The organism is Arthrobacter sp. HMSC06H05 (genome assembly GCF_001807395.1).
Taxonomy (GTDB): Bacteria; Actinomycetota; Actinomycetes; order Actinomycetales; family Micrococcaceae; genus Pseudoglutamicibacter; species Pseudoglutamicibacter albus.
On the sequence record NZ_KV788998.1, the window covers coordinates 57,672 to 115,342 of the forward strand.

Genomic DNA, 57,671 nt, shown 5'->3' on the forward strand with positions numbered 1-57,671 from the left:
AGCAAGATGGCATCAGATTCCTCGCGCGGTCTGGTGGATGCCTCCGGAGAGCCGGAGGAACGCGCGCTCGAGGCTGCGATGCGGCCCAAGAACTTCGATGAATTCGTGGGCCAAGCACGTGTTCGCGAGCAACTTTCCCTCGTACTTGAATCCTCGAAGCTGCGTGAACGGGTTGCCGATCACGTTCTGCTCTCCGGGCCTCCAGGCTTGGGCAAGACGACGCTAGCCATGATCGTTGCCGCGGAGATGCAAGCACCGCTACGCATCAGCTCCGGTCCGGCAATCCAAAACGCAGGGGACCTGGCTGCGATCCTCTCTTCGCTATCTGAAGGCGAAGTTTTATTCCTGGATGAGATCCACCGTCTAGCCCGCCCAGCAGAGGAAATGCTCTACCTTGCGATGGAAGACTTTCGCGTCGACATCGTGGTCGGCAAGGGTGCTGGTGCCACAGCTATCCCATTGGATCTTCCTCCGTTCACTCTGGTGGGCGCGACCACGCGTGCCGGTCTTTTGCCGGGACCTCTGCGTGACCGTTTCGGGTTCACCGGCCACCTGGACTTCTATTCGGTTGAAGAACTTGAAATGGTTCTGCGGCGCTCGGCAGTCATGCTTGATGTGCGCTTGACCGATGACGGCTATCAGCAGATCGCTTCACGTTCACGCGGAACCCCGCGTATCGCTAACCGGCTCCTACGCCGTGTCAGGGACTGGTCGCTTGTACACCGCATCGAGCGGATCGATGCGGTTCAAGCCGCAGCGGCCCTGGACATGTATGACGTCGATGAACGTGGACTGGATCGGCTCGACCGTTCAGTTTTGCAAGCGTTGTGCACCAAATTCGGTGGCGGGCCCGTCGGCTTATCAACACTTGCGATCTCGGTGGGGGAGGAAACCGAAACCGTCGAGGAAGTAGCTGAGCCCTATCTTGTGCGCGAAGGCCTCCTCGGCCGAACCGCACGCGGACGAATAGCAACCCCAGCGGCATGGGCGCACCTAGGCCTGACTCCGCCGGAGGGTGCTCCTGGCGCCCTACCTTCGGGGGAGCAGGATCCCGGCGGGACTGCCCGCCTCATCTGAAGAATCGACCGAGCTGGAGAAAGCATTGGCCTATCTATTTCTGTCTTCCAGCAACCGACAGTGCCGTCCCAGAGTTACGGCGTGAGCTTGCAGTTACTACTCCTGCTTGCCGGGGTAGGTTAGGCTAGATCGGTGTTTTCCTTGCGCCTGCAATGCGCGCGCGAGGGTGTGCAGCGATATCGATAATGTGAATTGAGGATGCCACGTGATCTCCGCGCAGCAGATTTTGGCTGAAGGTCAGCAAGGACAGGCCGGGGGTATTAGCCCTCTTCTTTTGATCATGGGCCTCATGGTCATTTTCTTGGTCTTCACGATGTTCCGTAACCGCAAGCGGATGCAGCAAGCTCAGCAGGAACGTGAGACTAAGCTCGTCCCGGGTGCAGAAGTTATGACGACCGCCGGTATCTTCGGCACGGTCGTTGACACCTTCAAAGACGAGAACAAGGTGCTCTTGGAACTATCTCCAGGCAACCGTGTCATGTTCCACGTCCAAGCGATCGCTCAGTTCCCAGAAGACAACTCGACCCCTGAGGCTTCGCAAGAGGACAACCAGGGTGACCTCGACGGTTCGGAAGGCCCAGATAAGCGCTAAGAACCAGCAGCCCAGCGTTGCGAACCGATGCACTTCACACGCTGAGGCAGATACCTAGTCTTTATTCATTCATTGCTCACGTGTGAGAGAAACCTTTATGTCAACAACTAGCCCCAAGCGGCAGGCTCGTAGCGCACTGATCTGGCTCGCGGTGATCCACCTCGTGCTGATCGGTGTGCTCATCGGTGGTGTTGTCGCAGGAAAAACTGGTGCGCTTCCTAAGCTTGCGCTGGACCTTGAGGGCGGTACCGAGATGGTGCTGACCCCTAAACTGGATGACCCGAACAAGCAGGTCACTTCCGAGCAGCTTCAGCAAGCGGTCGAGATCATTCGTCAACGCGTTGATGGCACTGGTGTTGCTGAAGCTGAGGTCACCACCCAGAACAACCAGAACATCGTGGTTGCGATGCCTGGCATCCCAGATGAGAAGACACGTAACCTCATCAAGTCTTCCGCGCAGATGCAGTTCCGGCCGGTGATCGCGGCGAACCAAGACATCACGGCGACGCCAAAGAAGGACCTCACACCGATCAAAGACATCCCAAAGCCTGAGGGTAAACCGCAGAACGGCTCTGATGATCGGTGGGTCACCCCTGAGCTTTTGCGTAAGTTCCAGGCGTGGGATTGTGCCGCTGAGCTCAATAAGAAAGACCGCACGACGTTCAAGGCTGAAGAGCCAGCTATTGCGTGTGAGATGGACCCGCCGTTGCAGGCTAAGTACCTCTTGGGTCCGGTTGAGGTTTCCGGCTCTGACATCACCGATGCCGAGGCACGTCCTGAACAGAACTCGCAGGGCTTCACGACCGGTGGTTGGGAAGTTGCGTTGACGTTCAACAACAAGGGCGCTGCGGCGTTCAAGACGGTCACCCAGCGTTTGACGTCAGCTCAGCCGCCTAAGAACCAGTTCGCGATCGTGTTGGATGGCCGCGTGGTTTCGGCTCCGCAGTCGCTGGCCGTCATTTCCGATGGCCGCTCTTCGATCACGGGTAACTTCACTCAGGAATCGGCTCAAGAACTCGCCGAGCAGCTGCGTTACGGTGCCTTGCCGATGAGCTTCAACATCCCGACCGAAACCCAGGTTTCGGCCAAGCTCGGTGCTGATCAGCTCAAGTCCGGTATGATCGCCGGCTTGATCGGCCTGGTCTTGGTGGCTGTTTACTCCTTCTTCCAGTACCGCGTTTTGGGTCTGGTGACGATGGCCTCGCTCATCATCATGGGTACGCTGACCTATCTCGCGATTGTCTTGTTGGGTTGGGGCGCGAACTATCGGTTGTCTCTGGCTGGTGTTGCCGGCTTGATTGTCTCGATTGGTCTGACAGCTGACTCGTTCATCGTCTACTTTGAACGTATCCGTGATGAGTTGCGTGAAGGCCGCAGGCTCCAGCAGGCGATCGAAACCGGTTGGAAGCGTGCCCGCCGAACCATTCTGGCTTCTAAAGCGGTCAACATTCTGGCAGCCGTTGTTCTGTACTTTGTTGCTGTGGGTAACGTCAAGGGCTTCGCGTTCACCCTGGGCCTGACAGCTGTTGCGGATATTTTCGTGGTGTTCTTGTTCACGCACCCGATGTTGCAGTTGCTCAGCCGTATGCCTTTCTTCTCTGAAGGTCACAGGCTTTCCGGTCTGGATCCGCGCCTTTTGGGCGCTGAGCCGCTGTATGCCGGGGCGGGCCGAGTGCGTGTGCGCCGGCAGAGCGGTGAAGCGAAGCAGGCCGGCAAACACGGCGGCGGGGCTAACCGTGAGGCTCAGCGTCGCATGACGATCGCTGAGCGGCGCCGGGCTGAAGAGCTTGCTGCGCGCGAGAACGGTAGGAACGCAGATACACGCAAGGTAGAGGAGAACTGACGTGGCGAAGCTAGCAGCGTGGGGTAACGAGCTCTACTCCGGTAAGCGTTCGTATCCATTCATTGGCAAGCGCAAACTCTGGTTTGCTATCGCGCTCGTTCTGATCGTGCTTTCGGTCTTGGTTCCGGTTGTGCGTGGCGGTTTCAACCTGGGTATCGATTTCCGAGGTGGCAACGAGTTCCAGGTGGCCGAGGCTCACAAGACTGACCCTAAGCTCGGTGACGACGCCGCCGGCGAGGTCGTGCCGGATAAGAACGCACGGACGACGCATCTGGCTGCGACCACGATGCGCGTCCAGACTGACCCGCTCACCGGTCAGCAAGCCGACGACTTGAAGGAAGCACTCGCGAAAGCATACGAGACGGATGCTTCGAAGGTCTCTGTCTCAGCGATTGGCCCGACATGGGGCGCTGATGTCTCACGCCAAGCGGCGATCGGTTTGGTCGTGTTCATGGTCTTGGTTGCTTTGCTGATGGCGGTGTACTTCCGGACCTGGAAGATGTCGCTTGCCGCAATCGGCGGCCTGATCGTCGTCATGATCGTTACTGCCGGGATCTATGCTGCAGTCGGTTTCGAAGTGACACCGAGTGCGGTCATCGGTTTCTTGACGATTCTTAGCTACTGTCTCTATGACACCGTGGTGGTCTTCGACAAGATCCGTGAGAATACCTCTGACGCCTCCCTCAAGTACGTCATGACCTTCGAGGAGAAGGTCAACCGTGCTGTGAACCAGACCCTGGTTCGCTCGATCAACACCTCGGTCGTTGCGATCCTGCCAGTCGGCTCGATTCTGTTCATCGGTTATTGGTTGCTCGGCGCGGGCACGCTCGGTGACCTCGCGCTTGCGTTGTTCGTCGGCATCATCGTCTCGACGTTGTCCACCCTCTTCATCCAGGCACCGCTGTACTATCAGCTGCGCAAGAACGATGAAGAGATCAAGGAGCTCGACGCTGAGGTCCATGACAACCGCAAAGATTCAGAGGCAGCGCTGGCCTGATACGCGTATTCACCACTAGCTGGGAACGGTGCCGAACGCACCGCGTGACGGAACACCTCGTGAGACTCACCGGTTCACGAGGTGTTCCGTTACTGTTCTGTGGTCTAAACTGACCCAATCACCGTATTGTGTACATACAGCCAGGCCTTGCGCTTGGTAGCAGAGGAGGAATCGCTGCCATGGCGCAACAGCGAGTGGGTGAACAGCAACCAAGGCGGGGAAGGTCGCTTTCGCGTCTGATCCGTTTCTCAGGCCGGTCAACGTTTCCGGCGGCCCCTCCCATCCTTGAGCCCCTGCTACGTACCGTGCGTGCGCAACATCCGGAAGAAGATCTTTCACTCATTACACGCGCCTACGATGTGGCTGCACGTTGGCACGAAGGCGTGAAGCGGAAATCCGGGGATCCCTACATCACCCACCCTGTGGCGGTCGCAACGATCCTTGCGGAGATGGGGCTCACTGGCCCTACGCTGGCGGCGGCGCTGTTGCATGACACGGTCGAGGACACCGAATATTCGCTTGAAGCACTGCGCAAGGACTTCGGCGATGAGATCGCTCTGCTCGTGGACGGGGTCACCAAACTCGATAAGGTCACCTACGGCGAGGCCGCTCAGGCAGAGACGGTCCGGAAGATGATCGTCGCGATGTCCCAAGACATCCGTGTACTCATGATCAAGCTTGCCGACCGAATGCATAACGCCCGCACATGGCGTTACGTCAACCCTGAATCGGCGTCCCGTAAAGCCCGGGAAACCCTCGAGATATACGCTCCGTTGGCCCACCGTTTGGGGATGAACACCGTCAAGTGGGAGCTTGAGGATCTTTCTTTCGCGGTTTTGCACCCGAAAGTGTATGAAGAGATCGTGCGCATGGTGGGCGCCCGCACGCCTGAACGTGAACGGTATCTTTCCGAAGTTCGGCAAGCGATCGAGGCGAATCTCTCTGAAGAGAAGATCAACGCGGTCATCACGGGCCGGCCTAAACACTATTACTCGGTCTATCACAAGATGGTAGTCCGGAAGAAAGAATTCAACGAGATCCACGACCTCATGGGTGTTCGGATCCTGGTTGACTCCGTCAAAGACTGCTACGCGGTCTTGGGCATCATCCATTCGCATTGGAACCCGCTTCCCGGCAGGTTCAAGGACTACATTGCGATGCCTAAGTTCAACATGTATCAGTCCTTGCATACCTCCGTGATCGGTCCCGGCGGCCGTCCCGTCGAGGTGCAGATCCGCACCCACGAAATGCATAAGCGTGCCGAATACGGTGTAGCCGCACACTGGAAATACAAGCAAGGCTCTGCAGAGAACGATAAAGAAACCAACATCAACTGGCTCAACCGGTTGGTGGCCTGGCAGAAAGACACTGAGGATCCAGATGAGTTCCTCGATTCCTTGCGTTATGTCATCAACTCCGCTGAAGTCTATGTCTTCACCCCGGCCGGTGAGGTGCGTTCGCTGCCACTGGGTTCCACACCCGTGGATTTCGCCTACGCGGTCCACACGGATGTGGGGCACAGGGCCGTTGGCGCTAAAGTCAATGGGAAACTTGTTCCGTTGCATACACCGCTCAACAATGGCGATCAGGTTGAAATACTGACCTCGAAGGCAGAAAACGCCGGCCCGTCACGCCATTGGCAAGACTTTGTCGCCTCACCACGAGCCCGCACCAAGATTCGGCAATGGTTCTCCAAGGAGCGCCGCGAGGAAGCGATAGAAAAAGGCCAGGATCTGCTCTCTAAAGCGATTCGTAAGGCTGGGCTCCCGCTCCAGAAGCTCATGACGGCAGAGATCCTCACAGCGGTTGCGAAAGAGCTTCACTACAACGACATCACTGGTCTGTACGCGGGCCTGGGCGAAGGCCACGTCTCTTCCAAGAACGTGATGGAGCACATCACGAGCCTGACGGGAGAACCCGAGGTAGCTCAGCCTGAACCAGGCATGAACTTCACCTCGGACCAAAACCAGACGCGCGGCTCACAGCCGAGCTCTTCCGGGGTTATCGTCCAGGGCTCACGTGATGTTGTGGCTAAGCTGGGCCCGTGTTGCTCGCCGGTGCCACCGGATGCGATCAAAGGCTTTGTAACACGCGGCTCGGGCGTCACGGTACACCGTTCAGCGTGCCCGAACATCGCTAATCTGAGCGGTCCTGAAGCCGAGCGGATTGTCGATGTCGCGTGGGATCCTCGTTCCCACACCGTATTCACGGTAGAGATCCAGGTTGAGGCACTCGACCGGCACTCGCTTTTGAGCGACGTCACCAAAGTGCTCTCGGAGAACCACGTCAATATCTTGTCTGCGAACCTGTGGACCACCAAGGACCGGACCGCGATTTCACGTTTCCGTTTCCAGCTGGGGGAGCCGGACTTCATGAGCCATATCTTCGCTGCAATCCGCCGGATTGAAGGCGTCTATGATGTCAGCCGGGTGCTAGGTGGGGCCTCAGAAGAGCGGCGCTAATCTCCCGCAACCGCCGCCGCACGAGGGTCTGACGCTTTGTACCTAAACGAGCGAATCGATCGCTACCGTCCAACAAGCGGTCCATATCGACTGGCTTGATGTCTTCTAGCTCGAGAGTTTGTGTTACCTGATCCCCAACCGTTGGATTGGGATCCTTCAGGGTTCGTTGCCAGCCCATCGCGATACGTTCTGGAATATCACTGAGTAACCGAGCGACTCGAGGCGCTGGCACATCAGCATCGCGCGCAATCGCAGCCGTTAACTCGACAGCGACCGTCAACGGTGTCACGACCCTGACCCCTTCAACATATGCGATGTCTCGTTGGCTGAGGTTCAACGGATCGATATAAATATTGAGCCCACCAATGTTCCTGAAGCGTCTACTGTGCACGCGCGCCCGCACGTTGAGGCTCGTTGGCGGCTTGCCACCGAGCCACGCCCACAACGCAGTCTGGTGATCGAAGACCGTATTCTTGATGCCGTCTTCAGCCAAGGCCACTTGGAAACGGTAGAGTGCGGCCCACCGCACCATCGGACGGTGGCTGACCGATAAACGGGCATAGAGCGGGCCCACAACGTGGCGGATTAGGTCATCACGAAGAGCCGCCGCAAGCTCGGCTTCAGTGAGGTTCTCACGCATCGCATCCCATAAGGGAACCTCGCAGAGCCGGCTACGCGTGGCAGGTAGCGGTAGAAGATCTTTGCGAGGCGGTGGAAGATCAGGAAGAGGCAGGTCGCGATCATTCTGGGTTGGCGTCATGCATTCATGGTGCGTTCCAGCGTCCAGATACGACAAGGGCCCGGCGCTGTCCTGTGGACAACTCCAGGCCCTTGCGCTAGCGGAGATCTACCGGGGTAGGGAATCTCGAGCTACCTCAACATCTTCTTAGCCCAGTTCGGCAGCTGAACGCTTCACGGTCTCAAGCCACGCACGGCGTGCATCGAGCGCTTCCTGAGCCTTAGCGACCTTCCGCTGATCACCGCTTGCCTGGGCGCGCTCGAGGTCAGATTCCAAATCAGCGATCGCGTCTTCAAGCTGCTGCAACATCGAGTTCGAGCGAGCCTTCGTCTCCGGGTCAGTGCGGCGCCATTCGTCTTGCTCAGCTGAGCGAACAGCGTCTTCAACCTGGCGCAGGCCGGCTTCGATGCGGTGCATATCGGAACGTGGAACCTTGCCGGCAGCTTCCCAGCGGTCGCGGATCGAACCAAGTGCACGCTGTGCCTGCTTGAGGTCCTTCACTGGAAGGATCGCACGGGCCTCCTCCAGGAGGGCTTCCTTAACCTTGAGGTTTTCGGCGTACTCGGCGTCAATCTTATCGTTAGCCTTCTTACGTGCATTGAAGAACACGTCTTGGGCGGCACGGAAACGGGTCCACAACGCGTCATCGTCCTTACGCGATGCACGCGGTGCAGCCTTCCACTCGGACATGAGCTTGCGGTACTCGGCTGAGGTAGCACCCCAGTCAGTCGAGTTCTGCATGCTTTCGGCGCGGCTGATCAAGTCTTCCTTGATGCGCTTAGCTTCAGCATTGCGGTCATCGAGCTTGGAGAAGAAGGTGCGGCGGTTCTTATCGAATTTATTGCGTGCAGAGCGGAAACGCTTCCACAACTCGTCCTCGGTAGCGCGAGGCAAGCGGTGGCCGTTCTTCTGTGCGGCCTTCCACTCGTCGAAGAGTTCAGCCATGCGCTGCGATGCGCTCTTCCACTGAACCTGCTCGGCCGGTTTAGCGGCAAGGTCTTCGGCTTCTGAAACGATCTTCTCGCGGGCGGCTGTGGCTTCAGCGCGCAGCTGCTCAGCGTTGGCACGCTCGTGCTGGCGCAGGTTCTCGATCGCTACACGCAGGTTCTCGACACGGGACTCCAGCATCGCGATGTCGCCCACGACGTCGCGAGCTTTGACGCGCTCATCGATCGCGTTGAGGGCCTTCGGCATCTCAGCGGTTGGGGCTTTGGCTACAACGCGCTGTTCAAGCAACATGATCTCGCCCAGCAGCTCGTCGTATTTGCGTACAAAGTAGGCGAGTGCTTCATCTCCAGTCGCGTCAGGATATTGGCCCACTGCATGCTCATTGCCGTCAACGATCACGAACACATGACCGTCATCGGTGACTCGCGCAAACTTTCGTGCCTCTTCCAAGCTAGTGGCTGGCACCTGTGGGGCTGGGATCACCGTGTCCTTAGCGGTTTCCTTCCCTGCGATCATCGAAGGCGTAGGGGCCTTCGGGGTCGCTGGGGTTGGGGTGCTGCTTGGGGCTGGGTTCTGCTGTGCAGGCTGCGCATCTGTTGCGGATGCCTTCTCCGTGGCTTGCTGGGAGGTGTTCTCCTGTGCCGCGGTTTCCTGGGAGTGAGGCTGCTGTTCAGTCAACGGTCAACACTTTCGCTCAAGTTTTGAGACTGCCACGCCCACCGGGCCGTTGATGCCGGTGCATGGGAACGGTCCAGGGGAGAGGCACACACGTACGCACCAGATTCTACCCGGGTTTTAGCCTTGTGACATTAGTTCTGACGCAGTTGAGTGTGGACACTGAATTCTGGTGCGTTGCGCAACGCGCGTGCTCCCAGGTTCTTCCAGCTGGCTGCTGGCTTTAGAATGAGAGGCGTCTTGTGCACAGTCGTGCACGTGTGAGAGTTGCTTCCGCTGGTCAGTGCGTGAGCTGGTCAGTGCGCGAGTTTTGTTGTGAGGAGTCACGAGATCATGTCCCGTAAGTTGTCCCTAACTGGTTTTCCTGAATGGCTTCCGCAGGAGCGGATTGTGGAGAACCATGTTCTGGATACCTTGCGGGAAGTGTTTGAGCTTCACGGCTTCTCCAATATTGAAACCCGCGCTGTGGAGACGGTCGGGACGCTGCTGAACAAGGGTGAGATCGACAAAGAGGTCTATGGTGTCTCGCGTCTTGCTGACGAGTCACCTGCCAGCGTGAATGACCCGAACGCGCTTGCCCTGCACTTTGACCTGACGGTCCCGTTTGCCCGTTACGTTACGGATAACGCTGGCTACCTCACGTTTCCGTTCCGCCGCTATCAGATCCAGAAGGTGTGGCGTGGTGAACGGCCTCAGGATGGTCGTTTCCGTGAGTTCACTCAGGCGGATGTCGATGTTGTGGGCGATGGCGAACTCCCGTTGACCTATGACCTCGAGTTGGCGTTGGTGATGGCCGATGCGCTTGAGCGTTTGGAGCTGGGTGACTTCGAGGTGCGGGTCAACAACCGCAAGCTTTCCGAGGGCTTCTACCGCGGCATCGGCGTCGAGGATCCAGCGGCGGTATTGCGCGAGATCGACAAGCTCGAAAAGATCGGCGCTCAGAAGGTTCATGAGGCACTCACTGCTCAAGGGTTGAACGATGACCAGGCGCAGAAGGCGTTGAAGCTTGCCTCGATCAAGTCCGCGGACGCTTCTTTCGCCCACGAGGTTGAAGCCCTCGGGGTTGAACACGAGCTGTTGAACGAGGGACTTGCTGAGCTGAAGTCGTTGATCGAGGTCGCATCCAAGATCAAGCCTCACCGCATCGTCGCTGATCTCTCTATTGCCCGCGGCCTGGACTACTACACGGGCACTGTCTATGAGACGACATTGATCGGGCACGAATCCCTCGGTTCGATCTGCTCCGGTGGCCGCTACGAATCCCTAGCCACCAAGGGTAAGAAGAACTATCCAGGCGTTGGGCTCTCGATCGGGGTTTCCCGCCTTGTATCGCGTCTGCTTGCCACTGAGCATCTGGTGGCGCACCGTGCCGTCCCTACCGCGGTGCTCATGGCACTTCCAAGCGAGGATGATTTCGCTGAAGCCGTCGAAATCGCTGAAATGCTGCGCTCACGAGCAGTGGCGACCGAGATCATGGGTAAACCCGAGAAGTTCGGTAAACAGATCCGTCACGCTGACCGCCGAGGTATCCCGTACGTGTGGTTCATGTCCAAAGATGCTTCCGGCAACCGTGTGCACGAAGTCAAAGACATCCGTTCAGGTGAGCAGGTTACCGCCGACCCACACACCTGGATGCCGGCGCAAGTTGATCTTCGGCCCACGGTAGGCCCGAGCGCCGATGCCAGCTCGCGCTGATCAGCCATTAGACTGATTCGTAGTTAATTCATCACTGCCGACTAGGTTTCTCTGTAGACAACCGGCCCACCCCAGCGTGTACGTCGCCTAACACCGTGACGAGTGAACGTATAGCAAGGTGGACCGCTGAAAGGATTTCATCACCGTGCTCCGTACTCATGACGCCGGTTCCCTCAACGCCTCGCTCGTGGGGCAGACCGTGACGCTTGCTGGTTGGGTTGCTCGTCGCCGTGACCACGGCGGTGTCGCGTTCCTCGATCTGCGTGACGCCTCCGGTATTGCTCAGGTGGTTGTTCACGATGAGGAGACGTTCTCGCCACTGCGTAACGAGTTCGTTGTGAAAGTCACCGGTGAAGTCAAGGCACGCCCCGAGGGATCCGAGAACCCGAACCTCGCCTCCGGTGAGATCGAAGTTCATGCTGACACTCTTGAGGTTTTGAACGCTTCAGCAGCGTTGCCGTTCCAGGTTGACGAACACGTCGAGGTCGGCGAAGAGACCCGCCTGCAGTACCGCTACCTGGATTTGCGCCGCCCCAAGCCAGCCGCGAACTTGCGTTTGCGTTCCGAGGCCAATAAGGCTGCTCGTCGTGTGCTCGAGGAACGCAACTTCCTCGAGGTAGAGACCCCAACGATGACCCGTTCGACCCCAGAGGGAGCGCGCGACTTCATCGTTCCTGCGCGCCTTGCTCCAGGTAAGTGGTACGCGTTGCCGCAGTCGCCTCAGCTGTTCAAACAGCTACTGCAGGTCGGTGGCGTGGAGCGCTACTATCAGCTGGCGCGTTGCTACCGTGACGAAGATTTCCGTGCAGACCGCCAGCCTGAGTTCACCCAGCTGGACATCGAAGCATCCTTCGTTGACCAAGAAGACATCATCGCTTTGGGTGAGGCGATCGTGAAAGAACTGTGGAAGCTCATCGGCGTTGAAATTCAAACCCCGATCCCACGCATGACCTATCAGGAAGCGATGACCAAGTACGGCTCCGATAAGCCAGACTTGCGCTTCGATAACCCGATCACCGAACTCAAGGAGTTCTTCAAAGACACCGAATTCCGGGTGTTCCAGCAAGAATACGTCGGGGCCGTGGTCATGCCGGGTGGGGCGTCCCAGCCGCGCCGTCAGCTCGATGGCTGGCAAGAGTGGGCCAAGCAGCACGGCGGCAAAGGCCTAGCTTATGTATTGGTTCAAGAAGACGGTGAGCTCACTGGCCCCGTGGCTAAGAACCTCACCGACTTTGAGCGTGAGAACCTTGCTGCGAAGGTCGGCGCGAACCCTGGAGACTGCATTTTCTTCGGGGCTGGCCCAACCAACTCGACCCGTCAGCTTCTGGGGCAAGCCCGCGTCGAAATCGCGCACCGGACCGGCATGATCAAGGACGGCGACTGGGCGTTCGTCTGGGTTGTTGATGCCCCAATGTTCATGTCCACCGCTGAAGCTGTCGCTGAGGGCGATGTCGCGGTCGGCGAGGGTTCCTGGACCGCGGTCCACCACGCTTTCACTGCACCGAAGCCTGAGTTCCTCGACACGTTTGACACCGACCCAGGCTCGGCACTGACTAACGCATACGACATCGTGTGCAACGGCAACGAGATTGGCGGCGGATCGATCCGTATCCACCGCCGTGACGTTCAAGAACGCGTGTTCAAGGTCATGGGTGTGGATGAGAAAACACAGCAGGAGCAGTTCGGCTTCCTGCTGGAGGGGTTCAAGTACGGTGCGCCCCCACACGGCGGTATCGCTTTCGGTTGGGACCGCGTGGTCTCACTGCTAGCAGGTGAAACCTCGATCCGTGAAGTCATCGCGTTCCCGAAGACCGGCGGCGGATTCGATCCACTCACGGCAGCACCGGCGGAGATCACGCCTCAGCAGCGTAAAGAAGCCGGCGTGGACGCCAAGCCTGAAAAACAGAAGAAGGGCGCTACTGAGTCTGGTCAGTAAGTGTTGCCACTAGAGAGCGAGCTCGGCTGAGTCGATGATCAAGGTGACCGGTCCGTCGTTGGTGAGGTTGACCTCCATCTCGGCCCCGAACACGCCGGTTCCGACCTCTAAACCGAAACCACGAAGGGTAGCGGCGACCTCTTCATAGAGATCCACAGCAGCCTCAGGGCGGGCGGCCTTCGACCATGAAGGCCGCCTGCCCTTTCGCACATCCCCGTAGAGGGTGAAGTTACTGACCACGATGACCGGCGCCTGCGCGGTGACCGCGGACTTTTCGGCCTCCAGAATGCGAAGGTGCGCGATCTTCGAAGCGACAGCTGCGGCTTCGGCGTGTCCGTCATCGACCGCAACCCCGAGCAGAACCACAAGCCCCTGGCCTTCAAACTCGGCCACCACATGGCCCTCAACCACAACGCTTGCGTTCTTGACCCGCTGCACAACCGCGCGCATATCCAACCTCTCTACATCTCTTCGATAGAGCCCCGCCGTGAAGCAGCGGCGCCTTCAATACCTTGCCCTAAGCGTAACGGGACTGAGAACCGTAGTAGGCCTGTGAAGCGTAACGGCCCTAAGCCCGGGGAAGCCGGTGCCCGGGGCTAGGCTTGATAGCGATGGATCTTTTCTCTTCTGCCGACGATGACACCGATGATGACCGCGACCGTGATGAGGACCGCCCGCGCCCGCGTCCGCCTCTGGCTGTCCGGATGCGTCCTAAAACGATCGACGAGGTAGCGGGGCAGAAGCATTTGTTAGAGCCGGGCTCTCCGTTGCGTCAGCTTGCACAAAGCGATGGGGGCGGTCCCGCCGGGCTGAGCTCGCTCATCTTGTATGGACCTCCAGGGGTTGGTAAGACGACCTTGGCACATGTGATCGCCAACGGTCCGCATCGCACCTTCGTTGAGGTCTCAGCTATTTCTGCTGGGGTCAAAGATGTTCGGCAGGTGATGGATCAGGCTCGTGCTGACCGTTCGATGCGCGGCACCACGACAGTGCTGTTCCTCGATGAGATCCACCGTTTCAATAAGGCACAGCAAGATGCGTTGCTGCCCGGGGTTGAGAACGGTTGGGTCGTTTTGGTGGCCGCGACCACGGAGAACCCTTCATTCTCGGTCATCTCGCCGCTTTTATCTCGGTCCCTCCTGCTCAAACTCAAGCCGCTGGAGCGAGACGATGTGCGCCGTCTCTTGTTGCGGGCGCTTGAGAACCCTCGCGGGCTCGGGAACTCTGTTGAGTTACCCGAGGATGTCATGGATCAGCTCATCGACCTATCCGGCGGAGATGCTCGCCGTGCTCTGACAAGCCTTGAGGCGGCGGCCGCGGTTGCGCTGGAACGCGCCCGCCACGAAACGCAAGACTCCGACCAACAAGCAAACACGGTGCCTGTTGTGACCCGGGAAGACGCTGAACGCGCAGTCGATACCGCTCTGCGACGCTACGACAAACAAGGGGATAACCACTACGACACCGCGAGTGCTCTCATCAAGTCGATCCGCGGTTCCGACGTCGATGCGGCCTTGCACTATGCCGCGGTCATGATGGAGGCGGGGGAGGACCCACGCTTCCTCGCCCGCAGACTCGTGATCTCTGCATCGGAAGATATTGGGATGGCCGACCCAACAGCGTTGCAAACAGCTGTTGCCGCGGCGAACGCCGTACAGCTGATAGGCATGCCGGAGGCGCGCATCGTTCTCGCCCAAGCCGTGGTTCACTTAGCGAGCGCACCGAAATCAAATGCCGCCTACCGCGCGATCGATCGCGCTATCGCCGATGTGCGCGCAGGCAAGGGAAGCGGTGTTCCGGCGCACTTGCGCGACGCCCACTATTCAGGTGCTAAAGCGCTTGGTCACGGCAAAGGCTACGTGTACCCCCACGATCACGAACTCGGGGTTGTCCCGCAACAGTATGCGCCGGATGACCTGCAAGGTATCGACTATTACGAGCCGACCCAGCACGGATTCGAGCGAACCGTATCCCAGCGCATCGACTCGATTCGTTCAATCCTGCGCAACAACGGAGCATAGATTCAGTCTGGGCTGAGTTCGAATCGGAGCAGAGATCTTCTCATGACTTAAGTTCTGGTACTTAAGATCTGATAAGCTAGACCGTTGGCTGGCAAGCCGTCCATGTGAGCGTGCCCGATGGGGCCCACTCGGTACGTGAGGCGGTTGCAGATTCGAGGAAGCGGGTTCCCTCATCTCTCCACGTGACCGGAGGCCAGAACCATGAGCTCGCAGACATACGAAAGAGGACACATTCGTGGCCAATAATCGTCAACGCAACACCGTGCGTTTGTCCCGTGCCCTCGGCATCGCTTTGACGCCGAAGGCAGAGAAGTACATGGAGCGCCGTCCGTACGGCCCAGGTCAGCACGGCCGCGCGCGCCGCCGCCAGGACTCTGACTACGCAGTTCGCCTTCGTGAGAAGCAGCGCCTGCGTGCACAGTACGGCATTCGCGAAGCCCAGATGACCCGCGTCTTCGACGAGGCTCGCCGCGAGGCTGGCCTGACCGGTGAGAACCTGATTGAGCTGCTGGAAATGCGCCTCGATGCCCTGGTTCTGCGCGCTGGTTTCGCACGCACCATCCAGCAGGCACGCCAGCTGGTTGTTCACCGCCACATCCTGGTCAACGGCCAGATTGTTGACCGCCCATCCTTCCGCGTGAAGGAAGGCCAGCTCATCCACGTGAAGGAGCGCTCTGAGAAGACCGTTCCATTCCAGATGGCTGCCCAGGGTGAACACGCCGCCGTTCTGCCGGCTGTCCCTGAGTACCTGGACGTCAAGCTGGATCAGCTGCAGGCTAAGCTCGTGCGCCGCCCTAAGCGCGCTGAGGTCCCTGTTCAGTGTGAAGAGCAGCTCGTCGTTGAGTACTACGCTCGCTAATCTTTAGTAGCCGATGCCGCGGTTCCGTTATCAACGGGACCGCGGCATCGTTCTTATCTGCTAGTCATCTTTGCGGCCAACGTTCGGTAGGCTTGACTGGCAGACACCTGCGCACACACTCGAGGAGAGAACATGAGCATTGGCGACATCGCCGGTTTGATCGCTGCAGGATTCTTCGCGATCCTCGTCATTCTTTTGGCTGTACCGATCATCAAGCTGGGGAAAGTTTTCGACGAATTGCGGCATTCGGTCAAAGACCTCACGGAGGAGACCACGCCGATCCTGCAAGAGACCGCAACTACGGTACGTAACGGTAACCAGCAGCTTGAACGCGTTGATGCGATCACCTCGAATGTTCAGGACGCAACCGCCAACGTCGCCTCGGTGACCTCGCTGACCGCCGCCGTTGTGGGCCGTCCACTGATCCGCGCGGCATCGTTCACTGCGGGTGTGCGCGCCGCATTCTCGCGTCGCCGCTAGCAGTCGATATTTGCCCTTGCCTTCGGTTGTAGCTTCAACCGGACGCTAACCGTTTATGCGCTCATGAATGGCGCCCCAAAGACTCGTTAAGGAAGACCATGAAGAAGCTTTTTTGGCTGACCCTCGGCGTCTCCATCGGTGTGATGGCTAGCCGCCAGTTGCAACGCATCCGCACACAGGGTGTGCGTTCGAGCGCAGACTCAGTCCTGGACCGCACCGCGAGCGTTGTCGAGTCCACGATCGCGGCCTTCAAGGAAGGCTCTGCCGAGCGGGAAGCTGAGCTGCGTTCCGCCCTCGGAGTTGACAAGGCTCCATCCGGGCGCCGCGCTGCACGCTAAACCCAACCCATATTAAAGAGCCCACTCATAGTTGGGCTTTATTCAATGTAGGGCGTCTTCGCCCATTTCAATACAGGGCGTCTACGCCCATTCGGAGAATCCAAACCTCATGAAATCTCAGGAAATCGCACAGCGGTGGATCGACTTTTTCGTCAAGCGCGGTCACACGCATGTTCCTAGCGCATCGTTGGTTTCCAACGACCCGTCGCTACTGTTCACCGTTGCGGGCATGGTTCCGTTTATCCCGTACCTCACGGCTGTTGAGCCGGCTCCGTACCCTCGGGCGGTCTCGGTCCAGAAATGTATTCGCACCGCGGATATTGAAGAGGTTGGCAAGACGGCCCGCCACGGTACGTTCTTCCAGATGAACGGTAACTTCTCGTTCGGTGATTACTTCAAGGAAGAAGCAATCACGTGGGCGTGGGACCTGCTCACCACGTCAACCGCCGATGGCGGTTATGGTTTGGATCCTGAACGCTTGTGGGTCACGGTGTATGAAGACGGCGATGACCGCGATGCCGAGGCCCGCCGCATCTGGGAAGAGAAGGTCGGTGTCCCGCGTGAACGGGTCATCGGCACGGGTAAGGCCGATAACTACTGGAACACCGGCCAGCCTGGGCCTGGTGGTCCATGCTCTGAGATCTATTATGACCGTGGTCCCGAATACGGCGAGGAAGGCGGGCCGGCGGTTGATGAGACACGCTACATCGAGATCTGGAACCTTGTGTTCATGCAGTACCGTCTCTCCGCGGTACGCTCCAAGACCGATTTCGATGTCGCTGGTGAACTTCCACAACGCAACATCGATACGGGCCTTGGGCTTGAGCGTCTTGCGATGATTCTGCAGGGCGTTGAGAACATGTATGAGACCGATCAGGTCCGCCCTGTTCTTGACCGGGCAGCTGAGCTTTCCGGTAAAACCTATTCTTCGACTGAGGATCCTGAGGATCCAAGCTACGCAGACGATGTTCGTCTGCGGGTGGTGGCTGACCATGTGCGCTCAGCGCTCATGCTCATCAGCGATGGGGTGACTCCATCGAATGAGGGCCGCGGCTATGTTTTGCGGCGCCTGATTCGCCGTGCGGTGCGTGCGATGCGCCTCATGGGTGTCACTGAACCGGTGCTACCTGAGCTGTTGCCGGTCTCCCGGGACGCGATGGCTGGGGTGTATCCGGAAGTTGCTGAGGATTATGAGCGGATCTCCCGCATCGCCTATGCCGAGGAGCGTGCGTTCCGCCGCACGATCGCATCCGGTACTGCGCGGTTGGATGAAGCGATAGCGGAGGCCAAAGGCCACGGCGCGAACCTCTCGGGTGAGGACGCGTTCCAGTTGCACGACACATACGGTTTCCCGATTGACCTGACTCTGGAGATCGCCGAGGAAGCTGGCTTATCGGTTGATACTGAGAAGTTCCGGGCTTTGATGGCTGAGCAGCGTGAACGTGCTAAGGCTGACGCTAAAAAGAAGAAGTCAGGCCACTCCGATATCGCGATTTATCACGAGCTGGTAGAAGAAGGAAATACGCATTTCACCGGTTATGACGAGCTTGTCACCGAATCGCGTGTGCGCGGGCTGATTCGCGATGGTGTTCGTGTTCCTGTTGCCGAGCAGGGTAGCACGGTTGAGCTCGTCCTGGATGAAACCCCGTTCTATGCCGAAGCCGGCGGTCAGGCCCCTGACACCGGTGTGATCACCGGCGATGGTTTCGTTCTTGAAGTCACCGATGTTCAGGCGCCGGTGAAGGGCTTGTCGGTCCATACGGTGACGGTGCGTGAGGGTGAACTACCGGAGAACGCTGTGGTGCGTGCCGCGGTGGATGCCCAACGCCGCCACGCAGGCGAAGAAGCGCACACCGCGACCCACTTAGTTCACGCGGCTTTGCACGAGGTGCTTGGCCCGGAGGCGTTGCAGTCCGGTTCCTTCAACAAGGAAGGCTATTTGCGCTTCGACTTCACGTGGGCTGAGGCACTCTCGCGTGCAACCCAGTCTGAGATTGAAGAGGTCACCAACAAGGCGATCGACCGGGACTTCGAGGTCATCACGCGCGTGATGAAAAAGGACGAAGCCCTTGCGCTGGGTGCCACGAGCCTCTTTGGTGAGAAGTACGGCGATACGGTGCGTGTGGTTGAGATCGATGGCGCTTGGTCGCGTGAATTCTGTGGTGGCACCCACGTTGCACGTACTGCAAAGGTCGGTACGCTCTCTCTGCTCGGTGAGGCTTCAGTGGGTGCGGGTAACCGACGTGTCGAGGCGCTCGTGGGTATGAATGCTTTCCGTCACAACGCCGCTGAGCGTGCGCTGGTCTCTGACCTCACGGAGATGCTGCGCGTGCCTGCCGATCAGTTGCGTGAACGCATCGACCAGACGGTTCAGCGCTTGCGTGCTGCCGAGAAGGAGATCGACAAGCTGCGGCGTGAACAGCTACAAGCCGCATCGGCCGCGCTGGTTGATACCGCCGAAGACGTAGGTGGGGTCCGCTTGATTGTCCACGACGCAGGCCACGTCGAATCCGCGGATGACTTGCGTTCGCTCGCGTTGCCTTTGCGTGACCGTTTGGGCTCAGACGCTGCCGTTGTCGCAGTGATCGGTGTTGCTAAGGGCAAGCCTATGGTTCTGGTGGCCACGAATGAGGCAGCTCGTTCTGAAGGCATCAAGGCTGGTCAGTTGGTCCGTTCTGCTGCGAAGACTCTTGGCGGTGGCGGCGGCGGTAAGGACGATGTCGCTCAGGGCGGTGGCCAGAACGCTGAGGCGGTCCCGGAGGCATTGGCAGGTATCCGCCGCGAGGTAGCTGAGCGTGGCTGATTCTTTGGCGCCTGAGGCTGATTCCGAGGGCGGGGGCCACGTTTTCGTTGAACGTGGCCCCCGCATCGGGGTCGACGTCGGCAAAGCTCGCGTGGGGGTAGCCAAAAGCGATCCTGACCGGGTCATGGCTAACCCTGTGGCAACATTGCCACGCGATAAGAAGCAGCGCACTGACTTGCGGTTCATCGCTGATCTAGCACGCGAGTATGAGGCGGTGTGCGTCTATGTTGGGTTGCCGGTGAATCTGGGTGGGGAACACACTCCGTCCACGAAGGACGCTGTACGGTTCGCCCGCGGCTTGGAGCGCATGCTTGATGGGATCCGTGTCCGTTTGGTTGACGAACGGCTCAGCACGGTTTCGGCGCAGCGCCAATTGCATCAGGCAGGCCGTAGCGTGAAGTCCTCACGGTCAGTGATTGACCAGGCCGCGGCAGTTGAGATCCTCGAGAATGCTTTGGATGCAGAGAAACGGCTCGATAGCTGGGCAGGTAAGACCATCGCCGAGGCTATAACGGGTTGATTGTCTGAGAGATAGCTCCAAGAATTCACTGGTTGGGGCTTTTGCTCGTCTTTTCGATAAGCTCGTTGTGCGTTATGGTTTCGTTATCTGCAGATGACACGTAAGGATTACTCAGTGACATACATACCACCAGAGGGTTATTCCTCGCGTCGAGCGCGCCGCCGTGCCGAATCGACGCGCTCTCATGGTGCTTCGCGTTTCACCGGTGTGGGGCGTCACTGCCGGGTCACTGATGCGGTCATCGAGATGCATTTGGCGGCACAGCTTGAGCCTGTGGCTCCCTTAGATACCCGCCTGGACGAACCTTTAGAAGCTGACTTCTCAGACGAATACGATCTGCAGGACACTCCTTCTTTTGAGAACCACGTTGATGACGAGCTCGATTTAGCTCCAGGTGGGACTTCGACTCTCGCTGTGGTTCCGGGTGCCGCACCAGCAGGCGCAGCGTCTAGCTCGCATGCTGCTTTTTCTTCCCGGCCAGAACCTGACGCTGATTTTGATGAGCGTGAATGGCTTTCACAGGCCGATGCTGAAGCTGCTGAACACGACACTGAAGATGTTGGGTTCGCGGGCGCGTTAGCTCGTCATTTCGACGATGTGCCGGCGGGCTATCTTCCGGCCGAGGATTTCTTCTCTGAATCCGAGGCTGATCTCACCGAGCGCCGCCGCCGCCGTAAACGCCGCCGCTTCAACCTCGTGGCGGTCGTTTTAGTTTTGATCTTGGTTGTCGGTGGGGCTGGTTTCTTCCTGCATCGCGAGCTGAATAAACCGGATCCTGACTATGTAGGAAGTGGTCAGGGGCAGGTTGATGTCTCGATCGAGCAGGGGTGGACCACCCGCCAGATTGCCGCTCACCTTCAAGACCGTGGCGTTGTGATGGACGCATCCACGTTTGTGAAGAAGGTGGGTGCGAGTTCACCAACACCGGTCTTCCAGCCTGGCGAATACAAGTTGCGTAAAGAGATGTCCTCTGACGCGGCAATCAAGATGTTGACTGACCGTGAGGCAGTCACGTATTTCGCACTACCTGCCAATGTGCGCCTGGATGCTGCTTTGCAAGCGATAGCTGAAGGAACCGATATTCCAAGAGCCACATTGGAAGAACTAGCTAACGACCCGGAACGCTTCGGCCTGCCTGAGGAAGCGAAGAACATTGAGGGTTATCTGCATCCGGGGGACTACCGCTTCCCGTTGAAGACTAAACCTGAACAGGTCCTTCAGACCCTGATTGATAAGACCAAGGAAGAACTCAAGAAGAACGGCGTGACGGACCCGGCTGAGCAGTACCGTGTGCTCAAGATCGCCTCGATCATCGCAGGCGAGGCTCCGCGGGATGACTACCCGCACGTTGCAGGGATCATCGAGAACCGCCTGCACAAGGACAACCGAGAGACCGGCGGATACCTCCAGCTGGACTCGACAGTGGCCTACGGCCTGGATAAAACTACGGTCCACTTGACCCAATCCGAGTTGGAAGACAAGAAGAACAAGTACAACACCTACACCCATCAAGGCTTGCCCCCAACCCCGATCGGTTCCCCTGGCCCTGTCGCGATCGCTGGCGCTGCGAAGCCTGATGAGAGCGGCGACTATTACTGGGTTACGGTCAACCTGACCACGGGTGAGACGAAGTATTCGGATAACCTCGAGCAGCACGAACGCTACGTGCGTGAGTACCGCAAGTGGTGTGCTGATCATCCGGATGAATGCAATGCCTGATGTTCCGCTGGAGCGTTCATTGGAGGCTCCTGCAGGGGTGTTCCGGGCTGCTGTGATCGGTGACCCTATCGATCATTCGCGTTCCCCTCAGCTTCATACCGCGATGGCGAAACTGCGTAACGCTGTAGCGAGCGATGTAGCAGCTGAGGTCGTCGAGTTGCATTATTCCCGTATCCAGGCCCAGCCGGAGGATGCCCAACACTTAGCTTCGATGCTTCGTAGCGAACCTGGCTGGGTGGGGTTATCGGTGACGATGCCGATGAAGAAAGCCACGGTCCCGTTCATGGATTCGGTATCGGAACGGGTTAAGCTCACGGGTGCGCTGAACACCGTGACGGTCAGGCACACACCCGATGGCGAACTCGCCTTGGTGGGGGATAACACTGACGTCGATGGCATCAAGCAGGCGTTAATGAGAGCAGGTTTTGAGCCTGAGCGTCTTCGCAACGAACCCGCGGCGATTTTAGGCGGTGGTGGCACAAGCGTTGCCGCTATCGCTGCCCTCATGGAGTGGGGAGCATCCAGGGTCGTGGTAGCAGTCAGGGATCCGCAGAAAGCCCGCGACGAACTCTCCGGCGTGATAGCAGCCTATGGCTTGCACATTGAACTGTGTGAGCTGAGATCACTGACTAATTCGCTGTTGAAACCAGCTGTCTTGATCTCTACGCTTCCTGCGCCAGCTATCCAACAGTGGAGCGAACAAGCAGCCCACCTTGTCTCACCGGATTCTTACCTCCTGGATGTCGCCTATGCCGGTTGGCCATCGGCACTTGTCGAGCTGTGGCGCGAAGGCGGCGGGGTAGCGGTCCATGGTCTCGCGATGCTTGTTCACCAGGCCGTTGAACAGGGCCGCAGATTCATCGGCTTTGAGCCACGCGAAGCATCGTTGGCAACGCTTTGTGACGTAGTGGGCATCACACCAGACGGTACGGACACGGTGGTTGTGGGATGATGGCACAATGTTGCGTTGGCTTACAGCAGGTGAATCCCACGGTAAAGCGCTGGTCGGCATCCTTGAAGGCTTGCCCGCCGGTGTAGAGATCACGACGCCTGAGGTTCAGGCGGCCTTGGCTCGCAGGCGGCTCGGTTATGGCCGCGGCGCTCGGATGAAGTTCGAGCAAGATGAGGTCACGATGCTGGGCGGTGTCCGCCATGGCGTGACGATGGGTGGGCCTGTTGCTATCGAGGTGGGTAACACCGAGTGGCCCAAGTGGCAGGATGTCATGAACCCGGACCCGGTCGATCCTTCGGTTCTGGAGGGTAAAGCCCGCAACGCGGCCCTGACGCGCCCTCGTCCGGGGCACGCTGATCTAGCCGGTATGCAGAAGTACGGTTACGCAGAGGCCCGCCCGGCACTTGAGCGCGCGAGCGCCCGCGAAACAGCCACACGCGTGGCTTTGGGGGCAGTCGCGTCGAAGTTCTTAGCCAGCCTCGGCATCGAACTCGTTTCGCATACCACCGCGATCGGCGAGGTCGCCTCCCCAGCTGACGCGTTGCTGCCTACCAAAGCCGATGTTGAGGTACTTGATGCTGATCCGTTGCGGTGCTTTGACCCTGAAACTTCCCAGCGGATGGTCGCTGAGGTCGATGCGGCACATTCCGAGGGCGAAACCCTCGGTGGTGTGGTTGAGGTCATCGCTACCGGTTGCCCGGTTGGTTTGGGTTCTTTCGTGCACTGGGATCGTCGGCTGGATTCTCGCCTTGCCGGAGCGCTCATGGGGATCCAAGCGATTAAGGGTGTCGAGGTCGGCGATGGTTTCGAGACCGCTCGCCGCCGCGGGTCCCAGGCCCACGACGAGATTTCCCTCGACGCTGAAGGCCACGCGGTGCGCTTGAGCAATCGCGCTGGTGGTATTGAAGGCGGCATGACCAACGGCGAGCCGGTGCGTGTGCGTGCGGCCATGAAGCCGATCGCCACGGTTCCGCGGGCGCTGAGCACCATCAACGTGGCTACCGGCGAGCCTGCCAAAGCGCATCATCAACGCTCGGATGTGTGCGCAGTTCCAGCAGCCGGTGTGGTTGCCGAAGCGATGGTCGCGTTGGTTCTTGCTGACGCGGTCCTTGAGAAGTTCGGTGGCGACTCTGTTGAAGAGGTCCGCGCCAACATCGAAAACTACCGCGAGACTGCTGATGACATTTCGGCTCGCGCATCTGATCCTGACACATCTGCCGATGACGCAACACACTGAACCACCTGCCGGCGGGCGTAGTGAACCGGTCCTGAACTGCGCAGCTTCTGCGAGTTCACAGCCTGCAGCCCTTTCCCGGCATATCGTCTTGATCGGTCCGATGTGTTCGGGTAAGTCCGCGGCGGCGCGGTCCTTCGCTGAGCTACTGGGCTGCGCTTGGACGGATCTGGATGATGAGTTCGTCACAGAGCACGGCCCGATCCCGGCATACATTGAACAACACGGGATGGACGCGTTTCGTGTAGCGGAATCAGTGATTTTCGCGCGTGCTTTGGCACGCAAGAAGCCACAGATTATCGCGACCGGCGGCGGTGTGGTGCTCGCCGCGAAGAACCGTGAACTCCTGCAAGATCAGGTGACTTTCTGGCTCGATGTTTCCCCGCACGTCGCCCTCAGCCGTATGCGCGGAGGAACCGGAAGACCCCTTCTGGCAGGGGATGACCCGTTCGCGCGCTGGCAAGCAATTAAAACCGAACGCGAACCGCTGTATCGCGAATGCGGCATCGGCCCGATCGACACTTCCACAATGCGTCCGGGAGAAGTCGCGCAAACCCTGCAAGGTATGCTCGATGCCGCATCCAGCACTCATTCCGTATCCACCCGCAATCCTTAGAGGAGTACACCGCTATGACTGAGCGCGTGAGCACCGTCCGCGTCGACCATTCGGATGGAACTGGTTACGACGTGGTGATTGGCCGTGGCCTCTTAAACCGTTTGCGTCCCATGTTGGGTGAGAAGGTCCAGAAGGTCCTCATCATCCATCCGCGTGCTTTGCGCGCCACAGGCGAAGCCGTACGTGAGTTCTTGCTTCAAGACAACGTCGAAGCCCTTTCGGCTGAGATCCCCGATGCGGAAGAAGGCAAACGGGTCGAGGTTGCGTCTTTCTGCTGGCAGGTCATGGGGCAGGCGGATTTCACACGCACCGACGCGGTGGTATCGGTCGGTGGAGGCGCGGTGACTGACCTGGCTGGTTTCGTTGCCGCAACCTGGTTGCGTGGTGTCCGTATTGTACACATCCCAACCACATACTTGGGCATGGTGGATGCTGCGGTGGGCGGCAAAACCGGTATCAACACCGCTGAAGGCAAGAACCTCGTGGGTGCTTTCCACCCGCCGGCAGGCGTTCTTGCGGACCTCGATGCGTTGCATACCTTGCCGCGAAACGAGCTCGTGACCGGAATGGCTGAAACCGTGAAATCTGGTTTCATTGCCGACCCTCGGATTCTGGAGCTCATCGAAGAAGACGTTGACGAAGCCACCGATCCGGCAAGTGAACGCCTCTTCGAACTGATTGAGCGCACCATCAAGGTCAAAGCGGACATCGTGTCTCAGGACCTCAAGGAAGCGGGCCGTCGTGAGTTCCTCAACTACGGCCATACGCTCGGGCACTCGATCGAGCATGCCGAGCGTTATCAGTGGCGCCACGGAGCGGCGGTGTCCGTGGGGCTTGTCTTCGCCGCGGAACTGGGCCGGCTCGTCGGCCGGCTCGATGATGCGACAGCGGACCGCCACCGCGAAATCCTCACTTCGTTGGGGTTACCTGTAAACTACCGGGGAGACCGCTGGCAAAGCTTGTTAGAAACCATGCGACGTGATAAAAAAGCGCGCGGTCGCTTGCTGCGCTTCGTCGTGCTGGACGGTCTTGCGCGACCGGGCATCCTTGAAGGCCCGGAGGATCACCTATTGTTTACAGCATTCCAGGAGGTTGCTGCGTGAGGAAGACGGAAAGCATTAGCACGGGCATCCCGGGTGTTGAGTTCCGCCTACCCGACTTGCGGCCCATCGTCGTGGACGAGCAGCTGGCTCAAGAGACCGCGCAGAACGGGGAGGCCGGAGACCGCGTTGTGGCTTTGATCGCTCAAGGCCGATTGGCAGCTGCATCCGAACTTGTTGCCGATGCCCGCCTCATGGACCCACGCAATATCCGCTTACGACTGCTGGACACGGAAGTGACCCGCTGGAGCGGAGACCCGGAGCGAGCGATCTACCGGCTGCAGCAGCTACGCAAGGAGTTCGACGGCACGGTTGACGAAGTCGATATCGTCCAGAACCTCGGCGCGTGCTTCTACAGCATCGGTGACATGCTCGCAGCGACTTCACGGTATAAGTCAGCGTTAGAAGGCCGGGAGCAGTTCAACGCATCCGAAGTTCTGCGCAACGCTTCCCGTGCCGCCTATGAGTCGCTGCTGAACGAAGTGAACGCCCCGGACGAGGCCGTCCAAGTTTCGGTATTGCCGGACACCTCCAACGCATAGGCTGGCGAAAGCGTAAACTAGGCCTGAGTGTTTCGCGACCAGATCAGTGTTGCGCAACGAATTCACCATGTACTGCTGTAACTAATTTTGAAGGAGCCAACGTGGCAACCAGCAATGACATCAAGAACGGTAGCGTTCTTCGGATTGACGGCCAACTGTGGAGCGTGGTCGAGTTCCAGCACGTCAAGCCGGGTAAAGGTGGCGCGTTCGTGCGCACCAAGTTGCGTAACGTCGTCTCCGGTAAGACTGTCGATAAGACCTACAACGCTGGCGCCAAAGTTGAGATGGCTACCGTTGACCGCCGCGACTACCAGTACCTCTACCAAGACGGCGCTGACTACGTCTTCATGGATTTGGAAGACTACGATCAGCTGACCGTACCCGGCGAAACTGTGGGGGACGCCGCCAACTTCTTGCTGGAGAATCAGAACGTTCAGATCGCGCTGAATGACGGCCAGGTCCTCTACATCGAAATGCCGCCGTCGGTGATCCTTGAGATCACCTACACCGAGCCAGGTCTGCAGGGGGATCGTTCCAACGCCGGCACCAAGCCAGCAACCCTGGAAACCGGCCACGAGATCCAGGTTCCGCTCTTTGTCGAGCAGAACACCAAGGTCAAGGTTGACACCCGCACCGGCGAATACTTGGGCCGCGTTACAGAGTGACCAGGCAAGGGGAGAGCACCCGCTCGAAAGCACGCCGCCGCGCACTCGAAATCCTCTTCGAAGCCGAGCAGCGTGGGATCGAGGCGGCAGACGTGTTGCAGCGCCGCGACGAAGACGGCGCTGCCGTCAACCCGTACACTCGTGAGCTCGTCGGTGGAGTGAGCACGCACACGACCCAACTCGATGAGGTCCTCACGACCTACGCACAAGGGTGGACGCTGGATCGTATGCCCGCAGTAGACCGTGCCGCATTACGGATTGGTCTCTGGGAGTTGCTATATAACGACGAGATCCCCGACGCGGTTGCAGTCGATGAGGCTGTACGGCTCGTGCGTGAGATGTCCACCTCGGAGTCACCGGACTTCGTCAACGGATTACTTGGCCGCCTGCAACGCATCAAGCCCACACTGATCCTCTAGCGGCACTGCAACTGAGATCACACGTGCGCGTGGGTAACGAAGCCCGGCGCTAGCCGATGCGACTGGTAGATTAGAGAACCGCAGAAGACAGCCTTTAACAACCGTCCAGTGAGGCGGGGAAGGAGGTCGGCGCATGGGTAACACCTCAGCTGAAATCGCTGAAGTGATGAATGCATCCGACATTGATCGCGCCCTCACGCGGATCGCTCACGAGATCGTTGAGAAAAACCGCGGCGGAGATGATCTTGTGGTCCTGGGGATCCCTTCTCGTGGAGTCCCTTTGGCGCAACGGCTCGCTGAGAAACTTGAGCGCATCATCAACCGTCCAGCCGCTTCTTTCTGCGGCTCGCTTGACATCACGATGCACCGCGATGACGTCCGCCGCCGCGCTCCGCGCGTACCCGCGCCAACACGCTTGCCGGACACCGGGGTCGATGACCAAACCGTGGTCTTGGTCGATGACGTCCTCTTTTCAGGCCGCACGATCCGCGCGGCCCTTGATGCGCTCGTTGACTGTGGCCGCCCGCAAGCGGTGCGTCTTGCAGTCTTAGTGGACCGCGGGCACCGTGAACTTCCGATCCGTGCCGACCACGTAGGCAAAAACATCCCCACCTCACGCACCGAATCTGTGCGTGTAGAACTCACAGAGATCGATAGCGCTGACCGTGTGATCATCGAACGTCCTGCCGCGTCCCAACCTGACACAGACGACACCGCGCAAGCTGAGTCTGCAACGGGGAAGGCCGATAACTGATGCGCCACCTCCTGGACACTAAAGACCTCAGCCGTGAAGAAGCGATCCGGATCTTAGATATCGCTGAATCCATGACGGATTCCACAGGTAAGGAAATCAAGAAGTTCCCAACCCTGCGCGGCCTGACTGTTGCAAACCTCTTCTTTGAAGACTCAACCCGCACGCGCATCTCGTTCGAAGCTGCCGCGAAAAGGCTTTCAGCCGACGTGATCACGTTCAGCGCGAAAGGCTCGTCCGTCTCCAAGGGGGAATCCCTCAAAGACACCGCCCAGACACTCGAAGCGATCGGTGCTGACGCGATCGTCATCCGCCACAGCTCCTCAGGTGCGGCTTACCGCCTCGCTGAAACCGACTGGATCGACGCCGCAATCGTCAACGCAGGCGATGGAACCCACGCACACCCAACACAGGCGCTTCTGGACGCATTCACGTTACGCCGCGAACGTGCAGCCCTGAAGGGTGAACCCTCGCTCGGGCAGGGCCTCGATGGCGCGCGCGTTGTGATCGTCGGCGATATTCTGCACTCGCGTGTGGCCCGCTCCAACGTGTGGCTGCTGAACACCTTGGGTGCCGAGGTCACACTGGTTGCCCCTCCAACACTGATGCCGCACAGCGTCGGTGATTGGCCGGTGAGAGTGACCCACGACTTTGATGAAGCACTCGCGAGCGAACCTGATGCCGTGATGATGTTGCGTGTTCAGGCTGAACGGATGCACGGGGCCTTCTTCCCATCGGCATCTGAGTATTCACGCCGCTGGGGATTGACACCCGCGCGTCACGCATCCATGAAGCAAGGAGCCATCGTGATGCATCCGGGCCCCATGAACCGAGGCCTAGAAATCAGCTCCACAGCAGCGGATGCCCCCAATTCCCGTGTACTCAACCAAGTCTCCGCAGGTGTAGCCGTCCGAATGGCTGTGCTTTACCTGGTTTTGGCTGGAGATTCGACCGACACTCAGAAGGCCTGATCATGACGACCACGTTGATTCAATCCGTCACGCTCCCTAACGGGAACACCGCAGACATCCTGCTGGCCGAAGGGGATATTCGCGATATTGCCGAGGCCGGCAGCATCACCGCACCTTCCGACGCAGAAGTCATCAATGCTGAAGGGCTCATCGCGCTTCCAGGTTTGGTTGACCCTCACACCCACCTGCGTGAGCCAGGCCGCGAGGACGCCGAAACCGTTGAGACCGGAACCCAGGCCGCGGCGGCCGGGGGTTTCGTTGCGGTGTATGCGATGGCGAATTCGATGCCGGTTGCAGACACCGCCGGTGTTGTTGAGTCGGTACGCCAGCTGGGTGAAGAAGCCGGGTGGGCGGAAGTACGCCCGATCGGTGCTGTGACCCAGAGGCTGGCAGGGGAGCGGCTCGCCGAACTCGGCGCTATGGCTGATTCCCACGCCCAGGTCCGTATGTTCTCCGATGACGGCATGTGCGTGTTTGATCCGGTCCTGATGCGCAGGGCTCTTGAATATGTCCGCTCTTTCGACGGTGTGGTGGCCCAGCACGCCCAGGAGCCGCGCCTGACAGAGGGCGCACAGATGAACGAAGGCATCGTCTCCTCAGAGCTTGGACTGACCGGCTGGCCTGCCGTTGCAGAGGAATCGATCATCGCCCGCGATGTGTTGCTGACCCAGCACGTCAACTCGCGTTTGCACGTATGCCACGTCTCAACTAAAGGTAGCGTGGAAATCATCCGTTGGGCAAAGTCCCAGGGGATCGATGTGACCGCCGAGGTAACCCCGCACCACCTACTGCTCACTGAAGAGATGGTTCGCGGCTACGACCCGGTGTTCAAGGTCAACCCACCGCTGCGTACTAAGGAAGACACCCTCGCGCTACGTGAGGCTGTTGCTGACGGCACGATCGACATGATCGGAACCGACCACGCACCTCACACCTCGGAGACCAAGCAGTGCGCTTGGAACGAAGCCGCGATGGGCATGACCGGTTTGGAGACCGCTCTACCAGTGGTGCAGAAGACGCTCGTGGATACGGGCATGATCACGTGGGAAGACGTCGCACGCATCATGTCCACCGCACCAGCCAAGCTCATCAAGGCCACTAACCACGGCCAGCCCCTGGAAGTCGGGTCAGTAGCGAATGTGACGCTGTATGATCCGAGCGCGGTACGCGTCGTGAACCCTGAGGAACACCACACCAAGGGCCGTAACTCCCCGTATAAAGGCCTAGAGTTGCCAGGCAAGGTCATGCACACGTTCTATGCAGGCCACGCCACAGTCGTTGATGGCGAACTCGCTAGCCCACGCAAGGTGATCGCATGACACAGGGAGAGTTCATTGGCCTGATCGTGACCGTCGCGATCTGTGTGATCGCGATCGTATTGATGTTGCTTGGTTGGTCACACCGAAAGAAACGCCAGTCCGGGATCCAGGCGCCCGAACAATTGCCCGCGAGCTTGACCGAGCCCCGCGCCGAAGGCGAAGGCACCTACGTTGTCACGACCTTCGCGGGCCAGCATCTCGAAAGGATCGCGGCACACGAGCTTGGCGTGCGATGCGCGGCAGCACTCTCTATAGGGGATGACGGCGTGTCCGTCTACCGTACGGAAGCAGAGAACTTCTTCATCCCGGCCGCCAATATCGCAGGCATCACCACGGTGCGCGGAATGGTGGGTAAGTTCGTTGAAGACGGCGGGATCATCGTGATCCGCCATAAACTTGGCGAAACCAGCGTCGACACCGGATTCCGCGCCGAAACCCGCACCGTACACAGCACACTCTTGGCGGCTTTATACAAGCTCGCCCCAGAAATTCAGACGCATCCGGAAACTGACACCACCGCGGCAGAGCACGCGGGCAACGCTTCCGGGCACCACCCAGAAAGGACGGCATAGGTGGCACACACCGATCACGACAAGGCACTACTTGTCACCGAAGACGGCCGCGTATTCCGCGGGCACGCCTACGGCAAACGTGGCCAAACCCTCGGTGAGCTCGTGTTCACCACAGGCATGACCGGTTATCAGGAAACCTTGACCGACCCGTCCTATGCAGGCCAGATCGTCGTCCAGACCTTCCCCCACATCGGCAACACCGGCGCGAACCCAACCGATAACGAATCGGCACGCATCTGGGTCGCCGGCTATGCAGTCCGCGAACCGTCACGCATCGCATCCAACTGGCGTTCCGAAACAACGCTGGATGACGAGCTTGAACGCGACGGCATCGTCGGGATCGCCGGGATCGACACCCGGGCGGTAACCCGCCACATCCGCTCTGCAGGTGCAATGAAGGCCGGCATCTTCTCCGGCGAGGCCGCAGACAAACCGGTCGAGGAACTCATCAAGACCGTCAAAGACCAGCCGAGCATGCAAGGCCAACGCTTCTCCGAGACCGTGACCACCAAGGAAAGCTACTGGGTTGATCCTGCTGAACACGGATGGGAAGGCGAACCGCTAGCGACCGTTGCCGCACTCGACCTCGGTATCAAAGGCATGACCCCGCGCCGCCTAGCAGAACGCGGCGTACGCGTGCGCGTTCTGCCTGCCGCATCGACTTTTGCCGACATCAAGGCAGAGAACTTCGACGGTGTCTTCATCTCCAACGGCCCGGGCGACCCGTCCCAGGCTGACCCGGAAGTGAAGTTCGTACGCGACGTGCTCGATGCCAACATCCCACTGTTCGGGATCTGCTTCGGCAACCAGATCCTCGGCCGGGCGCTAGGCTTCTCGACCTATAAACTGCCGTTTGGCCACCGCGGCATGAACCAGCCAGTGCTTGACAAGGCGACCGGCCGCGTCGAGATCACCTCCCAAAACCACGGCTTCGCGATCGATGTGCCGATCGAGGGCACTGTTGAAGCCCCAGAGTCACGCTTCGGGCGCGTCGAGGTCTCTCACATCGGTCTCAACGACCAGGTCGTCGAAGGTCTCCGTTGCCTCGATATCCCGGCGTTCTCCGTCCAATACCACCCGGAATCCGGTGCGGGCCCGCACGATTCCTCGTACCTTTTCGACCGTTTCATCGAACTCATGCAAGCGCACACCTCGCAGAAGGAAGGCTGAAACCTCCATGCCAAAGCGCACTGACATTTCATCCGTCCTTGTCATCGGATCAGGCCCGATCGTGATCGGCCAGGCCGCCGAATTCGACTACTCAGGAACCCAAGCGCTACGCGTCCTCAAGGAAGAGGGCGTGCGTGTGATCCTGGTGAACTCGAACCCGGCGACCATCATGACCGACCCTGCGATGGCGGATGCGACCTACGTCGAACCGATCACCCCGAACGTAGTCGCCAAGATCATCGAGAAAGAACGCCCGGACGCGCTTCTGCCAACCCTGGGTGGCCAGACCGCACTCAACACCGCGATCGAGCTCGATAAATCCGGCGTGCTCGCTGAATATAACGTTGAGCTGATCGGCGCGAATATCGAAGCCATCGAACTCGGTGAAGACCGCGAGAAGTTCAAAGGAGTTGTGGAACGCTCCGGCGGCGAATCAGCCCGCTCAGCGATCGTTCACACCATGGAACAGGCCTTCGAGGCCGTCGAGGAACTCGGCTATCCGGTCGTGGTCCGCCCGTCCTTCACGATGGGTGGGCTTGGCTCCGGAATGGCCTATAACGAAGAAGACCTACGCCGCATCTGCGGTGCCGGGCTTCAGTATTCACCAACCAGTGAGGTGCTCCTCGAGGAGTCCATCCTCGGCTGGAAGGAATACGAGTTCGAGATGATGCGCGATAAGAACGACAACGTGGTTGTTGTGTGCACCATCGAAAACTTCGATCCGGTGGGTGTCCACACGGGTGACTCGATCACCGTGGCACCAGCTATGACGCTGACCGACGTCGAGTATCAGAAGCTGCGTGACATCTCGATCAACGTGATCCGTGAAGTCGGTGTCGACACGGGCGGTTGCAACATCCAGTTCGCAGTAGACCCAGCAACCGGCCGCGTGGTCGTGATCGAAATGAACCCACGCGTCTCGCGTTCCTCGGCCCTGGCGTCCAAAGCCACCGGCTTCCCGATCGCAAAGATCGCCGCGAAGCTCTCGCTGGGCTATACCCTCGATGAGATCCCGAACGACATCACGCAGAAAACCCCGGCGTCCTTCGAACCGGCTCTTGACTATGTGGTTGTGAAGGTTCCGCGCTTCGCGTTCGAGAAGTTCCCGGCAGCTGATGCCACACTGACCACTACCATGAAGTCGGTCGGTGAAGCGATGGCTCTGGGCCGCAACTTCACCGAAGCGCTGCAGAAAGCGATGCGTTCGCTTGAGCAGAAAGATGCCGAGTTCAGCTTTGAGAAGCCGGACGAAGCCGAGATCGCTCAGCTGCTGGCCAGCTCCGAGCGCGGCTCAACCGAACGCATCTATAACGTTCAGCGCGCCCTGCTAGGTGGTGCGAGCATCGAACGCGTCTACGCCTCTACCGCGATCGACCCGTGGTTCCTCGATCAGTTGCAACTGATCAACGAGGTTGCACAAGAGATCGCAGCTGATCAGGACCTCGCGCCAGAGACCCTGCGTTTGGCTAAACGTCACGGTTTCTCCGATGCCCAGATCGCTAAACTCTCACACCGCCGTGAAGACGTTGTGCGCGGCATCCGGCAAGCACTCGGCATCCGTCCGGTGTATAAAACCGTGGACACGTGCGCCGCTGAGTTCGAGGCGTTCACGCCATACCTGTACTCCTCATATGATGAGGAATGCGAACTCGAACAGCACGATAAGCCATCCGTGATCATCCTCGGCTCCGGGCCTAACCGCATCGGGCAGGGCATCGAGTTTGACTACTCGTGCGTCCATGCGACCATGGCGCTGCGCGATGCCGGCTATGAGACGGTCATGATCAACTGCAACCCGGAGACCGTCTCAACCGACTACGACGTCTCCAACCGTCTGTACTTCGAACCGCTCACGCTTGAAGACGTCTTGGAAATCATTCAGGCGGAGCAGGCTACCGGCGGCGTTCTGGGTGTCTACGTTCAGCTCGGCGGGCAGACCCCGCTCAAGCTCGCCGCAGAACTCGAAGCCGCAGGAGTTCCGATCCTGGGCACGAGCCCAACCGCGATTGATCTTGCCGAGCACCGCGGTGAGTTCCAGCGCGTGCTTGATCGCGCGGGGCTGACCGCGCCGAAGAACGGAACCGCCGTATCCTTCGATCAGGCCAAGAGAATCGCGGACGAAATCGGTTACCCGGTTCTGGTCCGCCCGTCCTACGTTCTGGGTGGCCGCGGCATGGAGATCGTCTATGACGAAGCCCAGCTGGCAACCTACGTTGAGAACGCGACCGAGATCACCGCTGATCATCCAATGCTCGTGGACCGCTTCCTTGAGGACGCGATCGAGATCGACGTTGACGCACTCTTCGATGGTAGCGATCTGTTCATCGGTGGCGTCATGGAGCACATCGAAGAAGCCGGTATCCACTCCGGTGACTCGGCGTGCACCCTGCCGCCAACCACGCTTTCGCAAGAGACCCTCGATCGGGTCTCGGCAGCAACCCGAGCTATCGCCGAAGGCGTTGGCGTGCGCGGCCTGATCAACATCCAGTTCGCTCTCGCCTCCGATGTCCTCTACGTCATCGAAGCGAACCCACGCGCATCCCGCACGGTCCCGTTCGTCTCGAAGGCAACCGGTGTTGAGCTCGCTAAAGCCGCCGCACTCATCGGTGTGGGCGCCACCATCGCCTCGATGCGTGGCGGGATCCTGCCAGCTGAAGGCGACGGCGCGTCCTTACCGATGGGCTCAGCGATCGCCGTCAAGGAGGCAGTCCTGCCGTTCGCCCGCTTCCGGACCGAGGATGGCCGCGCGGTCGACTCTCTGCTCGGCCCGGAGATGAGGTCCACAGGCGAGGTCATGGGTATCGACAAGCACTTCGATACCGCTTTCGCGAAGTCCCAAGCCGCCGCCAACAATCCGTTGCCAACCGAAGGTAAGGTCTTTGTCTCGGTAGCTAACCGCGATAAGCGATCTGTAGTGATGCCGGTCAAGCTCTTGGCGGACCTCGGATTCGAGATCGTCTCCACGGGTGGCACTGCCGATGTGTTGCGCCGCAACGACATCAAGGCGACCGTTGTGAACAAGGTTCACGAGGCTGGGAATGAGCGTTCGATTGTCGACCTCGTCACTGACGGTGAGATCGCGATGATCATGAACACCCCATCCGGTGGTGGGGATTCCCGCTCCGATGGCTACGAGATCCGCGCCGCGGCTACCTCTGTAGGTACCCCGATCATCACAACCGTTGCGGAATTCAGCTCAGCTGTCATGGCGATCGAGGCGCTACGGACCTATCCGTGGGAGGTTGCAAGCCTGCAAGAGCATGCCGTACGTCTCGCCGCGATCCGCGCAGGCGAAGAAGGCTAAGCCATGACAACGGGTAGCACCGAGCCGTTCGGTTGCCGGCTAGCTCACGCCCTTGAGCGCTACGGCAAGCTGTGTGTGGGGATCGACCCGCATCCTTCCACACTCAAGGACTGGGGGCTCGCCGATTCCGCTGACGGCGCGCTCGAATTCGGTTTGGCCGCAGTGAAAGCCGCAGCCGGCCGAGCCGGGATCATCAAACCGCAGGTCGCCCTGTTTGAGCGGTTCGGTTCTGCGGGCTTCGCGGCTCTTGAACGAGTCCAGGCCGAGGCGAAGGAACAGGGAATCCTTGTTCTAGCGGATGCCAAACGTGGCGACATAGGCTCCACGATGGCCGGCTATGCCCAAGCCTGGCTGGATCCTTCCTCACCATTGGTTGCCGATGCCGTAACGGTCTCCCCATATCTCGGTGTGGGGGCGCTCGGCCCGGTCTTCGATGTGGCCGCCGAATTCGGCGGCGGTGTATTCGTGCTTGGGTTGACGTCCAATCCGGAAGGCGCACGCGTTCAACACGCCGGCGGAAGCGACTCCGCGGCACGCCGCGTCATTACCGATGTCGCGGACATCAACGAACGGATGCGCAAGGCTCAGACTCGGACGCAGGCCGAGACAGTAGCACCAGCGCTTGGTGACGTTGGCCTCGTTGTTGGCGCAACGACAGGCGATGCGGCACGCAACCTCGGCATCGACCTCGCTACCGGTAAGCCGCCACTTCTGACCCCAGGCTATGGGGCGCAAGGTGCCACCGCATCGGACCTCGCAGCAGCCTTCGGGGATGTGTGGGACCAAGTGGTCGTTCCGGCGTCACGATCATTGGCCAAACCATATGCGATGGAAGCCGCGATCGAATCCGCACAAGAGGACCTCGCTACAGCAATCAACTAAAATCAGTGGGGCTAAGGCCCTACGATTCCCTTGCAACGGAGGAATGTCTATGGCACAGGCTGAAACCCAAACGAACCCTACGCGGGTCACGGTGCTGGCTGGACCGACCGCAGTAGGGAAGGGAACCGTCTCGACCTTCATCCGGGAAAACTATCCTGACGTGTGGCTTTCGGTGTCTGCGACAACTCGGCAACCGCGCCCAGGCGAAATCGATGGGGTGCACTATCAGTTTGTATCCCCTGAAGAGTTCCGCCGCATGATCGATGCCGGCGAGATGCTCGAATACGCGATCGTGCACGGGCAGAACACCTACGGTACCCCGCGGGCATCGGTTGATGCTGCTGTTGCCAAGGGTAAGCACGTTCTTCTGGAAATCGATCTACAGGGTGCCCGGCAGATCCGCGAAACCCTGCCTCAAGCGCGTTTCGTGTTCCTGGCCCCTCCATCCTGGGATGAGCTGGTCGCACGGCTGATTGGCCGCGGTACAGAAAGCGAAGAAGAACAGAACCGTCGGCTTGAGACCGCCAAGAAGGAACTTGCGGCTGAAGCCGAGTTCGACCACACGATCATCAACGACGAGGTCGAGCGCGCGGCAGCCGAACTCGTGCAGATCATGGGGATCGAGCCCACTCATTGACGTTTGCGTTGCCGCGAAGTCTGAAGCTGCGGCCGCAAGGTTGTAGAATTATAGTTTGCACCTCACGGTGCTCTCGAGAAGAGACGGCGCTGTTGACAAGGCCTGTCAATATCAATTCAAGGAGACTTTGTGTCTGAAGAACTGCCAGGTATCACCGACCCTTCGATCGATGAACTGCTGACCCACGTTGATTCCAAGTACGCGCTGGTGATCAATGCCGCCAAGCGTGCCCGCCAGATCAACGCATACTACTCGCAGTTGCACGAGGGACTGTTCGAATACGTTGGCCCGCTGGTTGATACCCAGCCGAACGAGAAACCGCTTTCGATCGCGTTGCGCGAATACAACGACGGCCTCCTGGATGTGAAGCCTCTCAACGAGTCGCAGCAAGCCGCTGAATAAAGCCCTGCGCTCAGTGGCGTAGATAGCGTACCGGTTGAGCGAGATAGGGGATTGGTATGGCTCGGATTGTCGTAGGCGTTGGCGGTGGTATCGCCGCATATAAAGTCCCGGGCTTGGTGCGTGAGTTCACCGAGGCCGGTCATCACGTTGATGTGATCCCAACCGAGTCCGCCCTGAACTTTGTTGGTGCCGCAACCTGGGAAGCGTTGTCTCACAATCCGGTGAGGACCTCAGTGTTTGAAGCCGTCGATGCGGTCAACCACGTACGCCTAGGCCAAGAAGCTGACCTCGTGGTGGTAGCGCCTGCCACCGCAGACCTTCTAGCCCGTGTGGCTGCAGGTCGCGCCGATGACCTGCTGACTGCCACCATCCTAACCACAACATCACCGGTGTACATGGCCCCGGCCATGCACACGGAAATGTGGCTTAACCCCGCAACGCAAGCGAACGTATCGACTCTGCGTAGCCGCGGAATTGCCGTGCCTGACCCAGCGGTAGGCCGGCTCACGGGCAAAGACTCCGGGCCGGGCCGTCTCGAAGAAATCCCGGTCATCGCGCAAGAGGCACTCGCGTTGCTCGATAGCGCCACCCCACACGCCGGCGAGGCACCTCTTGCGGGCGTCCGGGCGCTTGTGAGCGCAGGTGGCACGCGTGAACCGTTGGATCCGGTGCGTTTCCTCGGCAACCGTTCTACCGGCCGTCAAGGGGTCGCCGTGGCGGAGGCTTTGCGCGATGCCGGCGCCGAGGTCGAGCTCGTCGCAGCTAACATCGAAGTTCCGGCACCCGATGGGGTAGAGGTCACCTCTGTGACCACGGCAGCCGAGCTGGAACAAGCGATGCGTGCATCTGCTAGCGAGGTTCACATCGTTGTCATGGCTGCTGCAGTAGCTGACTTCAGGCCTAAAGAATATGTGGGCAGCAAGATCAAGAAGAACCCGGAAGACGATTCCGCGCCCGTGATCGAGCTGGTCCGCAATCCGGACATCCTGAAAGGGCTGGTGGAGGACCGGCGCTCACGGGCTAAGGATCGGCGCGCGCCGGAGCAGGGTGGTCAGCAGGCCAGCGCTTCACAGGATGCGGACCTCCTGCCCCGCCTCATCGTTGGTTTCGCCGCGGAGACCGGCGATGAGAACGCAAGCGTTCTGGAATACGGCAGAGCCAAACTTAAACGCAAGGGTGCGGATCTTCTCGTCGTGAACGAGGTCTCGGAAACGCGTGGGTTCGGCACACCAAACAATACGGTCGCCGTGCTTGCCGCCGACGGCGAGGACGCCGGTGAGATTTCCGGCTCGAAACGTTATGTTTCTGAATTTATCGTGGATGCGATTGTAAAGCGCTTGGCGCGCTAAAGTCCTGGGTAGATCGCTGAAGCACTAAAGAATCGATAATTGTTATGTTTACTTCTGATAGTTTGCGGCTTTTCACCTCGGAATCCGTGACGGAAGGTCACCCGGACAAGATCTGTGACCAGATTTCCGACGCGATCCTGGATGCGCTCTTGGATAAAGACCCTGAGTCTCGTGTTGCTGTTGAGACTTTGACGACCACGGGGTTGGTTCAAGTTGCCGGTGAGGTTACGACTGACGCCTACGTTGAGATCCCCCAACTTGTGCGCGATACGATCCTTGATTTGGGCTATGACTCCTCCGCGAACGGTTTTGATGGTGCCCGCTGCGGGGTGAATATCTCTATTGGGCAGCAGTCCCAAGAGATCGCCTCTGGTGTGTTCTCGTCTCTTGAAGAACGGCTTGGGAAAGCCAAGGATCCGCGTGATGCTCAGGGCGCCGGCGATCAAGGCATCATGTTCGGTTATGCAACCAACGAGAATGACTCTTTCATGCCGACCCCGATCCATTTGGCGCATCGGCTCTCGCAACAGTTGACGCGTGTGCGTCGCGACGGGGTGTTGCCGGGCCTTCGCCCAGACGGTAAAACGCAGGTCACGATCGGCTATGACGGGAACAAGCCTGTCTCTATTGAGTCGGTGGTGGTCTCAAGCCAGCATGCCGAGGACTATGACTTGGTTTCGGTTCAGTCTGATCTGCATGATTTTGTGGTCAAGCCGGTTCTTTCGACCGAATCGTTGGATTCTTCGAATGCCGAGGTTCTATTGAATCCTTCGGGTAAGTTCATCATCGGTGGCCCGGTGGGGGATGCGGGACTCACAGGTCGCAAGATCATCGTTGATACCTATGGTGGTTTCGCTCGCCATGGTGGTGGTGCGTTCTCTGGTAAGGACCCGTCAAAGGTTGACCGTTCGGCGGCTTATGCTGCACGTTGGGTAGCTAAGAATGTTGTTGCGGCTGGCTTGGCTGATCGAGCTGAGATTCAGGTTGCGTATGCGATTGGGCAGGCCGCCCCGGTTGGTCTCTATGTTGAAACGTTCGGTACCTCCCAGGAGGATCCGGTCAAGATCGCTAGCGCGATCCGTGAGGTTTTCGATCTGCGTCCACTCGGTATCATCGAGGACCTCAACTTGAAGCGTCCGATCTATCGGAAGACGGCCGCGCACGGCCATTTCGGTCGCCCGGACCCTGATTTCACGTGGGAGAACCTGGACCGGGTTGATGCGCTCAAGTCGTATTTCAACCTCTGATTCCCCCATCTAGATCGTGTTGAGCTGGGAGGCCTGTTGACTGAATCGCCAGACGGCGTTTTGTTCGACGCCTCCCAGTTCCGTACTCCGGCTGGTGTCACAGATACGAAGCCAAAGAGGCCATCTCAGAAGAAGCCTCGTATTGGCGCTGATCAGTACGCTGAGCATCTCCCGTATGCTCGGGTTCTGGTGGATACCCCGGTTCCGCATCTTGACCGCTTATTCGATTATGCGGTGCTGAAGGAGCAGGATTCCGATGCGGTTGCCGGTGCGCGTGTGCGGGTGGTTTTCGGTGGGCGCAGGGTTAACGGTTATATCGTGGAGCGGGTTGCCCAGTGTGATCCTGAGGTCACCCCTAGGCCGCTTACGACGGTTTTCTCACCGCTACCTGTTTTCTCTTCTGAGGTGCGTTCGCTGTGTGAGGCGGTCGCTGACCGGTATGCCGGTACGGTGGCCGATGTTGCGAAGTCTGCTGTGGTTCCTCGTGTTGCCAGGATAGAGAAGGAGCCTTGGCATGGCCCGGTTGAGCTTCCGCTCGCTTGCCCTGATACAGCTCGGTGGGCGAAGGCGTGGGAGGCAGAGGACCCTGAGGCGTGGTTGCTCACTGAGTTGTTGGCAGGTGAGGCTCCCCGGGCTGTTGTAGCGGTCACCCCAGGGGAAGCAACGGCGGAAGCCACGGCGGAAACCTCGGCGCAGACCACGGCGGATGCTGCCCGGCACAACCAGTCGAGTGATACACCGCATCACATCGAGGGCTGGGCGGTGCGCTTGGCAACAGCTGCGGCGGCAACGCTGGCTTCGGGTCGAGGCAGTGTTCTGGTGGTTCCGGATGCCCGAGATCTTGATGCTGTGACGCGTGCGCTGGATGCTGTGGTGGGTGCGGATGCTTATGCGAGGTTATCGGCTGAGGACGGCCCGAGCGCTCGCTACCGGTCCTTTCTTGAGGTGGTGACGGGGCAGAGGAGGATTGCTGTGGGTACGCGGTCTGCGGCTTTCGCTCCGGTGTGGAACCTGGGTTTGGTTGCTATGTGGGATGACCATGATCAAACCCATGTTGAGCAGCGCGCCCCGTATCATCATGCCCGCGAGGTCCTTTTGTTGCGTGCTCAACACAGCGGTTGTGCAGCTGTCTTCGCGTCCTTTGCTCGTAGCTCTGAAGCGCAGCGGCTTGTTGAGACCGGTTGGGCCAAACCATTAAGTGCCGCTCGCCCTGTGTTGCGGGACCGTACCCCATGGGTCAGGGCGACCTCGGATAGTTATGAGTCGGAACGGGACCCTATTTTCCATTCGGTCAGGCTCCCTCGTTTAGCTTTCGAGGTTGCCCGTGCTGGGCTTGAGTCCGGGCCTGTTCTGGTTCAAGTGGCACGCACCGGGTTCATCCCCTTGTTGCGATGTCAACGCTGCAGAATGCCTGCCCGCTGCCGGCAGTGTCAGGGCCCGCTGCAGTTTTTGGGAGCGAATGATCCTGCGCCGACGTGTGGCTGGTGCGGCTTGATCGAGCGCGCTTTCGCGTGTGAGGAGTGTGGTGGCCGGAGTTTGCGTGCAGGCCATGTTGGGGCACAGCGAACGGTTGAGGAGTTCGGTCGGGCATTCCCGGGAGTACCTGTGGTGCGTGCGACTGGTGCGGATGCACTCCATCACGTGGATGCTAAGCCTCAGTTGGTGATCGCAACACCGGGTGCTGAGCCTCTCGTGGATGGTGGCTATGCGGCCGCGTTGCTCTTGGATGCCGATGCGATGCTTGCCTCCGGTGGGTTGCGTTCGGGGGAGGACGTGGCGCATCGGTGGTTTGCTGCTGCAGCTTTGGTGCGTGGGCGCGAGGCAGGCGGCCAGGTTGTTCTAACGGGCCACCCTTCGCCTCAGGGTAGGGCTTTAGTCCGGTGGGATCCGGCTGGGCTGGCCGCCCAGGAGCTCGCGGAGCGGGCTGAGGTGGGTTTGCCTCCAGCGGTGCGCACGGCGTCGTTGTCTGGGCCGCGTGAGGCCGCGCAGCAGTTCTGCCTCGACATCCAGGCCGTGGATGGAGTGCGCGCTGTAGGGCCAACGCCGGTACAGGGCAGCTCCGAAGGCGGCGTTACGGATACTGCCGAGCAACGGTGGCTGTTGTTCTTCGACTACGCGGCCGGACCCACCGTAACGCACGCGCTACGGCGACGTAAGGCACTAGGGTCGCTGCGGCGCGACCCCAAAGTCACGGTCCGGGTCGACGACCCAACCGAGCTCTAGCCTCACCTATTCGGGCCTGCCGAGCCACGCGCGTATCGCTCTTGCCGCGGCACGTGGGGTTTCATAGTGAATCAGGTGACCCACCTGCGGGATTATCACGAGCCGCGCGTTGGGAAACAGTGCTTCGAGCGCTGTCTGGCTTGCCACCGTGCCGAGCGGATCCCCGGCCCCTGCGATCAGCAGTGTCGGCGCATCGACCTCGGCGGCGGCATCGAGCACCGTGGTGTGCACCGAGGATTCATAGGTTTCCAGTAGCACTTCGGGGCTTGCGAAGCCGCTCATATATGCCCGATGCTGATGCCTGACATACTCCCTCGTGGCCTGATCACGGCTTGTGGTCATGGTGAGGCTCGCCCCGTCAACGAGTGCAGTGGAACTCAATACCGCGGTGCGCCAGCGCGCTGGAACCCGGGTCCCGAGCTCATAAAGCAAGCGGGTTGCCTGGGTCAACACGATGTGGCGGCCTGCCAGCGGCGGCTCGGAGATCGGGTTGATCAGGATGAGCTGCCCGAAACGCCCCGGATTGGCGGCCATATAGGTTGAGGCGACGACCGAGCCGAACGAGTGGCCGAGCAGGACCGTCTCAGCATCCAGCTCGAGGGCATCGATGAGGGCGTCGATGACTTCGTGAAAGCCTATAGCGCTGTGGCGTGCCTGTTGGGTATCAAACGCGCTAGAGACCCCGTAGCCGGGTAGATCCGGGACAATCCAGGTGTGCTCAGGCATTGCGTTGATGAGGCGGCGTAGGCCGTGATGGTCCCCGCGGAAACCATGGATCGCAAGCACCACACGAGATCCCGCAGCGCCTTGTTCACCTGATGCATTCTGCTGCGCTGGATACACCCACGTGCGCATGCGTGAACCGCATACCGTGAGGTCGAAATACAGCGAGTCCCGGTCATCGTCTAAAGGGCTTGCGGCGAGCGCGAGAGAGTCGGGGTATGGGTGTTTGGTGATGCTGGGTTTACTCACGTTTTAACCTTATGTGTCCAGTAGGTGTTATTGCGGTTTTCGTCTGAGGTTGCGCTTGTTGCCTGAAGTTCATCCGGGCAAGATGGTCGGTATGCATTCCAAGGACCACCACGCCGATACTGTTCCAGCCGGCTCTGCTCCAGCCTGCTCCGCTCCACTTACTTCATCTGGGCTCGGCTCTGCTCCGGTAGATCCATCATCCTCGCTTGCTCCACCATTGAATCTAGCAAGGGGTAGGCATGCGGCGGGGACAGCGCCGGTGCGGGCCTCGGTCCAGCGGATCGCGCAGCGTCCGGAAACCGATGTTTTGATCCTTGGTGGCGGTATCAACGGCGCGGCAGCGGCGCGTGAGTTGGCGTTGCAGGGCATCGACGTTGTGCTAGCGGAAGCTCATGACTTCGCATACGGGGCAAGTGGCGCATCCAGCCATATGATTCACGGCGGTATCCGTTACTTGGAGTATGGCGAGTTCCGGCTAGTGAAGGAGTCGGTCCAGGAACGTAACCGTCTTTTGCGTCATGCCGGGCATCGGGTGCGCCCGTTGCCCACGTTCATTCCTTTGCGTACAACCCTCACGGGTCTTTTGAATGCTCCGCTACGTTTTCTCTTCAAGGACTATCGCGGCGTCCCGGCTGAACGCGGGGCGTTGATGATCAAGGCCGGGCTTGTGCTCTATGACACATACTCCCGTGCGAGTAGGAAAGCGGCTGGCCTTAAACGGCATTCCTTCTTGCTGGGGCGTCAAGCTGTACGGCGCGCGTTCCCTGATCTGCGCCCAGATACTCGCTTTGTCGCGCAGTATCAAGACGCTCAGGTCGAAAGCCCTGAGCGTCTCATTATCGATCTGCTGAGTGAGGCCGAAGATCACGGGGCCCGCATCGCAAATCAGCTGGCGTTGACCGGCACCACAGCAAGCACTATCGATGCATCCGATGGGATCACGTTGACTGACCAGCTCACTGGCCAACACATCCAGGTTCGGCCCCGCGTCATCATCAACGCCACCGGTAGCTGGGTTGACCTCACTAACCGTGCTTTGGGGCATGAAACCTCGTTCATGGGTGGAACCAAAGGTGCACACTTGGTTCTGGATCACCCTCAACTACTTGAAGCATGCCGCGGCGGCGAGATTTTCTTTGAACATCAAGACGGCCGCATCGTGTTGATCTGCCCCCTGGGCGAACGCGTACTCGTCGGAACAACCGACTTACCCGCGGACCCCGGGGAAGTACCCGAATGCTCCGATGAGGAATACGAATATCTGCTTGAGCTCGTCCAGGACATGTTCCCGACGATCCCGATCAGTGAGGAGCACGTGGTCCACACTTTCGCTGGGGTGCGGCCGCTACCGCGATCAAACGCTGACGCGACAGGCGCCATCACGCGTGACCACCACATCGTGCACCTGAGCCACAGCATGCGAGGGACCCGCAACGGTCGGGTAAAGAGCATCGAGATCCCGCTGTTGTGCCTTGTGGGTGGAAAGCTCACTACGTTCCGTGCGGTCGGGGAGCAGCTCACCGATCAGGCTCTGGATCAGCTTGACCGTGACCGCATCAGAACCACGCGCGGTCGGGACATCAAAGGGATGATCCGTGGTGATGACCCCACGAAGGACTGCGAAGCAGTGGTTGGTTCCACCTACGCCCGCGCTCTCGTTAAGCGCTACGGTTCGTATGCGAACGAGGTCGCAGACTTCATCGCACACCTCATCGACTCAGGAACAGATCCCGACGCTGCACACCCTCTTGCGCACACGCGGGAGTTGCTGAGAGGCGAGGTCGCGTGGATGGCGGAGCGCGAACACGCCACGAACGCCGAAGACATCCTCAGGCGCCGCACAAACCTGCGTTTCAATGGGATCGTGAGACAGGACACAGCCCTCAGCGTTGAAGCCGGTAAAGATACTGCGGCTCAAGGCGATGTGGGGGAAGATGCACTCGTGCGTGAGATCGAGGAGATCTTGGAGGCCAGTACGGCGCGGGCGTGAGGCCCCTTTGGCTTCACCGCCGAACTGGCACGAGCGTGACCGGCAGGGTCCCCACTTAGGGTGACTCAAGCGTGTAAAGCCTCGGCGGCCTGTGTTTGGTGCCCTCCAGGAATTCTGAGGTGGCTTTGATCCGAGGCTGGTTTTTGATGCTGCGTTGAAAGTTCCCAGGGTCCAGCTGTTGCCCCTGGATGGTTTCGACGAGTTCACGTAAGTCAGCGAGGATGAACTTCGATGGCAGGCTCGCGTGAGCGAGCTCGTCCAATTCGATTTCGCGCAAGGCTTGCCGGGCTTGAGCGATGATGTGGCTGTGATCGAAGGCCAGAGGCGGCAAGTCATCGATGTCCCACCAGCTTAGCCGTGGGTCCGCTTCAGCGACTTGATACGCGGCATCAACGTCATCCAGGCGCACCATGGACCAGTATGCAACCGTGACCACCCGCAAGCTGCCCACGTGCAGGGAATCCTCTGAGATGTCGGGAGGGAGCCCATCTTGCCCAGGGGTGCGGCGCTGGCAAGCGGCGCGATAGAGGCCGCCGAACGTGTGTAGCTGTTGCGGCTGATAACCGTTCAAACCGGTGACGCGGGTGAAGATCTCCGCTGCAGAATCATCGAGGGAAAGCGCGGCTTGAACCGGTGCCCCGGGGATCGCGTAGCGGCCGCGGAAGGGCTCACGTACCCGTTCTATGAGCGGAATCTGAATGCGATAGGGCAGTGCTTCAGAGTGGTTTTTGAGCTGAGAACTATCGGTGTTGTTGGAGTCTGCCGGCTTCTTGGAGAAAGCGAAAATGATCACCGAAACCGCCAGTTCGGGCTGGAGGTTACGGCGTTCAGTGACATTAGCCCAGGTGTGCATGCAAGCAACTCTACCTACATATTGTCATGCAAACAATTACATATTGCCGCCACGGCAGGTACTTAGTGTCACTCGCGCAATTAGTTATTGCCACCTATACAATTAGTTCCGGTCAGATGCACAATAAGTTGTTGTCGCGGCGACACTAAGCAGATGTCACCCAGACAATTACTTATTGTCACTGCCGCAATAAGCAGGTTTCACTTTGCCTCGAAGCATGCCTGACGTCGCGCTCACCTCGCGCGCTCGCTACGATGCTTTGAGACTCTTAACAACCCACGCACATCATCGAGGGCTTCATGACACAAAAACTTATTGTGGCGATCGATCAAGGCACCACATCCTCCCGGGCTATCGCCTTCGATGAACGCGGTCAGCAGCAAGCAGTGGCCCAACGTGAACATCAACAGCACTTCCCCCTGCCAGGCTGGGTCGAACATGATGCGACCGAAATTCGGGACAATGTCACAGCCGTATTAGCCGAACTGTTGGATACCCTCGGGGAGAGGGCCAGCGCCGTCCAGGGAATCGGCATCACGAATCAACGCGAAACCATCCTTGTATGGGACGCCGCAACCGGCGAGCCCGTAACCCCAGCCATCGTGTGGCAAGATGCCCGCACCCAACGCATCGTCGATGAGATGGAAGAAGACGGTGGGCTCGACCGCTACCGCGAGGTCACAGGCTTGCCGCTAGCAACATACTTCTCCGCAACCAAGCTGCGCTGGATCCTCGATACAGACCCGCAACTGCAGAAACGCGCAGAAGCCGGGGAACTCCTTGCAGGAACCATGGACACCTGGGTCATCTGGAATCTCACAGGCGGCCCAGACGGAGGCCTGCACGTGACCGACGTGACCAACGCGTCTCGAACCATGCTCATGAACCTGCGCAAACAAGCATGGGAACCCAGCATCCTCAACGACTTCAACATCCCTGAAGCGATGCTGCCCCGCATCGTGACATCATCCGGGCACATCGGGCACATCAGTAGCGGCAACCCCGGGGCAGGCCTGCCCATCGCAGGAATCCTCGGTGACCAACAAGCAGCCCTCTTCGGACAAGCCGCGTTCAAACCGGGCCAAGCCAAAAACACTTACGGAACCGGCTGCTTCGTTATGTACAACACCGGAACCACACCGGCACGCAGCACCAAAGGCCTCTTGACAACGATCGCCTATCAGCTCGACGGTCAAGAACCCGTCTACGCCTTGGAGGGTTCCATCGCAGTAGCAGGCTCGCTGGTTCAATGGCTACGCGACAACCTCAAGATGTTCGAACACGCCCCACAGATCGAAGAGCTAGCGAGCGAAGTTGAAGACTCCGGCGGCTGCTACATCGTCCCGGCCTTCTCCGGACTCTACGCTCCGTGGTGGCAGCCCGAAGCTCGCGGTGTCATGACTGGGCTCACCCGGTACGTGACCCGCGAACACATCGCACGCGCCGTACTGGAAGCGACAGCTTTCCAAACCGCTGACGTTTTCGACGCCGCCGAAGAAGACGTTGACGGCAAACTCACCGAACTGCGAGTGGACGGCGGCATGGTCACCAATAACGTCTTGATGCAGTTCCAAGCCGACCTGCTCGGTGTCGATGTTCTACGGCCGGCCGTCACCGAAACCACGGCACTCGGTGCCGCTTACGCCGCCGGGCTCGCCGTTGGCGTCTGGAATTCACTGGACGAAATCGAGGAGAACTGGCAATTGGAGCGCACCTTCAGCCGTTCCATGGACCAACAAAGAGTCGAGCGGAAGAAACGCATCTGGCGCAAAGCCGTCCACCGCAGCTTCGACTGGGTTGATGAAGACGTCCAAGCCGATTCAGGAACCTGATACAGCCGTTATGTGACATGCACTAAACATGCAGAAACCCGTTTCACACGTAGAATAGGGAACTGCTTTGACTCCTGCCACACGCGCACGAGTTGTCTACGCACAAGCTGACCCACACAGAAGAGGAATACCAGTTGGCTCAGGCCCCTACGCCACAAGAGAACGCCACCTACGATGCGCACGCCATCGAGAAGCGCTGGGCGGGTTATTGGGAAGAAAACAACGTTTTCACACCAGCGGATGACGGCTCCCGCGAACGTAAATACGTCCTCGACATGTTCCCTTACCCGTCGGGGGACCTTCACATGGGTCACGCTGAGGCCTTCGCCATCGGTGACGTCGTAGCACGCCACTGGCTACACCAAGGCTACGACGTCTTCCACCCGATCGGTTGGGACTCTTTCGGCCTGCCAGCTGAGAACGCCGCGATCAAAAACGATCAGCATCCGGCCGAGTGGACATATAAGAACATCGACACCCAGGCGGAATCGTTCAAACGGTATGCGATTTCCGCAGACTGGAACTCACGCCTTCACACCTCCGACCCGGAGTATTACCGCTGGACCCAGTGGCTATTCCTCGAGCTGTTCAAGCACGGGTTGGCCTACCGGAAGAACTCGCCAGTCAACTGGTGCCCTAAAGACCAGACAGTGCTCGCCAACGAGCAGGTAGTCGATGGCGCATGCGAGCGATGCAAAACCCCAGTCACTAAGAAGTCGCTGAACCAGTGGTACTTCAAGATCACCGATTTCGCTGACCGTTTGCTCGACGAGATGCCTGCGCTGGAAGGGAAGTGGCCCGAGCGTGTGCTTGCGATGCAGCGCAACTGGATCGGCCGGTCCCACGGCGCCAACGTGAACTTCGTGATCGAAGCCAACGCCGGTAAAGACGAACACACCATCGAAGTGTTCACAACCCGCCCCGACACCCTCTACGGCTCAACGTTCATGGTCGTTGCCGTGGACGCCGACCTCGCAGACCAACTGGTCACAGACGAACACCGTGCAGCGTTCGAAGAGTATCGGGAATCAGTCAAAGCCGCCTCCGACATCGAACGCCAATCAACAGAGCGCAAAAAGACCGGCGTGTTCCTGGGCCGCTACGCAACCAACCCGGTATCCGGCGCTTCTGTACCGGTGTGGGCCTCCGATTACGTGCTGGCTGACTACGGAACCGGGGCGATCATGGCCGTGCCGGCCCACGATCAACGCGACCTCGAATTCGCGCTCGCCTTCGATTTGCCAGTGCGCACCGTTGTCGACACGGGGGAGGAAGACCCAGCCGTCAGCGGTGTCGCCACCGTTGGCGACGGCACCCTCATCAACTCCGGCCCGCTCGATGGGCTGAGCAAGCAAGATGCGATAGCTCAAGCCATCGACATCGTCGAGAAGGCCGGTACCGGGCATGAGGCCATCACCTACCGTTTGCGTGACTGGCTCGTTTCCCGCCAACGTTTCTGGGGTGCACCGATCCCGATCATCCACTGCGCATCATGCGGTGAGGTCCCGGTCCCCGAAGACGAACTGCCGGTGCGCCTGCCAGAGGATCTTCGCGGTGAACAGCTTGCGCTCAAGGGCCGTTCGCCGCTTGCTGGGGCCGAAGACTGGGTCAACGTGACCTGTCCTGAATGCAGTGGTCCGGCTCTGCGCGATACCGATACGATGGACACGTTCGTGGACTCCTCGTGGTACTACTTGCGTTTTGCCTCGCCGCAGAATGACCAGGCGGCTTTCGACACCGAGGCCGTCAAACGCTGGTTGCCGGTTGATCAATACGTCGGCGGTGTTGAGCATGCGATCCTGCACTTGCTGTATTCACGCTTCATCACCAAGGCACTACAGAGCTTCGGCTACCTCGATTTCAGCGAGCCGTTCAGAGCGTTGCTGAACCAGGGCCAGGTTTTGAACCAGGGCAAGGCGATGTCCAAGTCGCTCGGCAACGGCGTGAACCTGGGCGAACAGCTCGATCAGTTCGGTGTGGATGCCGTCCGTTTGACCATGGTTTTTGCATCCCCTCCCGAAGACGATGTCGACTGGGCGAATGTTTCGCCATCGGGTGCTACCAAGTTCCTGGCACGTGCCTGGCGTATTGCCCAAGACGTGAGCAGCGCGGCAGGAACGGACCCGGCTGGTGGAGATCAAGACCTGCGTTCGGTAACGCACAAGATCCTCGCCGAATCGCTCGAGAACCTTGAGAACGGGAAGTTCAATGTTGTTGTGGCTCACGCGATGGAGCTCACCAACGCAACCCGTAAGGCCATCGATTCCGGTGCTGGCCCAGCGGATCCGGCTGTGCGCGAGGCAGCTGAGGTCATCGCATTGCTTCTGAGCCTCGTCTCCCCATACACCGCTGAGGACATGTGGCACATGCTCGGCCATAGCCAGCCGATTGCCCGCGTGCCGTACCCAGCGGTGGATGAATCCCTGCTCAAGGAAGAGACCATCACCGCCGTGGTTCAGGTCAAGGGTAAAGTCCGCGGCAAACTCGAGGTCCCGGTGGACATCTCTGAAGAGGATCTACAGACCCGGGCGTTGGCGAACCCGGACGTTCAGCGGTTCTTGGGGGACCAGCAGATCCGCAAGATCATTGTCCGCGCCCCTAAATTGGTTTCGATTGTCGTTTAATGTCTGACCGTTTGCCATCCTTTACGCGCAGGTTGCCGCTTTCTTCCGAGCGGCATCCTACGCGAGGACAGCCTCGTTTGGGCCACCGCATCGCCGCGTTGGCTCGCGCATATTCCGGGCGTAGGCCCCGCACGTGGGTCATCACCGATTCCGCGGCAGGTTTGAGCGAAGAGGTTGTTGCTAGCTACCGCGGTTATCTCTCGGTCGTGCCGATGCATGTGACCGTTGGCGGTCAGGTGTATAACGATGGTGATCCGGACCTGCAGCGTGCTCTTGCGATGGGTTTTGCGCTTGGCCAGTCGGTTTCAACGTCCAGGCCCGCACCAGGGAAATTCCGCGAGGCTTACGATCATGCGGTAGAGAACGGTGCGGAGCGGATCATCGTGATCACGATGGCCGGCAGGCTCTCTAATACAGCCGATTCGGCGCGCCTTGCGGCAGAACAATGCACGGTTGAGGTCGATGTGATCGATTCCTGCAGCGCCGGCTTCGGTCAGGCACTCGCGGTAGTCTCGGCCGCCGATGCGGCAATGACATCCCGCGACCCCATTGAGGCCGCGGAACGCGCCATGGGTTCGCATATCTGGCTCACCGTCCCATCATTGGATGCGTTGCGTAAAGGTGGCCGAGTCACCCTAGCGGCTTCCGTTTTGGGTAATCTCTTGAACATCCGGCCGATTCTGCGATTCGACGCGGCCGGAAGCATCAGTGTTTTAGACCGGATACGCCACACCGATCGGGCGTTAACGCGCATCGCTGAGCTCGGGATCGAACACGCGACCGGAGCGGCACCTGGGGATGTCCAGGTGGCGGTTCAGCATTTCGCAGCCGAAGAAGCCGCCATCGAAGTCGCCGATGCGCTTGAGCCCCATACGTCATGGCCCGTGACAATTTCGCCACTGCCATCGGTTCTGGCCGCCCACTGTGGGCCAGGCGCAATCGGCTTAGTAGTGCACCGAGTTGTGCACGAATCCAACCCAGGGAACCAGAATCTGGACAACTGAGGCACTGCGCTGAACGCCTCACCTGGAGTTCAGGGGTCAAGTCCTTGCCGACAAGTCCTGCCCTAGAGCCCTGGGCTTGAGGTTTGCTGTTAGCACTCTTACTGTTGGCGGCCGATCCACTATCCCCAGCGCTAGTGGCACCGGGGCCTCATCCACAGCCGCCGCATCGGGCTTGTGATTCTTCTTAGCCTGAGGGCATGAGCCCGCAACATCTACGCCAACCGAATGAGACAGATTCCTATGACGATTACGCATGGCTAGACGAACCACCTCGCCGCCCACTCCTTGGACGGTGGGGGATCGGCGCGCTCGCACTCGCTCTGTGTGTTCTGCTGGCTGTGCTTGGCTACCGCCTATTCATTGCCAACAACGGTGCGCTCACATCAGCCGGCGTGGTCGCAGCCAATGGGCAAGCACCTGCACAGCCTGAAGCTGATTCTCGCTCGACACCTGGAGACGCCAGTTCCGGGCCGGGTAGTACAGATAGTCCTGACCACGCCCCCAAACAGGGGCCAGCTCAACAGGCCGCTGGCGGGCTTCTGCGGGTCCATGTTGTGGGTGCAGTGAAGAAGCCTGGCCTCTATGAACTGGATCAAGGTGCAATCACTGCAGACGCAATCAAGCAGGCGGGTGGGATGACCCGGGCGGCCGATCAAGCCGGCATCAACTTGGCGGCACCGGTCAACGATGGCGAACAAATTCGGGTGCCACGCAAAGGTGAACACGCCAGCAACGGGCCTGTTAGCGGCGGTGGCGGGAGTGACGGTAGCGGCAAGACCGGCCGGCTCAACACCGGCGGGGGCTCCTCCGGACCAGGCGCCGGCGGGAAAATCATTGTGCGCATCAACTCGGCCAGCTCTGAAGAGCTTCAACAACTGCCAGGCGTTGGGCCAGCGCTCGCCCAAAGAATCCTCGACTTCAAGGCTCAACACGGACCGTTCCGTGGACCAGCAGATCTTGATGCGGTCTCCGGTATCGGGCCAGCGATCTTGAGCAAGATCGAGCCGATGGTCTCCTATGACTAGTGAACCACCTGCTCGATTAGGCGGCTATGCCGACCGCGCCGCCGTATCCTCAACCTCTCTTCATCCACCGGGGCCAGACCCTCAACGATCCCTCCAGCCGTTAGCGCCAGCGCTTTTATCCGGTACTGCCGCATGCGTTGCGGTGTGCTGGGTCTATACGGTGCACGGCTTCCCACCCGGATTCGCTTGGGGAGCAGCCCTAACGTGTGCGGTGCTGGCCGGTGTCCTGTTCTTTGTGCTGCGCATGAGAACACATTCGGCGCATAGCCATCGCAGGCAACAGCGCCCGCGGCACCCTAGCTTTCGGGGCTCACATGCACTTTCTCATGCGATCCTGGCGTTGATTATGCTGAGCGCAACTTTCTCATCCTGCGCACTCGATGCTCAAGGCCGGCTGAACGCGCAAGCGTTCATATCGGATGCCCCGTTACAAGCCCGGCTCGAAGTCACGGAGGCCCCGCGGGATATTGGGCCATCAATGCTGACGCATGTTTCTGTAACGCCGTTAGTTCAGGCTGGCCCGAGCCTCAGAGAGGAAAGCAAGCCCCGCCACAATACGCCGAGATTCGAGGCCGTGATCTTTACGCCGAGCTCGCAGATTCCCGAGAACGCAGCGGTGGGTACACAGTGGACGGCGTGGATACGTGTGAAGGCTCACCGTGAACGTGCATCCGAACCCGTGTCCGTGGCTGTACTCTCGCCTCCGGTGGATGAGGCGTCCGCTCCCGCGGGGTTTAGCGCGTGGGTCAGAGCGAATCTGCAGAAGCTAGGGCAACGGTGGGGAGGCGAAACCGGCGCACTCATCCCAGGCCTGATTGTGGGGGATCGCTCCAGCCAGTCTGTAGAGCTGTCTGCTTCCATGGTCGTATCTGGGCTGAGTCATCTCACCGCGGTATCCGGGGCGAACGTTGCGGCGATGGTCCTCGTCGTGACCTCACTGTGTCGGCTTGTGCGGCTACGAGGCATAGCCCGCTATGCGGTGATCCTTGCGGTGATCATCACCTTCGCGCACATCGTGGGCCCTGATCCATCGGTCCTTCGAGCATGCATCATGGGCGCGGTGGGCGCCTTCGCAGTCACTGTTGGCAGACCAGCCGCCGCAATCGCTCTGCTAGCTCTGGCAGCAACAGTGCTTCTACTACTAGACCCCTGGATGCTGGTTGCACCCGCGTTCCAGCTCTCCGTCCTAGCGACGTTCGGGATCTTGATCGGATCCCATCCACTTGCACAACTGTTGCAAGGCCTCAAGTTTCCACGGCTCTTCGCCGAAGTCACCGCCGTCTCAGCTGCCGCAACCATCGCATGCACACCGGTCCTCGTGGCGATGGACCCTGCTCAATCCTTGTGGGTCGTCCCTATCAACGTTCTAGCGAGTCCCGCTGCCGCACTCGTTGGGCTCGCGGCTCCAAGTGTCATGTTGCTCGGCTGGATTCCCTGGCCGTGGGGCTGGCCATTAACTGCATGTGTGGGGCTGCCGGCACACGTCATCACAATGCTGGCACGGTTCTCAGCCGAACACGCACCCATGCATCACTGGCCGGAAATGCCGTGGGGTTTCTTGCTTGCGGCCATAACGTGTTGGGTTCTGCCCGCAACACTGCTGGTTCTTGCGCAACGCGCGCGGCCCGATGTTCTTCGGGCGTGGCTTTCGCACGTGCGTCTTGACCTCCAGGCCCGCCGCTCAGCGTCCACGATCGCAGCGGCCCCATCACCATATACAGGGCACCGTCAACCCGGGGTTGGCCACAGCCAGCGAGGGTTTAAACAAGGCCCACCCAAGTTTGGGCGGCGCCCTGCTGCGATCGTCCTCTCGGCTTCGGTCATCGTTTCTTTCGTGTTTGTTCTGGCGAGCTTCATCCGAGCACCTGACCCAGCCCTGAGCCGCGCTCAGGCTGGGGACATCCTGTTTTGCGATGTCGGGCAAGGGGATGCGCTCGCGGTGATAGGGGATGAGAACAACGCGCTACTGATCGATGCAGGGCCAGACCCAACACACATCGATGCCTGCTTGAGCCGAGCCGGCATCACCAAACTCTGCGGCGTGGTGATAACCCACCTGGACCTTGACCACGTGGGTGGGCTTGACGGCGCTCTCAACACGCGAGAACTCAGTGGGGAGGTCATCTATGGGACAGCTAAGAGGCGTCCTCCCGTCGAGCAGGCCCGGCGAGCGCTGGAAGGGGAGCAGATGACGTGCGGTCCGTGGAGCGTCGATGTGCTGTGGGCACCGCAGCAGGCCAGCAGTGAGAATGGTGCATCTGTCGTGACGCGTGCCCGCATGATTCACGGTGATGGTTTGGGGGTCGAATTGATCAACACGGGTGATCTGGAGTCCGAGCAAGCTCAGCTGATGTTGCGATCGCATAAGTTGGAACGATCTACCGGTGACCTGCGTGTTCTGAAGGTGGCCCACCATGGTTCGGCTACGGGTGGAACTGAGCTCATTGAAGAGTTTCAGCCTGACCTCGCGCTGATCGGTGTAGGCGCTGATAACGATTACGGCCATCCCCGCCAAGTCATTCTTGAGGCGCTGTATCGGGCGAATGTGAGCGTTCATAGAACTGATCAGGAAGGCACCATTATCGTCAGGCCTGTCTCAGGAACGGAAGAAGCTGATAACCGTGTGGGCGCGCAGGTGCTTCACGAGCGCTCCCCAGCAGGTAGCATTCGATAGGTAGAATCCGCGCTTTAGCGTTGCTCTATTCCGTTGAGGAGACACGATGACACCACCTGCCCGCTCGAAACGAGCCACCAGGTCCGCTGGTGGGCAGCGTGGTCCTAACTTCCGGTCAGCTGAACCGGCCCCGCTGGTGTTTCTTGACGGTGCCGATGATTATCAAGCCGCACGCGCTTTTGAAGTCGTCCGTTCCAAGGCCCGGGCTGCGGACCCGTCCATCGAGGTGACCCGGATCGACGGTGAGTCCTACGAACCTTCCCAGCTCATTCTCGCTTCGAGTCCGTCACTGTTTGGCGGTTCTCCGCTGATTGAAATCCACGGCTTGGAGAAGATGAACGAGGCCCTCCAGAAGGATTTGCTCAGCTATATTGAAGCGCCGCAGGAGGACGCTGTCCTTGTGTTGCATCATAGTGGTGGGCAACGCGGAAAAACGCTAGTCAACGTGTTGAAGAAACGCGCTAGTGTGATCGATGTTTCCCCTCTCAAGAAGGACCAAGAACGTCAAGACTTCGTGCTGGGGGAGTTCAAGAGTCTGCGCCGTAAGGTGGATCCTGAAGCGGTGAGGGCTTTAGTGGATTCGGTAGGTAGCGATGTAGCCGAACTGGGAGCCGCCGTGTCCCAGTTGGCTTCCGATATCGACGGACCCATTACCGTGGATGCGGTCACCACGTATTTTGGTGGCCGGTTAGAGACCACAGGCTTTGCGGTGGCCGATGCCGCTGTGGCAGGTAGGGGAGCCGAAGCAGTCAGTCTCTTGCGTTATGCGTTAGCTAGCGGACTTGACCCTGTTCCGCTGCTTGGCGCGATTGGCGGTAAGGTCCGGCAGATCGCGAAGGTAGCCGGCAGCTCCGCACCCGCAGGACAGTTGGCATCCGAACTTAAGATGGCGCCGTGGATGGTCAAGCAAGCGCAGGCTTCGGCGAGGCGGTTCTCTGCTTTCAATATCGCCAAAGCCGTTCAGTTGATCGCTGCAACAGACCACATGCTCAAAGGCGCTTCACGCAACCCCGAGTATGCGTTGGAACGCTGCGTTATTGCTATCTCCCGGATGGCGGCGGCCGGGCCGCGCGCTTCCTAAACCTCGCCACCCAGGTGAAGGGAGTGCGGCCGGGCTAGTGAATACCGAGCATTTTCGCCCGCAACACAAACCAGGGGCCCATCCGAGTGGATGGGCCCCTGGTCACGTATCCGGTGTTCTCACCGGTTACTCAAGGTTGATCGTTTAGAGACCGTTGACGGCCTGAGCGAGCTTCGACTTACGGTTTGCAGCCTGGTTCTTGTGAATAACCTTCTTGGTTGCTGCCTTGTCGAGCTTGCGGCTTGCAGCCTGAAGAGCTGGGATGGCGGCGTCCTTATCGCCGGCCTCAACTGCAGCGCGGACCTTCTTCTCGAAAGTGCGCAGTTCAGACTTGACCGCCTGATTGCGCTGGCGCGCCTTCTCGTTGGTAATGATGCGCTTCTTCTGCGACTTGATGTTCGCCACGTTGTTCCTTCGTGTTGAAGATGAATTGGGTCTGAGGGTTCCGTAGCTACCACGACTGAGAGAGTGGGGAACTGGGTCCGGTAGCTACGAGTGCCCGTCGACCACGCGCGGACACACTAGCGACCATCCTAACATTCATTGAGTGTTCATGCCGCATGAGCCGCACCACAGTGACCCACGTTCGCCTACGCTTGAGCCGTGGCTTGGGGATCGGGCCTACCCCTCTCCAGTGACTCTCCAGTGACGCGCCCTTTTAATGGTGGCGGTTGTACTCGCTGATCACCAGGTCAAAGCGGCTTTTATCGAGAATCGCGCCAACACGACGGACCGAGTCAGGGTTGATGCGGATCACCCGTGAGATCCGCGCTTCGCTTGGTCTGCGTTCTTTATCCCACGCGCCTGAGCCGATGTCGACGAACTCGGCGTGATCGCGGCGGTCATCGTGGTCTTTCGAGGTCAGCATGAAACCGAGCATCCACGGACCATCCCAACCGGCAAGCAGAACGGGCCGGTCCTTGCCTTGACTGTGGTCCTCTTCATACGGGACCCAGGCCCACACGACCTCGCCCGGGTCAGGATTGCCATCGGGATGCGGATCATAGACCGCGGTGAGACGGCCCGTATAGTCGCCCGGATACGCCCCTGCAGTAACGGGTGCCTTACGAGCAGAGGCGTTGCGGCTCGAGCTCGACTGGCGCTGAGGCTGTTGCGAACGCTGAGGCTGTTTCGAACTCTGCTGCTGGTGCGAACGGGAAGGACGCGGGGAGGATGACGGACGCGGACCACGCGTTGATGTTTGGTCACCGCTTTGGGATGAGAGGAAACGTTTGATGAGCGGGCGCGCCACGCGTAGAAGCTGGGTGAAGAATCGGCCTTGGGAAGACATGCCCACTATTTTATGTCCACAGCCGCCCTCTTGATACTCAACTGATACTCAACGGCTCCGGTAGCCCCTTGCAGCCGAGGCGTGCATCGTGAGCTAGCTTCGTCTCAGGCTCTAGGCCTTAGAGATGCTACTGAAGCTCATGAGATACTAAGGGAGTTCGAGTTTCGCAGTGTGAAGTGAGGCCCTCTCCGTGTCCCCTCAGGCCGTTACGCCGCAGGTCCCTTCGAAGACTCCTATGGACGTCATTCGGAATTTTTGCATCATCG

At 59.5% G+C, this 57,671-nt stretch carries 48 protein-coding genes (1 of these 48 only partly in view); 41 read left to right on the plus strand and 7 right to left on the minus strand.

Annotation, left to right across the window (positions count from 1 at the left end; translation table 11 throughout):
- Window positions 1-6: 6 nt before the first annotated feature.
- From ruvB to HMPREF3160_RS08310, 5 genes are all read left to right on the plus strand, one after another.
- Complete coding sequence (gene ruvB / locus HMPREF3160_RS08290) at window positions 7-1,077, plus strand: Holliday junction branch migration DNA helicase RuvB (RefSeq protein ID WP_070492253.1); 1,071 nt, start codon at window positions 7-9, stop codon at window positions 1,075-1,077.
- 205 nt (window positions 1,078-1,282) lie between these two features.
- Window positions 1,283-1,669, plus strand: a complete 387-nt coding sequence (gene yajC, locus HMPREF3160_RS08295) for a preprotein translocase subunit YajC (RefSeq protein ID WP_070492251.1) — start codon at window positions 1,283-1,285, stop codon at window positions 1,667-1,669.
- Between the two features lie 97 nt (window positions 1,670-1,766).
- Window positions 1,767-3,512 (plus strand): protein translocase subunit SecD, encoded by a 1,746-nt coding sequence (gene secD / locus HMPREF3160_RS08300; RefSeq protein ID WP_070492248.1) that lies wholly within the window; start codon window positions 1,767-1,769, stop codon window positions 3,510-3,512.
- Window position 3,513: 1 nt separating this feature from the next.
- Entirely contained in the window at window positions 3,514-4,509 is a 996-nt protein-coding gene (gene secF, locus HMPREF3160_RS08305; RefSeq protein WP_070492245.1) for a protein translocase subunit SecF, read from the plus strand.
- Window positions 4,510-4,688: 179 nt separating this feature from the next.
- The gene (locus tag HMPREF3160_RS08310) at window positions 4,689-6,971 is read left to right on the plus strand and encodes a RelA/SpoT family protein (RefSeq protein WP_070508010.1); all 2,283 of its coding nucleotides are present in this window, start codon (window positions 4,689-4,691) and stop codon (window positions 6,969-6,971) included.
- Here the strand turns inward: HMPREF3160_RS08310 and HMPREF3160_RS08315 are convergent.
- Window positions 6,931-7,731 (minus strand): hypothetical protein, encoded by an 801-nt coding sequence (locus tag HMPREF3160_RS08315; protein ID WP_141739888.1) that lies wholly within the window; start codon window positions 7,729-7,731, stop codon window positions 6,931-6,933. The genes HMPREF3160_RS08310 and HMPREF3160_RS08315 overlap by 41 nt on opposite strands.
- 126 nt (window positions 7,732-7,857) lie before the next feature.
- On the minus strand, window positions 7,858-9,336 hold the full coding sequence (locus HMPREF3160_RS08320; protein WP_070492237.1) for a DUF349 domain-containing protein: 1,479 nt from the start codon (window positions 9,334-9,336) through the stop codon (window positions 7,858-7,860).
- A 330-nt stretch (window positions 9,337-9,666) separates the two neighbouring features.
- Here HMPREF3160_RS08320 and hisS point away from each other — a divergent pair, with 330 nt between their 5' ends.
- Together hisS and aspS are read left to right on the plus strand one after the other, a co-directional pair.
- Window positions 9,667-11,028, plus strand: a complete 1,362-nt coding sequence (gene hisS, locus HMPREF3160_RS08325) for a histidine--tRNA ligase (protein WP_070492234.1) — start codon at window positions 9,667-9,669, stop codon at window positions 11,026-11,028.
- A 145-nt stretch (window positions 11,029-11,173) separates the two neighbouring features.
- Complete coding sequence (gene aspS / locus HMPREF3160_RS08330; RefSeq protein ID WP_035755147.1) at window positions 11,174-12,964, plus strand: aspartate--tRNA ligase; 1,791 nt, start codon at window positions 11,174-11,176, stop codon at window positions 12,962-12,964.
- Window positions 12,965-12,973: 9 nt separating this feature from the next.
- Here the strand turns inward: aspS and dtd are convergent, their stop codons facing one another.
- Window positions 12,974-13,414 carry a D-aminoacyl-tRNA deacylase gene (dtd, locus tag HMPREF3160_RS08335; protein ID WP_070508012.1) on the minus strand — a complete coding sequence of 147 codons (441 nt, stop codon included), beginning with the start codon at window positions 13,412-13,414 and terminating at the stop codon, window positions 12,974-12,976.
- Window positions 13,415-13,575: 161 nt separating this feature from the next.
- Here dtd and HMPREF3160_RS08340 point away from each other — a divergent pair, with 161 nt between their 5' ends.
- The 26 genes from HMPREF3160_RS08340 (at window position 13,576) to HMPREF3160_RS08465 (ending at window position 42,059) form a co-directional block, all read left to right on the plus strand.
- The gene (locus tag HMPREF3160_RS08340) at window positions 13,576-14,985 is read left to right on the plus strand and encodes a replication-associated recombination protein A (RefSeq protein WP_070508014.1); all 1,410 of its coding nucleotides are present in this window, start codon (window positions 13,576-13,578) and stop codon (window positions 14,983-14,985) included.
- A gap of 235 nt (window positions 14,986-15,220) precedes the next feature.
- A complete protein-coding gene (rpsD, locus tag HMPREF3160_RS08345) occupies window positions 15,221-15,844 on the plus strand; it encodes a 30S ribosomal protein S4 (RefSeq protein WP_035755153.1) in 624 nt (207 codons plus the stop codon).
- 132 nt (window positions 15,845-15,976) lie between these two features.
- Entirely contained in the window at window positions 15,977-16,324 is a 348-nt protein-coding gene (locus tag HMPREF3160_RS08350) for a DUF948 domain-containing protein (protein ID WP_035755155.1), read from the plus strand.
- Between the two features lie 98 nt (window positions 16,325-16,422).
- Window positions 16,423-16,662, plus strand: a complete 240-nt coding sequence (locus HMPREF3160_RS08355; RefSeq protein ID WP_035755157.1) for a hypothetical protein — start codon at window positions 16,423-16,425, stop codon at window positions 16,660-16,662.
- A gap of 109 nt (window positions 16,663-16,771) precedes the next feature.
- Window positions 16,772-19,465 carry an alanine--tRNA ligase gene (gene alaS / locus HMPREF3160_RS08360; RefSeq protein WP_070508015.1) on the plus strand — a complete coding sequence of 898 codons (2,694 nt, stop codon included), beginning with the start codon at window positions 16,772-16,774 and terminating at the stop codon, window positions 19,463-19,465.
- A complete protein-coding gene (gene ruvX, locus HMPREF3160_RS08365; protein ID WP_232219252.1) occupies window positions 19,458-19,985 on the plus strand; it encodes a Holliday junction resolvase RuvX in 528 nt (175 codons plus the stop codon). The genes alaS and ruvX overlap by 8 nt, the downstream gene beginning before the upstream one ends.
- A gap of 114 nt (window positions 19,986-20,099) precedes the next feature.
- Window positions 20,100-21,704 (plus strand): endolytic transglycosylase MltG, encoded by a 1,605-nt coding sequence (gene mltG / locus HMPREF3160_RS08370; protein ID WP_052048309.1) that lies wholly within the window; start codon window positions 20,100-20,102, stop codon window positions 21,702-21,704.
- Complete coding sequence (locus HMPREF3160_RS08375) at window positions 21,655-22,656, plus strand: shikimate dehydrogenase family protein (protein WP_141739889.1); 1,002 nt, start codon at window positions 21,655-21,657, stop codon at window positions 22,654-22,656. Before mltG ends, HMPREF3160_RS08375 begins: the two co-directional genes overlap by 50 nt.
- A 7-nt stretch (window positions 22,657-22,663) precedes the next feature.
- A complete protein-coding gene (gene aroC, locus HMPREF3160_RS08380; RefSeq protein ID WP_083285574.1) occupies window positions 22,664-23,893 on the plus strand; it encodes a chorismate synthase in 1,230 nt (409 codons plus the stop codon).
- Window positions 23,877-24,506 carry a shikimate kinase gene (locus HMPREF3160_RS08385; RefSeq protein ID WP_176744724.1) on the plus strand — a complete coding sequence of 210 codons (630 nt, stop codon included), beginning with the start codon at window positions 23,877-23,879 and terminating at the stop codon, window positions 24,504-24,506. Before aroC ends, HMPREF3160_RS08385 begins: the two co-directional genes overlap by 17 nt.
- Before the next feature lie 14 nt (window positions 24,507-24,520).
- Window positions 24,521-25,609: a 3-dehydroquinate synthase gene (gene aroB, locus HMPREF3160_RS08390; protein WP_035755162.1), complete on the plus strand. Its 1,089-nt coding sequence runs from the start codon at window positions 24,521-24,523 to the stop codon at window positions 25,607-25,609.
- Entirely contained in the window at window positions 25,606-26,148 is a 543-nt protein-coding gene (locus tag HMPREF3160_RS08395) for a tetratricopeptide repeat protein (RefSeq protein WP_035755164.1), read from the plus strand. The genes aroB and HMPREF3160_RS08395 overlap by 4 nt, the downstream gene beginning before the upstream one ends.
- A 101-nt stretch (window positions 26,149-26,249) precedes the next feature.
- Complete coding sequence (efp, locus tag HMPREF3160_RS08400) at window positions 26,250-26,813, plus strand: elongation factor P (protein ID WP_035755167.1); 564 nt, start codon at window positions 26,250-26,252, stop codon at window positions 26,811-26,813.
- Complete coding sequence (nusB, locus tag HMPREF3160_RS08405) at window positions 26,810-27,232, plus strand: transcription antitermination factor NusB (protein ID WP_035755170.1); 423 nt, start codon at window positions 26,810-26,812, stop codon at window positions 27,230-27,232. The genes efp and nusB overlap by 4 nt, the downstream gene beginning before the upstream one ends.
- A 133-nt stretch (window positions 27,233-27,365) precedes the next feature.
- On the plus strand, window positions 27,366-27,986 hold the full coding sequence (gene pyrR / locus HMPREF3160_RS08410) for a bifunctional pyr operon transcriptional regulator/uracil phosphoribosyltransferase PyrR (RefSeq protein ID WP_070492215.1): 621 nt from the start codon (window positions 27,366-27,368) through the stop codon (window positions 27,984-27,986).
- Window positions 27,986-28,954, plus strand: coding sequence for an aspartate carbamoyltransferase catalytic subunit (locus HMPREF3160_RS08415; RefSeq protein ID WP_070492212.1), 969 nt, complete (start codon window positions 27,986-27,988; stop codon window positions 28,952-28,954). The genes pyrR and HMPREF3160_RS08415 overlap by 1 nt, the downstream gene beginning before the upstream one ends.
- A 2-nt stretch (window positions 28,955-28,956) precedes the next feature.
- A complete protein-coding gene (locus HMPREF3160_RS08420) occupies window positions 28,957-30,273 on the plus strand; it encodes a dihydroorotase (RefSeq protein ID WP_035755177.1) in 1,317 nt (438 codons plus the stop codon).
- Window positions 30,270-30,845: a PH-like domain-containing protein gene (locus HMPREF3160_RS08425; protein ID WP_052048312.1), complete on the plus strand. Its 576-nt coding sequence runs from the start codon at window positions 30,270-30,272 to the stop codon at window positions 30,843-30,845. The genes HMPREF3160_RS08420 and HMPREF3160_RS08425 overlap by 4 nt, the downstream gene beginning before the upstream one ends.
- Window positions 30,846-32,015 (plus strand): glutamine-hydrolyzing carbamoyl-phosphate synthase small subunit, encoded by a 1,170-nt coding sequence (gene carA, locus HMPREF3160_RS08430; protein WP_070492209.1) that lies wholly within the window; start codon window positions 30,846-30,848, stop codon window positions 32,013-32,015.
- 7 nt (window positions 32,016-32,022) lie between these two features.
- Entirely contained in the window at window positions 32,023-35,319 is a 3,297-nt protein-coding gene (gene carB, locus HMPREF3160_RS08435) for a carbamoyl-phosphate synthase large subunit (RefSeq protein ID WP_070492207.1), read from the plus strand.
- A gap of 3 nt (window positions 35,320-35,322) precedes the next feature.
- Complete coding sequence (pyrF, locus tag HMPREF3160_RS08440; protein WP_070492204.1) at window positions 35,323-36,201, plus strand: orotidine-5'-phosphate decarboxylase; 879 nt, start codon at window positions 35,323-35,325, stop codon at window positions 36,199-36,201.
- A 49-nt stretch (window positions 36,202-36,250) separates the two neighbouring features.
- Entirely contained in the window at window positions 36,251-36,838 is a 588-nt protein-coding gene (gene gmk, locus HMPREF3160_RS08445; RefSeq protein WP_070492201.1) for a guanylate kinase, read from the plus strand.
- Window positions 36,839-36,967: 129 nt separating this feature from the next.
- Entirely contained in the window at window positions 36,968-37,240 is a 273-nt protein-coding gene (gene rpoZ / locus HMPREF3160_RS08450; RefSeq protein ID WP_035755188.1) for a DNA-directed RNA polymerase subunit omega, read from the plus strand.
- Window positions 37,241-37,296: 56 nt separating this feature from the next.
- Entirely contained in the window at window positions 37,297-38,589 is a 1,293-nt protein-coding gene (gene coaBC, locus HMPREF3160_RS08455) for a bifunctional phosphopantothenoylcysteine decarboxylase/phosphopantothenate--cysteine ligase CoaBC (protein ID WP_070508019.1), read from the plus strand.
- A 44-nt stretch (window positions 38,590-38,633) separates the two neighbouring features.
- Window positions 38,634-39,836, plus strand: a complete 1,203-nt coding sequence (gene metK, locus HMPREF3160_RS08460; protein ID WP_070508020.1) for a methionine adenosyltransferase — start codon at window positions 38,634-38,636, stop codon at window positions 39,834-39,836.
- A 36-nt stretch (window positions 39,837-39,872) separates the two neighbouring features.
- A complete protein-coding gene (locus HMPREF3160_RS08465; RefSeq protein WP_083285577.1) occupies window positions 39,873-42,059 on the plus strand; it encodes a primosomal protein N' family DNA-binding protein in 2,187 nt (728 codons plus the stop codon).
- Between the two features lie 6 nt (window positions 42,060-42,065).
- Here HMPREF3160_RS08465 and HMPREF3160_RS08470 read toward each other — a convergent pair whose 3' ends face one another.
- Entirely contained in the window at window positions 42,066-43,031 is a 966-nt protein-coding gene (locus HMPREF3160_RS08470; protein ID WP_070508021.1) for an alpha/beta fold hydrolase, read from the minus strand.
- Between the two features lie 259 nt (window positions 43,032-43,290).
- Here HMPREF3160_RS08470 and HMPREF3160_RS08475 point away from each other — a divergent pair, with 259 nt between their 5' ends.
- Complete coding sequence (locus HMPREF3160_RS08475) at window positions 43,291-45,021, plus strand: glycerol-3-phosphate dehydrogenase/oxidase (RefSeq protein ID WP_176744725.1); 1,731 nt, start codon at window positions 43,291-43,293, stop codon at window positions 45,019-45,021.
- Window positions 45,022-45,076: 55 nt separating this feature from the next.
- Here the strand turns inward: HMPREF3160_RS08475 and HMPREF3160_RS08480 are convergent, their stop codons facing one another.
- Complete coding sequence (locus HMPREF3160_RS08480) at window positions 45,077-45,874, minus strand: NUDIX hydrolase (RefSeq protein ID WP_070508022.1); 798 nt, start codon at window positions 45,872-45,874, stop codon at window positions 45,077-45,079.
- 299 nt (window positions 45,875-46,173) lie between these two features.
- Here HMPREF3160_RS08480 and glpK point away from each other — a divergent pair, with 299 nt between their 5' ends.
- The 6 genes from glpK (at window position 46,174) to holA (ending at window position 56,114) form a co-directional block, all read left to right on the plus strand.
- On the plus strand, window positions 46,174-47,706 hold the full coding sequence (gene glpK / locus HMPREF3160_RS08485) for a glycerol kinase GlpK (RefSeq protein WP_070508023.1): 1,533 nt from the start codon (window positions 46,174-46,176) through the stop codon (window positions 47,704-47,706).
- Between the two features lie 134 nt (window positions 47,707-47,840).
- A complete protein-coding gene (gene leuS / locus HMPREF3160_RS08490; protein WP_083285579.1) occupies window positions 47,841-50,330 on the plus strand; it encodes a leucine--tRNA ligase in 2,490 nt (829 codons plus the stop codon).
- Entirely contained in the window at window positions 50,330-51,334 is a 1,005-nt protein-coding gene (locus tag HMPREF3160_RS08495; protein WP_083285580.1) for a DegV family protein, read from the plus strand. Before leuS ends, HMPREF3160_RS08495 begins: the two co-directional genes overlap by 1 nt.
- Window positions 51,335-51,531: 197 nt before the next feature.
- Complete coding sequence (locus HMPREF3160_RS08500; RefSeq protein ID WP_070508024.1) at window positions 51,532-52,359, plus strand: helix-hairpin-helix domain-containing protein; 828 nt, start codon at window positions 51,532-51,534, stop codon at window positions 52,357-52,359.
- 346 nt (window positions 52,360-52,705) lie between these two features.
- A complete protein-coding gene (locus HMPREF3160_RS08505) occupies window positions 52,706-55,033 on the plus strand; it encodes a ComEC/Rec2 family competence protein (protein ID WP_176744726.1) in 2,328 nt (775 codons plus the stop codon).
- A 46-nt stretch (window positions 55,034-55,079) separates the two neighbouring features.
- Window positions 55,080-56,114, plus strand: a complete 1,035-nt coding sequence (holA, locus tag HMPREF3160_RS08510; RefSeq protein ID WP_070492175.1) for a DNA polymerase III subunit delta — start codon at window positions 55,080-55,082, stop codon at window positions 56,112-56,114.
- A gap of 144 nt (window positions 56,115-56,258) precedes the next feature.
- Here holA and rpsT read toward each other — a convergent pair whose 3' ends face one another.
- A complete protein-coding gene (rpsT, locus tag HMPREF3160_RS08515) occupies window positions 56,259-56,519 on the minus strand; it encodes a 30S ribosomal protein S20 (protein WP_035755205.1) in 261 nt (86 codons plus the stop codon).
- A gap of 253 nt (window positions 56,520-56,772) precedes the next feature.
- Complete coding sequence (locus HMPREF3160_RS08520; RefSeq protein WP_070508026.1) at window positions 56,773-57,405, minus strand: type II toxin-antitoxin system PemK/MazF family toxin; 633 nt, start codon at window positions 57,403-57,405, stop codon at window positions 56,773-56,775.
- Between the two features lie 190 nt (window positions 57,406-57,595).
- Here HMPREF3160_RS08520 and lepA point away from each other — a divergent pair, with 190 nt between their 5' ends.
- A protein-coding gene (gene lepA, locus HMPREF3160_RS08525) for a translation elongation factor 4 (RefSeq protein ID WP_070508027.1) crosses the window boundary here: on the plus strand, window positions 57,596-57,671 show its beginning. It continues 1,775 nt past the right edge of the window; 76 of the gene's 1,851 nt are visible here — the first part of the coding sequence; the start codon lies at window positions 57,596-57,598; its stop codon lies off the right edge, out of view.

What these genes read in the sequence shown, in the direction of transcription:
- HMPREF3160_RS08385 (WP_176744724.1), top strand. Translation starts at nt 23,877, where the DNA reads ATGACGCAACACACTGAACCACCTGCCGGCGGGCGTAGTGAACCGGTC.
- HMPREF3160_RS08415 (WP_070492212.1), top strand. Translation starts at nt 27,986, where the DNA reads ATGCGCCACCTCCTGGACACTAAAGACCTCAGCCGTGAAGAAGCGATC.
- dtd (WP_070508012.1), bottom strand. Translation starts at nt 13,414, where the DNA reads ATGCGCGCGGTTGTGCAGCGGGTCAAGAACGCAAGCGTTGTGGTTGAG.
- aroB (WP_035755162.1), top strand. Translation starts at nt 24,521, where the DNA reads ATGACTGAGCGCGTGAGCACCGTCCGCGTCGACCATTCGGATGGAACT.
- alaS (WP_070508015.1), top strand. Translation starts at nt 16,772, where the DNA reads ATGAAATCTCAGGAAATCGCACAGCGGTGGATCGACTTTTTCGTCAAG.
- aroC (WP_083285574.1), top strand. Translation starts at nt 22,664, where the DNA reads ATGTTGCGTTGGCTTACAGCAGGTGAATCCCACGGTAAAGCGCTGGTC.
- hisS (WP_070492234.1), top strand. Translation starts at nt 9,667, where the DNA reads ATGTCCCGTAAGTTGTCCCTAACTGGTTTTCCTGAATGGCTTCCGCAG.
- HMPREF3160_RS08520 (WP_070508026.1), bottom strand. Translation starts at nt 57,405, where the DNA reads ATGTCTTCCCAAGGCCGATTCTTCACCCAGCTTCTACGCGTGGCGCGC.
- HMPREF3160_RS08340 (WP_070508014.1), top strand. Translation starts at nt 13,576, where the DNA reads ATGGATCTTTTCTCTTCTGCCGACGATGACACCGATGATGACCGCGAC.
- HMPREF3160_RS08495 (WP_083285580.1), top strand. Translation starts at nt 50,330, where the DNA reads ATGTCTGACCGTTTGCCATCCTTTACGCGCAGGTTGCCGCTTTCTTCC.
- pyrR (WP_070492215.1), top strand. Translation starts at nt 27,366, where the DNA reads ATGGGTAACACCTCAGCTGAAATCGCTGAAGTGATGAATGCATCCGAC.
- HMPREF3160_RS08310 (WP_070508010.1), top strand. Translation starts at nt 4,689, where the DNA reads ATGGCGCAACAGCGAGTGGGTGAACAGCAACCAAGGCGGGGAAGGTCG.
- metK (WP_070508020.1), top strand. Translation starts at nt 38,634, where the DNA reads ATGTTTACTTCTGATAGTTTGCGGCTTTTCACCTCGGAATCCGTGACG.
- HMPREF3160_RS08350 (WP_035755155.1), top strand. Translation starts at nt 15,977, where the DNA reads ATGAGCATTGGCGACATCGCCGGTTTGATCGCTGCAGGATTCTTCGCG.
- secD (WP_070492248.1), top strand. Translation starts at nt 1,767, where the DNA reads ATGTCAACAACTAGCCCCAAGCGGCAGGCTCGTAGCGCACTGATCTGG.
- gmk (WP_070492201.1), top strand. Translation starts at nt 36,251, where the DNA reads ATGGCACAGGCTGAAACCCAAACGAACCCTACGCGGGTCACGGTGCTG.
- HMPREF3160_RS08355 (WP_035755157.1), top strand. Translation starts at nt 16,423, where the DNA reads ATGAAGAAGCTTTTTTGGCTGACCCTCGGCGTCTCCATCGGTGTGATG.
- carB (WP_070492207.1), top strand. Translation starts at nt 32,023, where the DNA reads ATGCCAAAGCGCACTGACATTTCATCCGTCCTTGTCATCGGATCAGGC.
- coaBC (WP_070508019.1), top strand. Translation starts at nt 37,297, where the DNA reads ATGGCTCGGATTGTCGTAGGCGTTGGCGGTGGTATCGCCGCATATAAA.
- HMPREF3160_RS08420 (WP_035755177.1), top strand. Translation starts at nt 28,957, where the DNA reads ATGACGACCACGTTGATTCAATCCGTCACGCTCCCTAACGGGAACACC.
- holA (WP_070492175.1), top strand. Translation starts at nt 55,080, where the DNA reads ATGACACCACCTGCCCGCTCGAAACGAGCCACCAGGTCCGCTGGTGGG.
- glpK (WP_070508023.1), top strand. Translation starts at nt 46,174, where the DNA reads ATGACACAAAAACTTATTGTGGCGATCGATCAAGGCACCACATCCTCC.
- HMPREF3160_RS08425 (WP_052048312.1), top strand. Translation starts at nt 30,270, where the DNA reads ATGACACAGGGAGAGTTCATTGGCCTGATCGTGACCGTCGCGATCTGT.
- HMPREF3160_RS08505 (WP_176744726.1), top strand. Translation starts at nt 52,706, where the DNA reads ATGCTGAGCGCAACTTTCTCATCCTGCGCACTCGATGCTCAAGGCCGG.
- HMPREF3160_RS08315 (WP_141739888.1), bottom strand. Translation starts at nt 7,731, where the DNA reads ATGACGCCAACCCAGAATGATCGCGACCTGCCTCTTCCTGATCTTCCA.
- pyrF (WP_070492204.1), top strand. Translation starts at nt 35,323, where the DNA reads ATGACAACGGGTAGCACCGAGCCGTTCGGTTGCCGGCTAGCTCACGCC.
- HMPREF3160_RS08500 (WP_070508024.1), top strand. Translation starts at nt 51,532, where the DNA reads ATGAGCCCGCAACATCTACGCCAACCGAATGAGACAGATTCCTATGAC.
- ruvB (WP_070492253.1), top strand. Translation starts at nt 7, where the DNA reads ATGGCATCAGATTCCTCGCGCGGTCTGGTGGATGCCTCCGGAGAGCCG.
- HMPREF3160_RS08480 (WP_070508022.1), bottom strand. Translation starts at nt 45,874, where the DNA reads ATGCACACCTGGGCTAATGTCACTGAACGCCGTAACCTCCAGCCCGAA.